Genomic DNA, 57,671 nt, shown 5'->3' with positions numbered 1-57,671 from the left:
ATCAACTCACGTCTAACAACGCATATTGACTTAATTCGCGGTGGAAACACACACCATGAAATAGAAAGTATATTTAAATCTTTTGCTCGTGCGCTTAAAGATGCATTAGTCTCAAATGACGCTAATATCACTCCTTCTTCTAAGGGTGTGATTGAATGATTGCAGTGATTGACTATGGTTTAGGAAATATTAAAAACATACAACGTGCGCTTAATCGTTTAGGTTTTAATGCAATTTTAACAGATCGTGTAGAGGATATTGAGGCAGCAGATACCCTTATATTACCTGGTGTAGGTCATTTTAAAGATGCTATGCAAGCGATTGAAAAACGGGGATTAAAGTCTATTTTACAAAATATATCACATAAACCAATCATCGGTATTTGTCTAGGTATGCAATTGCTTTATGAACACAGCGCAGAAGGTGATGTAGAAGGATTACAACTTTTCCCAGGAAATATCATACCTATTCAAACACCTTATCCGGTACCGCATTTAGGGTGGAATAATTTAATCAGCAATTATACAACATTAACGCAAGATGTATATTTTGTACATTCCTATCAAGCTGAAATGTCAGATCATGTTGTTGCTTATGCAGACTATGGCACGTTGATTCCTGCAATTGTTCAATATAAAAATTTTATAGGTATCCAATTCCATCCTGAAAAAAGTGGTGAAGATGGTTTAGCGATACTTAATCAAGCTCTGAAAGGTGGTTTCTTATAATGATCAATATTTGGCCAGCTATTGATTTAATTAATGCAACAAGTGTGAGACTGACTGAAGGAAAATATGATTCAGAAGAAAAAATGACGCGCAGTGCCGAAGATAGCGTCGTTTTTTATGACAAGTTCGACTGTGTAGATCGTATTCATATTGTAGATTTAATCGGTGCCAAGCAGCAAACATCTATTGAACAGGACTACATCAAACAATTAAGAAGCCTGACCAATAAACCTATGGAAGTTGGTGGCGGTATACGTAGTTATGAAACAATCAAAGCTTATTTTGCTGACGGTATAGACTATTGTATTATTGGGACAAAAGGCATTCAAGATACTGAATGGTTAGCCAAAATGTCTCATCAATATCCGTACAAACTCTATCTATCAGTAGATGCATATCAGCGCGAAATAAAAATAAACGGCTGGGAACAAGATGCACATCTAGACTTATTCGATTTGGTTCAGCAAATCGAATCGCTACCATTGGGAGGTATCATCTATACGGATATTTCTAAAGATGGTCGCATGGCTGGCCCAAACTTTGAAATAACAGCACAGCTTGTCAAAGCAACACAAAAACCTGTCATTGCTTCTGGTGGTATTCGTCATCAACAAGACTTAGAACAATTAGAAAAATTTGGTGTTCATGCAGCAATCGTTGGTAAAGCTGCACACAACCCTGCATTTTGGGAGGGATTATCATGATTAAAAAAAGAATTATCCCCTGCCTAGATGTGAAAGATGGCCGCGTTGTCAAAGGCATACAATTTAAAGGGCTACGTGACCTTGGAAATCCTGTGGATTATGCACTTTATTACAACGAGCAAGGTGCAGATGAATTAGTCTTTTTAGATATCTCTCGAACTGAAGCAGGCCATGGACTTATGTTAGATGTTATTGAAGAAACTGCTGAAAAACTATTCATTCCACTTACAGTAGGAGGCGGCATTTCCACAATTGATGACATTTCCCAGTTGCTAAATCATGGTGCTGACAAGGTATCTCTAAACTCTAGCGCATTAAAGCACCCTGCTTTTATCCAAGAAGCCAGTGAAAAATTTGGAAGCCAATGTATTTGTATCGCTATAGATAGTAACTTTGATACAGAGTTAAATGATTATTTTTGCTATACACATGGCGGAAAGAAACGTACAGATAAACGTGTCTATGACTGGGTTCAAGAAGTGGAGGCGCTTGGCGCTGGCGAATTATTAATAACGAGTATGACACACGATGGGATGAAACAAGGCTTTGATGTTAACCATTTACATGAGATTGAACAACTTGTGCACATCCCTATTATTGCTTCTGGTGGTGGCGGCAATCCAGAGCATTTTGTAGATTTATTCAAACAAACAAATGTCTCGGCAGGATTAGCTGCTAGCATACTGCATGACAAAGAAACCACAGTGAATGAAATTAAACAATCAATGGCTCAAGGAGGTATTCCAATAAGATGACACAACAACCTGATTTTAGTAAAGGTCTTATTCCTGCCATACTACAAGATGTTCAGACAAAACAAGTGCTTATGCTTGGTTATATGAATGAAGATGCATACAACAAAACGTTAGCTGAGGGGAAGGTTTGTTTTTATTCACGTTCTAAAGACCGCTTATGGACCAAAGGAGAAACTTCTGGTCACACCCAAGTCGTTCAAAATGTACACCTAGACTGTGATCAAGACACCTTATTGATAGATGTAATTCCCAATGGACCAACTTGTCATACTGGGAGCCAAAGTTGTTTCAATACAACGGTTCCTTTCTATGTACAACAGCTCGAAGACACTGTATCTTCAAGCGCTAACTCTAATAAAGAAAATTCATACACACAATATTTATTGAATGAAGGTTTAGAAAAAATCACGAAGAAGTTTGGTGAAGAAGCTTTTGAAGTCGTAATCGGTGCTATGAAATCTAATCAAGAAGAAGTAACAAATGAAACTGCTGATTTAATGTATCATCTTTTTGTACTTTTACATGCATTGAACATCAAATTTGAAGATATTGAGAAAACTTTGTCAAAACGTCATCAAGTTTCCAATAACTTTAAAGGAGAAAGATCAGATATAAAAAATTGGTAAATTCGATTTACTGATTGCTTCATGATTTTTCATAATCAGTTAATTTCACTAATATATACTCATATATCAAACTATAGGCTAAAACAGATCATAACTGTTTTAGCCTATAGTTTTGAATTTATTAATTTTTTATACAAATAACACCATCAAATCTTCATCATAATACCGTTTGCCATCATAAAGTGCCTTTGGTTCAGTGCCATATTTCTGAAATCCTAATTTTTCATATAATTTAATAGCACTTTGGTTTTCCGTAAGAACCGATAAACCTATAGTTTTAACCACACCTTGTTCAGTGACAATATCTATCATTTTTTGAATTAGTTGTTGAGTAAATCCTTGTTTTCTATATTGTGGATCACAATATACACCGACTAAATTACCTCTGTGCATCACTTTTTCTAATATTTCTCGATAAAAAGTTGCATAACCGATTAATTTTCCATCGTCAAATACACCCATTGTAAAATGTCTTTCATTCGACCCTATCCTCTCTTCAAAACGTTCAATTGGTAAATGAAGCTCACGTTGATAAGTTGAAGCAAAACCTGTAGGATCAGTTTGTAGAGACTGTAAGCGCAATGAGCGATATGCTTCTACATCGCTTTTCTTAAGACATCTAAACTCCATGCTCTACCTACTTTCACATTATATTATCACTTTACTATTAACTGACTCAACGTCGTAACATTAAAAATATATATTAGACTGGTCTGACAGTAATTTCATTTACATTTACATGTGAAGGTTGTTGTAATGCATAAACTACCGCTTCAGCAATATCTTTGGGTTCTAGCTTTTTACGTTCTCCCCAATCTGTCTGGCCACTTAAAGGCGTATCTACCATACCTGGCGATATGCTTGTCACTCGAACGCCAGTTTTAGCCAGCTCTTTTTCCAATCCTTGCGTAATCGTGTGCACTGCAGCTTTCGTTGCACTATATATTGTACTCATTTTCGTCACTTCAAAACCTGAGATAGAAGCAATGTTAATAATATGACCACTAGATTGAGCTAAAAATGTTGGTATAACTGCATTAATGCCATATAGTGTCCCTTTCACATTTGTATCAATCATTGATTCCCAAGCCTTTACATTACCGTCCGTTACAGCAGAAGACATCATTTGCCCCGCACTATTTACAAGTATATCCAAGCGACCGAATTGTTCTTTTGCATATGCTATTAAACGTTCAACTTCTTGTTGCTGTGTCACATCCACTATTAAATATTCAACCTGTGCATGATGTTCGTTTGAACGAATACGATTCACAACATCTTTCAGCTTTGTTTCATTACGACCAGTTAATAGTAATTGTATACCGTGATTTGATAGCACCTCTGCTATGCTAGCACCAATGCCACTACTAGCACCAGTGATGATTGCAACCTTGTTCTCTAATTTAACCATCGAATCTTCCTTTCATCAAACGTATTTTATATTTTATACCCTGTCCTCAATGATTGTACCATGTGCCCTCCCCCTTGAAACAATGAGTTAGCTCATAAGCATGTGTACTTGTCATATACACTAAATCATTATAAAGTGGGTATATCATACATAACTCACTTATCTTCAAATAAATTAGGAGGATGATCCATGAACTTCACTGAAAGAATAAAAGAACTAAGAAATAATATTGATAGTACAAGTTTCGACTTTCGTTTTGAACAATTGTTTAATGAAGAAGAGTGGCTTGGACTATCGCTTAACCAGCGCCAGCAATATGAACGTGAATTCAGAAAATATGTCACCCAAAGTAATGTATTGCGTATTTCATATGCTTCACAAGATCACATTCGCATGCGTATGTATAATTCTATTTATAACTATAATGAAATCAAACATAACTTTAAATCTTATGTTTAATCATGATGAGAAAAGCCTACGTTACTGGATGAACAGTAACATAGGCTTTTCCACTTTGTAAGGGCTCTAAATAAATCATGAAAGGTGATACTAGGGAGAATAATATTCATGAAGTTTTACACACAAGATACGATGAAGTATATGTGTATAAACTTCAATGCTACTAGATGAATACAGTGTATTAATTACTTACTAGTAGCTTTTTTTCTAATCCATAGTTGTATAATTTTTCTGCATCAATATAAGCTATATAATCAATACTTCTGTATCCATCTTTAATGTCATTAATAATGCCTTGATTCACACCAGTATGTGTGTATATATCATAACTGCTTTCATTTGAAAAAATGACTTCTTCAATTACTTTTCTCATTTAATAATCACTCCGTATTTTTTCTTTCGTTAGGCATTGTTATCTTCTACACCCTTATCATAATCGATAACGTTAAGAATTTAAAGTGTTTTGTGATTAATTTCACAAAATAATCACTTTTAGTCCTTTTTAATATATTTCACACATTTTTAAATTGACAAATTGTTTAATTTTAAAAATGATTGATTTTAAAAATACGCATCATAGGTTAACGATAAAATTCCATTTATAGTACCTATTTCGTTAATATTGCGCTTAATCACGAAGCGTTAGTTATACCATTAGATAAATTGCTGTCATATTTTAGCTAATCATTTAGATCAAACGCACTGAATTTAATTTTTCTACAAATGCATGTGTTTGATGAATAATCATATCTAAATGGTTTTTTTGTGTCCCTTTAGTTAATGCATTACCAATACCGATAGCATAGGCACCACTTTTGTACCACTGCTCCATATTTTCTAATGACATGCCGCCATAAGGTATCATATGTATATTGGGGAAGATTTCACGAATGTTTTTCAAAAAAGGTACACCTAATATATTTGCAGGATACAACTTAATCACTGGTACTTCATACTGTATCGCTTTAGTTACTTCATCTTTCGAACCACATCTTGGCATGTAAGGTATTTGGTATACATTACAAATATGCGCTATTTGAACGTCTAAATGCGACGTTGCTATATAGCGAGCACCATTTATAATCGCTACACGTGCGGTTACAACATTTTGAACTGAACCTGCACCAATGATAATTGATTTACCAAATTTTTGGGTTAACGCTTTTATGGCCAATTCTGCATAGGGCGTGTTAGATGTTATTTCAATATTTTTCATACCACCCTCAATCATTTTTTCACTTTTCAATATAGCATCATCACAAGTAGATCCCTTAACTACTCCTACCAAGTAGTTTCGGTGTAATTGTTCCAAAGTCAACAATTTATCCATTAGCGTCTGTCCTTTCCAATCCATTTTATTTCATTGTAATTTTTATCTAATTTTCGTCAATCGATGTCTACGTAACCCTTTCATAGTAAGATTCATTATATTTTGTTAACAATTTGAGCAATCATTAGTATCTATGTAGCATATTGGTGTTTTATTTACAAAATGGATGCCATAGATGAGATATATCAAAAATAAAATGTACGCACCTTTGATCACGTACTTCTCTCAAATAGCCAATATTTTTATTAATAAAATAACTATTTTAGTAATAAAATGACATAAAACATCTACTTTGTGATTATACTCACAAAGTTATACGAAATGCGCTAGTTTTTTTCTATTATGAATGCTAACTTTAATATTATAAAGAAAGCGCTTTATTATATCCTTGAGTTTTGCTTACAATAGTATTTTAAAAGTAAGGCAATGGTATATGATAAAGCACATATTTTAACTTGAGAGGAACAGATTAAATGATTGATTCTTTATCACATTACAAACCTAGGTTTAAAAAATTAATTTGCGTTGATTCTGACGGATGTGCCATCGATTCTATGACTATCAAGCATGAGCGGGCATTTGGTCCAGCTATTGTTGAAGAATGGGATTTAGAAAATATAGAGTCCAAACTATTAAAGCGCTGGAATGATATAAATTTATATGAAATCACTAGAGGTATTAATCGCTTTAAAGGATTAGAACGCATGTTAAGTGAACTTGTTGAACAAGGGATTCATATTGAGGGATACGAGCATATTAAGCAGTGGGTGCAAACAACAGATGCTTTCTCTAATCCAGCACTCGAAAAAGCTATATCAAACAATCCGCAACAAAATGGATTACAAAAAGCATTATCATGGTCCCACCGTGTTAATGCAATTATCAAAACCTTACCAAGTATTGGACCATTTAAAAACGTACAAACGTCTCTACAAAATGCTTCAACTTTTGCCGATATCGCAATTGTGTCATCAGCAAATTTAGCGGCAGTAGAATATGAGTGGGAAACATACAAATTAACAGACTATTTAAGTGGCATGTTTGCACAAGAAGCAGGTACAAAAGAGCACTGTTTAGCGCACTTAAAACAATATTACAACTTAGAAGACATCATCATGTTAGGAGATGCCAAAGGAGACTTAGAAGCAGCAGAATCTCATGGTATGTACTTTTATCCAATACTAGCAGGTCATGAAGATCAATCGTGGCTAGACTTTAACAATAAATATTTAAAATTGTTTAAAGATGGTCATTTCAACCAATACACACATGACACTTTAAAACAAATATTTTTTAATAATTTTGAAGGAGAGAACTAACACTATGGTTAAAGTAGATTTGACAGCATCACCCTATCATTTAAATGACAATCAAATAGCATGGGTAGAAGAAACACTTGGTACATTAACAAACGAAGAAAAAATTGGTCAATTATTTTTTAACTTATTTTCTTTAGAAGGTGGCAAAAAATTTTTTGACGCAGACTTAACTAATAAAGATATACTTGAACGTTATCACATTGGTGGCGCTCGATATGAAGGTGGAAACAAAGAAGAAGTTCAAAACTTACTCAATGATTTACAAAGGCATACGAAAGTTCCAGTGCTTGTAGCAGCAAACTGTGATTCAGGAGGAAATGGTGCATGTAAAGATGGTACATATATCGCAAGTGCTGCTCAATGTGAAGCTGCCCAAGATACAAAAGTTTCATATAATGCTGGTCTCGTTTCAGCACGTGAATCCTCAGCACTTGGTGTACACATTAATTTCGATCCCTGTGTAGACATACTTAAGAATTGGCGCAATACAATCGTTAATACACGTGCATATGGCACAGATGCTGAAACAGTTATTAAATATTCAAGTGCATTTATTGACGGCTTTAATGCTGAACGCGATATGATTACATGTATCAAACACTTCCCTGGAGACGGTACGGAAGAGCGTGACCAGCACTTGGTGCTTGGAGTAAATGAACTATCTACCGATGAATGGGACGACAGCTTCAGAAAAGTTTATCAACATCACATTGATCGCGGTGTACAGATGATAATGGCAGGACATATTGCACAACCTGCTTATTCAAAAAAATTAAATCCAAGTCTCGAAGATAAAGACATTTTACCTGCAACTCTTTCTTCTGAACTAATTACTGATTTACTAAAAGATGATATGAAATTTAATGGTTTAGTCGTTACTGATGCTAGCCATATGTTAGGTATGACTGCTTCTATGCGTCGCGAAGATTATGTTCCATTAGCCATTGCAGCTGGTTGTGATATGTTCTTGTTCTTCAATGATTTGGAAGAAGATTACCAATTTATGCTCAATGGTTATAAAAACGGGGTCATCACAGAAGAGAGATTAAATGATGCCGTAAGACGTATCTTAGGTTTAAAAGCACAACTCAATCTTCACATGAAACAAGAAGACGGTTCAATCATTCAACCTCAAGAAGCATTAGATATTATCGGTTGTACAGAACATTTAGAAATGCGCGCAGAAGCAGCTGATTTAGGCATAACACTTGTAAAAAACACTTTAAATCAATTACCTATCCGACCTGAAACACATAAAAATATTATGCTTTATGTGATCGAAGGCGAAAAAGATGGCATCTATAAATCAGCGAATAACGTCACAGATGATATTATAAAAGAACTCGAATCTCGTGGATTTAATGTGACATTAAATGATGGTTCAACACGTATTAAAGGTAAAACATTAGAATATCGTGAAAAAGTAGACGCTGCGTTAGTATTTGCAAATATTATCGGCTATGCTGCTGAAAATAACTATCGCATTAAATGGGGTACAGCCATGAGTAATGAAATACCGTGGTATGTACATGAAGTACCAACCGTGTTTATTTCTACCAATTTCACGACTCACTTGCATGATGCAACAATGGTTAAAGCTTATATAAACGCTTATCATTCCAACAGAGAAAATATTAAACAAACCATTGATAAGATCATAGGAGAAAGTGAATTTAAAGGTCAATATAATGACTTAGTATGGACAGAAAAATGGCAAGCAAAATTATAGAAAAGCGAGTTATAATATTATTCTTAGGATATAATACCTATGCTTAAATTAAGGACTAATCTCTCACATTAAAATGAGATTAGTCCTTTTTATATTGAAATGCTTTCGTATAGGTATGGATAGCTTTAGCTAGAGTATGTTTGTTCGAACTGTACACATTCACGTATTTTATTATCTACAGCGTCAACACAGTACTCTTTTGTCTCCTTTTATAACGATCATAAAGCTAAACAAACTAATTTATACTAAAACTTACTAAACATACAAAATACATTTTATTATATATAATGCCGCTAAATCATATTATTCAATTTGATACCCCCTTTTCTATAAAACCAAAATAACCCTAAAGCTTGTTATAGGCTTCAGGGTGAATATACTTATAATTGTATTTAGTTGTTTATGATTTATAGCCAAAGTTAGGTATGTTTTCCCAACGTTTCTTGAAATAATGTGCAACTGCTTTAGGGCGACGTTCACGCGTGAATATTCCTTTTTTGTTTCCTTGGACACGGATAATATCTGCAGATGTTTCAAAATCTGCAAAATTCCATGTATGTTCACCAATAAATTGTGGATATTGATCAATGACTTCATGATTTGCTTCATAATAACGAATTTGGTACTCTTCCGTAAATAATTCATCATTTAGTGAATGTAATCCTGCTACTGTGTCCGCACCATATTCTGTAAACATAATTGGCTTATGCGGTTGTTTTTCACTCCAACCATCTAACTCAGTTCTTAAAGCTTCTTTAGCAGCTTCCAAGTCGCCTGTTTGTGTATACCATCCGTAATATCTGTTCAGACACAATACATCTACTAAATCTTGAACTTGGCAATTATCCGGCTGTGACATTAAAATGGTTACGATTGTTACAGGTCTGTTTTGTGGATCGCAAGAACGTGCTAAGTTGACCAAGGGCTCAAAATATTCTTTTGCGCCTTCTTCAGTTGAAGCTGGTTCATTAGCTATTGACCACATTACTACACATGCATGGTTTTTATCTCTATCAATCAAATCTTTGATAACAGATTCGTGTGCTTTTTTCGTTCCAATTTCTTTAAATGTATCTCTTGTAGACACACCATATAATACAGTGCTAAAGTTTAAATGCACGCCGACAGCAGTTGTTTCATCTATGACAACAATACCTTGTTCATCTGCCAATCGCATCATTTCTTCAGAATAAGGATAGTGTGACGTTCTAAATGAGTTACCGCCAATCCATTTAATCAGATTGAAATCCATAACGTTTGTTACTTCATTTAATCCTCGGCCATTATAATAGGTATCTTCATGCTTACCAAATCCTTTAAAATAAAACGGTTGATCATTGATTAAAAATTGCCCCTGTTTTACTTCCACAGATCGTATACCAAAACGCTCAGCATAACTATCTACAGCTTGATTATTATCAACTAACGTTACTTCTAAATGATATAAGTAAGCATTCAAAGGTTGCCATAAATGCGGCTGTTCAACCTTGATAGAACCCTGTGCACCAGTCGTTTCTGCTACAACCTTTCCCGCTTCATCTATCAATTTAATTAAGATATCATCCACTGGTTCATTGATGGAAACATTATAATTTATTTCTGCCACATCATTTTTAACTTCTGGAACAATTTCAATATCTTTTATAAATGTTTGTGGTGTTGTATAAATTTTAACGGGTCTATGCAAACCAGCATAATTGAAAAAGTCAAAATTAGGTTTATTTCTTTTAATCAAATTACCATCTTTGTCTGTGGTTTCGCTATAATTACCAACAGGTAAAGTCGTTTCGTCTAATATATTATTTACACAAACCGTTAAACGATGTTTTCCTGTAGAGAATTTTTGATTTAATTCCACTTCAAATGGTAGAAATCCTCCTTGATGTGATGTGACTTCTTGACCATCGATATAAACAGTTGCTTTATGTGTAGCTGAACCAAATCTCAACACAATACGTTCATCTGATAGTACGTTAGGTATCGTAAACATTCTTTCATACCAAACGTTTCCTACATGATTACGTATGTTTGCAGTCACGCCTTGATCATTATATGAACCAGGTACTGCCATAACTAAATCAGTGTCCAAAGGTTTCGTTACATCTATTTGATCATAGTTCTCTTCTAATTTAAACTGCCAAACACCATTTAAGTCTATGATACTTCTCTGTTCATTTGTTACTGGATATAGCATATAAATGCTCCTCTCATAAAATTAAATACAAAATAGTTATAATTCCTCTCTAAGTGCTAGTTCTTTAACAATTTGTTTATGTTTCTGATCTGTTAATGGGTATGCAATGAAGAAAAGTATCACTGCAACTAAACAAATGACTGCGGGCACCACAAAGAATAATATTTTTAAACCGAATATTGTATCAGGCGTTTGTGCCGCATTTGGTACATAACCAATAATTGTTAATGCCATACCTGGTATAAAACCTGCTAAGCCTTGTGAAATTTTTCTAGTAAAACTATAACTTGCATAAATAATACCTTCAGATCTAAGTCCTGATTGCCATTGTCCGTATTCTACAACATCAGCTATAAACGCCCATGTCACCGTATTTGGAATAACTAAGAATAATTGTGCAATCGTGTTAAATATTAAGAAAAGTACAATTTGCTCTGAAAATAACGAAAAGTTCACAATTTGGAAAATAATAAAACCACTTACGCCTATGACTGCTGTCATTTTTTTACCTACTTTTTTACTTAAGAAAGTAGTTAGGAATAATGCTGGTATTAAAACAATAAAATTCAATGTACTTACAATTCCTATTAAATTATCAAAACCAAGTACATTTTTGTAATAATATAGTTGCGCACCTTGTTGTAAAAATAAAGCAGTAATCGTTAACAATGTATAAATTGCTAGAATTATAAATGGTCTATTTTTCAGTAAATTAAAAAACGCTTTACGCCCTAAACCTTTTACTTGCGGACGTTCAATTGTATGACGCTCTTTAACCCCCTTATAACACAACATATGTAGTGTCACACCTGCAATTGCAAGTATTCCTACTGCAATCGGATAACCAATCGCATGATTCGGAAATAAACTTACTAACGGAATAATAACAATGCCTGAAATAAACATGGCACCTTGTGACCCTAAATTACGAAACACTGATAATTGTGTTCGATCATCCGCATTAATCGTCATTGAGGCAGACAATGAACCATAAGGTATATTCACGACAGAATAAGCAGCATTGAATAGTAAATATGTTCCAAATGCCCATATAATTTTACCTGTTTCACTGATATCAGGAGAAATAAAAGTTAAAACAGTCAATATTGCTAAAGGAACGCTCCCATATAAAATAAATGGTCTAAATTTTCCCCGTTTTGAAAAATTCTTCTGATTATCGACAAGAGTTCCTACACCCGTGTCTACAAATGCATCGAAAAATTTAGCAACTAAAAATACGAGACCACCAACGGCAGACGGAATTCCCAAAATATCTGTATAAAAAAGCAGTAAATAAATTTGCCCCATATCAAACATTAATCCGTTTCCTAAATCCCCAAATCCATAAGCTAGTTTTTCTTTGAATTTTAATTTCGGTGATTCAATTTCGTTAAATTTTTTCAATTTCTTATTTGCCGGTTTTAATCTGGCTGTAACCATAAGGATTACCTCTTTCCACTATCGAAACAACATTTGTGCACCTCATCTTTGCAGTTTCATAGTCTGTTTTATTGAATGTGGCCATCAATCATAACTTCCCCCATAGAATTGAAAGCGTTTTCTTACGTACATAAAAAATTTTTAACCCTCTAGAATAGATACGCTTATTATTTTCACGTGCATACACCCTTAACACTTTTTGATAGAGCTCTTACTTTTATTATATTTTTATAATGACAACAGTCAATAAAAAATAACAACGTTGTTAAAATTGTGTCTTACTTATCCATCTATGCTATTTTTTTCAACTATTGCTAAAGTCTGTAATAACGCCAATCCAAATTGATACTATACTTTATTACATACAATTGCGCGGAAAATATTAAATTAGCTCTAAGTTTAATGTGAATTGGTGCTATTTTAATTATTTTCAGAGATAATTATGATTTTTTTGATATTTTCCTAATTTTTTTTACAATTTTTTTATTGAATATTTAATTTTCTGATTTTTCATTATATCTACTAATAAAATTCTTTATGTTCCGTCCGATATTTCAATGGTGTCTTGCCATATTGCTTTTTAAAACATTGTGCGAAATAACTTTGTTCCTTAAAACCAACATATTTTGCCACTTCGGCAACAGTCATTTTTGTCCGCGCTATTAAGTCACGCCCTTTTTTTATTCTTAGTGCTGTAATAAATTGTGATAAAGATTGATGACATTCCTGATTAAAAATTCTTGATAGATAACTAGGTGCCAAATTCACATAATTCGCTAATTCTTCTAAAGTTAAATTACTATCTAAGTTTCTTTCAATATATTGAATCACTTTACTTACTTTAGGGCTAAAGGCATTCGCTTTAATTTTCATAGCCCTTTCTGCATATTCCTTTACAATTGCATACGTTAATTCTTCCAATACTTCTACATCCAATGTCCGATCAATCATTGCAGCATATCGAGCGGATATTTCATCGATATGTATAAGACTTACACCCGCTTTTTCACCAGCTTTACGGCATAAAGTATTGATCAAATATGCTTTATATTGTTCATTTGATAGATCATCCTTCACTCGTCGTAAACCAGTCACAGACAAACTCATCTTTTTTAAAATCGTTAATGCTTCTTCGACATTTCCGTTTTCTACTGCAGTCAACAATTGATTTTCTAAATTATATCTATATTCTATTTCTTGTAATGTGTAATCACTTTGAAGCTTAGAATCAGCTAAAAATGTTTCATTTGCATGAAAACTGAAGTCAATTTCTACCGTTTCATAGACAATATTTCTTTTCTTCAAAAAACGAATTGCTAAACGACACATTTTTTGTGCTTTAACATGATGACATATTGGTATTTTAAGTAGATATTGTTTCAGTGTAGGCAGCTTAGAAATTTTAATATTTAAATTTAGTAACATTTCATTACATTGGCGCTCATTGGGTCGTTTATCCATATAAGGCCCAATAATATATATTTTTCTATATTTTTTAAATTTAAAAATCAAAAAGCTAACATTAAAACTATTTTTATAGTGATAAATTTTATTACTTTGCATATGCACAATAAAATGTTTCAACTCATTTCTATATTGTTTTTTGGTAGTATTCATAAAAGGTGTCTTAATATGGTTACTAATCTCCTTTATGTTGTCCATATCATAACCTTCTAACTGAATACCCAGCAATTGTATAGCATGCATTTGCAATATTTCTAGCGTTTCATTTTTCATAAAAAACACCCCATTCCTTATATTTTTATTATATCTAAATATTAAGGAATAGAGTATCAAATGAATAAAAAATATTTAATTTATTTTTAGTATTTTATATATTTAGTCATGTAAGGCTATTGATCACTCTGTGTCTATTGTTTCTTACCCAATTTTAATTTAAACGGCGCATAGAATAAGACAAAGATAAGCACCAAACCTAAATAACCGATTAATGGATAGAAGATTGCTACCAGATCTGTAAATCCGACAAAACTTAAGCAAAGTCCTACAAGGATTGTAATAGTATAAAATATCTTAAAACGTATAGAATCTACAACAGTGAAACGTGTTGCAAATGCATAAAACATACCTAGTCCTGTATTGAAAATCATACCAAATATCACGATTGCCATAATGATACCTAGAATTGGTGATATATGGTTCACAATACCTAACATAGGCATTTCCATATTACCGACAATATTGATTTGTGTAAAAATTGCTAAATGACTTAAGACAATCATAGCACCCAATATCAGGCCACCTACTAAGCCTCCAATTGCTGCTACTTTTGAATTTTTTTCTGCTCCACCCATTACAATAGCCATTGAAGCACCTACTGCTGTATTAAATGAAGCATAATTAATACCTGCAACAAACCAATTAGGTAATGTCGAAGGTTTCGCATCTGAAATTGTATTTAATTCAGAAAATGGTACATTTGTAGTTAAGAAACTATAAATCGAAATAATTAATATAAAAATAATTAAAAACGGCGTAATATTGCCAATAACTTTAACTACACCTTCTACCTTTAACATTCCTGCAAGGATGATTAATACAGTCATTAATAATGTACCAACGAGCGATGGTACCCCAAATTGTTGATTTAAGTTTGACCCAGCACCTGCAATCATCACTACACCGACACCAAACAAAGTAAAGATAATGACTAAATCAATAATCCATCCCAATAATTTTCCAAATAATGATTTTCCAGTAATATTATGTATAACGACTTTATGTGAATCTGTATCAAACTTACTCCCTAACCAAACAAGCATCATCCCAACATAAGCAAACAACGCTGTGGTAATGATAGCACCCAAAGTGCCCAAAATACCAAAACTAGTAAAATATTGCAGCACTTCTTGTCCAGAAGCAAATCCAGCACCAACGATGACACCGATAAAAGCACTAGCAATCAGTAATATTCTTTTCATCATGTTACCCCCTTATTGAGTCTACTATATACAACTTAAATAAAATTTCAATTATAATAACTATGATTATTGTATATTTGGCATCTAAACTACTTAAAATTTCTACGATTACTCAATTTTATCATTTTATCCATAATTTATGTTGAAATACTTAAAAGACTAAGCAATTCATGCAAAATAGCATTTGGAACATAAACCCTAGAAAAATAACATGAAGATGATTTAATTCAGTCCATCTGTGTGATTCATTGTTACTCATCAATACTACGACTTATTTATGTCTAAATTCACATTAAAATATTTTTAAAAATAAGGACCTATATTAACCCAAGTAGTAAATCAATGACCTAACTATAATTAAAACAATATTGAAAAAGGCAATTTCTATATGATTTCAATAGAAATTGCCTTTTTTCACTTGTTCAAGAACTTTATGTTCCAGACTCTATTTCGTAACACACACCCATTTATATGTGTTTTTATGTGATTTTATTATACAAAGATACTTAATATAAAAATAAAAACTAGTCCTGAAACAGAAATAACCGTTTCAAGTAATGACCAAGTTAGAAACGTTTCTTTAACAGTTAAACCAAAATATTCTTTAAACATCCAAAAGCCTGCGTCATTCACATGAGATAAGATAACACTACCTGCGCCAATTGCTAATACTACTAATGCAACATTCACGTCCGATGATTGTAGTAATGGCAATACAATGCCTGTTGATGAAATTGCGGCTACTGTAGATGAGCCTAAAGCAATTCTTAAAACGGCTGCAACTACCCATGCTAGTAATATAGGAGACATTTCAGTACCTTCAAACATTTTAGCTATTGTGTCACCAACACCACCATCTATCAGTACCTGTTTGAAAGTACCACCGCCGCCTATAATTAAAATCATCATTCCAATAGGATAGATTGCGTTTGATACAGAATCCATGATTTCAGCATTTTTTCTACCTTGTCTGACACCCATTGTTATAATTGCAAACAAAACGGCAATTAACATCGCTGTACCAGCAGTACCTATAAAGTAAATGAAGGATTCAAAGCCATTTGTCGCTTCTTCATTACCCGTCACTAACTGAACAATTGTAGAAAGTAACATAAGAATAACTGGTGAAATTGCAGTTAGTAAACTGATACCAAATCCAGGCATTTCAGACTCTGAAAATTCTTTTTGCGCACCTAAAGCTGAGATATCACCTTCGCGTTGATAAGCAGTTGGCGTAATTTTTTGTGCCACTTTATTAAATAATGGCCCTGCAATAATGGTAACAGGTATTGCTATAATTATACCGTAAAGTAACACATGACCTAAATTAGCTTGTAGTTCTTTAGCAATTACAACTGGTCCCGGATGTGGTGGTAAGAATCCATGTGTCACAGATAGTGCTACAACCATAGGAAGTCCAAGTTTTAATTGTGATACATTCGCGCGTTTTGCAATTGTAAATACTAATGGTATTAATAGTACTAATCCTACTTCAAAGAATAACGCTATACCTACAATAAAGGCTGCAATCAACATTGCCCATTGTACGTGTTTGTGTCCAAACTTTTTAATCAATGTATCGGCAATACGTGTAGCACCACCACCATCAGCCAATAGTTTACCTAAAATCGCACCTAAACCAAAAATTAGAGCAATATGTCCTAAAGTACTTCCCATACCATTTTCAATGGTTTCTATAATTTTATCTAACGGCATTCCGAGTAAAATAGCAGTGATAATAGATGTAATAATTAATGATATAAATGTATTTAACTTCAAGAAAATGATTAATGATAATAATACAACGATACCTATAACCACTGTAATTAATGGCCAAATTGTTTCAAACATAATTGTTCTCCCCTTTAACACTTAACATAATCGTTCATAATATCAAAAGGGCTTGCCCTCTCAATGATAACGCTTACTTAAATGTTTAAAATTTTAAATTTTTTAAACTGAATGAAATGATAGCCTTAAATGGAATTTACATATTTTTATTTATAGCTTATCATTCACTCAGTTTGTACCAATAAATCGTATCTACGCTTTATCTTCAACCACATGTTCACGCTGAAACGTAGCGATTTCAGCATAGCGTTCTTCTAATGAGCGACTTAAATTGATGAAAATTGAAATGAGTTTTTGATAAACATTCACATTATCTTGATTTGGACGATGCTGATTTGTTGTACCCACCATTTCTTCAATAATAGAAAAATCTTCAATTTCACCAAGTGCCTTCATGCCAAGTACACAAGCGCCTAAACATGAGCTTTCATAACTCTCTGGGACGATTAAATTCGTATCAAAGATATCTGCCATCATTTGACGCCACACTTCACTTTTAGCAAACCCTCCCGTTGCTTTTATCGTGGACGGTGTTTCATTCATTACTTCGACTAATGCTAAATAAACTGTATAAAGGTTATAAAGAACGCCTTCTAACGCTGCTCGAATCATATGTTCTTTCTTGTGAGCTAGCGTTAAGCCAAAGAATGAACCTCGTGCATCTGCATTCCACAATGGTGCACGTTCACCTGCTAAATATGGATGGAATATCAACCCATCTGCGCCCGGTTTCACACGATTAGCAATTTTAGTCAGTACATCATAAGGGTCGACGCCTAAACGTTTTGCTGTTTCCACTTCACTCGCCAATAATTCGTCACGTAGCCATCGTAATACCACGCCTCCATTATTCACTGGTCCTCCAATGACATAATGATCTTCCGTCAAAACATAACAGAAAATTCTACCTTTATAATCTGTTCGTGGTTTATCTATTACTGTTCTTATGGCGCCAGAAGTTCCAATGGTTACAGCAACTTCACCTTTTTTAAACGCATTTACGCCTAAATTTGACAATACGCCATCACTAGCACCTACAACAATTGGCGTATTTTCGTCAATACCCATTAATGTTGCGTAACGACGTTTCATTCCTTTTAATATATGTGTTGTCGGTACAATTTCAGGCAATTGAGATTTACGAATGCCTAACAACGCTAATGCTTCTTGATCCCAATCTAAATTCTCTAAGTTAAACATGCCAGTAGATGAAGCCATCGATTGATCAATCACATAGGTTTCAAATAACTGATAAAAAATATATGTCTTAATGTCTGCAAACATCGCTGTTTGATTATATATTTCTTGTTGTTCGTGTTTCATCCAAAATATTTTAGATAGAGGTGACATTGGATGGATAGGCGTACCTGTTCTACTGTATATCGCGTCACCGTCATATTTGTCTTTAATCATTTCTGCATATTTTGTCGCACGATTATCTGCCCAAGTCAAATTCTCAGTTAATCGTTGATGACTTGCATTCATTGCAATCAAACTATGCATTTGAGCACTAAATGAAATTAATTTCAAATCATTTTTATGAACATTGGCTTCCCTCATAACATATTTAATCGTCATCAATACTGCATCAAATAACTCATCAGGATTTTCTTCTGACACCTCCACATTTGGTGTATGCAAAGGATAGCCAATATTATGTTTCATAATAAACTGCCCTTTTTCATCATAAAGCACTGCTTTTGTACTTGTCGTACCTATATCAACACCTATCATGTATTTCATAGTTTTTCCTCCTATTGTACCTCTTGTTTCACAATTACTCTTTCATCCAAAAACTATCTATATCTTCGCCAACATCATCAAAATTCAAATGAAATGCTTCTCTTAGTTTTGTTGCACTTTGCTTTGCAACCGCATCGATAAACACTTCATGATTATGATGAATTCGTTCAAAATCAACCGGATTTTCAGTCATACGTTTGCGCATGGATAACAAGATAAGCGCTTCCATCACTGGCTTCAAATTGTTCCAAAATGTTTTTAGATACTGATGTTTAGAAGCTAATATCGTCACTTCATGAAATTTCATATCGTGTTCTGTAAATGCCTCTGCGTCTTCAAATTTCACAGCAACTCTCATCATTTCTAGTTGTTTCCGCATTTCTTTAACAATTTGCTCATGATTATCTTTTTTTATCTTATTAAAAGCAAATGATTCTAGCATAATTCTTAAATCATACAGTTCTTTTTTTTCATTATCATTAAAAGGTAAAACGTAGGCACCCATTCGTTCTAAATGAATTAACTGATCTTGCTTTAATAATTTAAATGCATCTCTTACTGGAGAACGACTCACATTAAATTCATTGGCAATTTGGTTTTCAGTTAACAATGTGTCTGGTGTAATCATGCCATCAACAATTCTTAAACGTATTTCCGAAGCAATCATTTCACCTTTAGAAACACCTTCAAGCCATTGTTCTGGATAAATATATTCCAAACGACTTCACCTCTCCACTCAATCGATATACTTGTATACAAGTATAGTAATATACATTCCGTATAATTGCAAGCGCTTGCAATTATACGGAGCGTCTCCAAATTCCATAAAAAATCGGCATATCAAGTTTTCACTCGACATACCGATTTTTTTCATTTTAATGACTTCCTGTTTTTAACGTTGTTACACAATGATGTGTTTGGTAACAATGCGGGCATTGTAATTTTCTAGTTTTAGGTGTATGTGCAGCAAACATCCACGTCGACAATTTAGGTTTAAATATTTGTTGACAATTCGGACATAAATAACTCACACGTTGATATATCGCTTTTGTCATAATGCCAGCATAAATTACTAGAATAGGTAATATTGATAAAAAAGGCATCCATTTTTTTAATAATACGCTAGCGATGATAGATGTATATTGTATTATGATCGCAGGACTCAGCTTATATAGCAGTGGCATGTATAACGTCATGCCACGCTGATTTTGAATGACATATTTATGTGTGTTAATCAATTTTTCAATAGGTGCTTGCGCATCTTCACTGATACTGCTTTCCAGTTGTTTCATTTGATAAGCAGTAAGTTTCAATTTTTCAATTTCTTCATTAATTTCAGTTTTCTTTTGATGTAACATAACTTTTACTGCTTGTAACTTTTTGTCGTCTGTTAGTAATATTTTTATGTCTTTCAATGAAAAACCTATCGATTTCAATATTAAGATAATTTCTAAATTTACTTTGCTTTGTTCGTCAAATAATCGTCTACCATTACTTGATGATGGCATCGATTGTAAGAGTCCTTTTTTATCATAATACTGAATCGTTCTTACTGTTACATTGCAATGCTTTGCTAGTTCTCCTGTTTGATATAGTGTCATAAAATAACCTCCTTGACGTTAATCATACATGGTGACCTAACGTAACGAGCAAGTGTAACATTCGTTTTTAGTGCATAATATTTGTTTAAGACTCTAATTCTCAAAAATTTCGGAATGAATATTTTGCATTTTACTTTCAACAGTTGTAATTTCATTGGCACATTGTTTTAAAATTTCTCTATAATCCTCTGTATTTTTATTATTTTTGTAACGTATTTTATGTTCTAAACTCGCCCACATATCCATACCTATTGTTCTAATTTGAATTTCTACTGGTACTTTTTCTACAGAATTCGCTAAAAACACCGGTATTGACACTACAATATGCAAACTTCTATAACCGTTATCTTTTGGATTCATAATATAATCTTTTCGTTTTAATAACTGAACATCCGCCTGTTTTAACAATAATTCTTCAATAACATAAATATCATCTATATAATTACAAACAACTCTTATACCTGCAATATCATAAATATATGCTTTCGCTGACGCTGTGTTGATTTGATATCCTTTTCGATCTAACTTTTTAATCAGACTTCTCATTTCCTTAACACGACGTTCCATGTGATGGATCGGATTATGTTTATACAATTGTTGAAAATGATCGTCTAAAATATCAAGTTTAGTGCTAATTTCTTTTAGTGCGGATGAATATAATTGCTCTAAAGCAACAAAATCAATGACCATTTCAAATGCTTCTTCATAATTATTTATATATGATAAACTCTCTTTAAATTCTTCTTTCAAATCATCCATATTCAACGTTGGTTTACGTTCAATGTACATAAATCGTACCTCCAATAATTCATCTCTTTCCAAACATTATAGCTAAATTTAAAGACTACTTGAAACAATACAGTGAATATTTATCAATGAATGGTTCGAGTCAGAGATTACTTGATATGTGAAAGGGCATTTTTCAGTTTCGGCTGTTTGAGCTCATAAAAATCCATAGCAGCCTATTGTTTGTTCTAAAGCCAACCACTTCAATTGACATGTTTTGTTTTTTTTTACTTATACATACAAAAGTCTCTATTCTACTAAATAAAATACATTTTCAGCTTCGCCTTCACGTTTTTTCACACTATTCGTTCATTTTATGTTCAATAATTTGAGTCCTTCTATTATCTGCAATGTTACGTGCTCGCTTCATAGCATCTGCCTTTTTATCGAAGCTATCCGTAGCTTGTTTCGCACCATCAGACTTTATTTTCCACTCACTATTCTCATAATAGACATGAACATCTTTATGATTTAATTGTGGATTTACAGATTGATTACGTTCATGCACAGTGATTTTTTTATTTTTCAACGCTTTCAATTCATCTTCAGTCGCATTTTTGTACCAATCTTCAGCTTGTTTCGTAGCGATTGGAATCGCATTGTCCTCTTGATATCCATCTTTTAGCATTGCATTTCCAATGTCTATCGCTTTTTTTCTTTCCAAGTTTTCCATATTTTTCCAACTTTGTGGATAATCTTCCATCGTCCAAGGCATGTGATAAAACCTCCATATTCAAACTTATATTAATTCTCTTTTACCTCTTTTTTCCTTTAACAAACTAAATAAATGCATTAAAAATGATATAAATATTTAAGACAACTATGATTTGTTCATTAATTGAAAGGGAATGATGAGTAAGAATCAGTGTTAAATAAAAGGAGGTTTAACTAACATGAATCTATCCATTGGCTTAATCCCTTCTCCTGACATGCCTCATAAATTAATCAACAAAATTTATTCAGAGCTCCCAAAAGATTTCACAAAACATGTAGATAATGGCGTGGAATGGCAATTTGAAATACACGTTGCATCTATGATTGGGACTGCGGAACATATGGATAAAGTTTTGGATATTGCATCCAATATGAAACAACAAAAAAATTGGGATTATACAATTTGTATTACGGATTTACCTAATTTTTCTAAAAATAAAAGTGCATTATGTGATATTGATTTCGATACTAAAACAGCACTTTTATCATTACCAGCGTTGGGAAACTTTAAGTTAAAAGAGAAATTAAGACAGTGCTTAATATTTATTATTGAATATTTACATTCTTCTGGTAGAAACAAAAACACTTTAAACTTTAAGCATTTTAAATTGACTCAATTTAAAGAAGTCATACCTAAGGATAATAATGAAAATTATAGATCCCGTATCATTGCCAAATCTACATTTTTAGGTTGGCTTCATTTGATTTGTGGCATGACTTTTGCCAATGAACCTTGGTCTGCCATTTTTGATTTTAAAAAAATCATATCTGTTTCATTTGCCACAGGAACTTATATAGCAATATTTTCTACACCTTGGGATATCAGTCTTGATTATAGTTATTGGCGGTATATTTTACTGATGTTACTATCTGTATTAGGCATGGTTGGTTGGCTAATTTATTCTTATAAATTATGGGAAAGACCTAGCGCTAATACACAAAAACTTTATCGCTTTATTTATAACATCACGACCTTCACAACCTTATTGACCATCACCTTTTTAAATTTTATAGTACTATATATCTTGTTATCTCTAAGTACAATATTATTTGTACCTCCCGAGTTGTTTTCAAATTGGACATCATTAAACAGTGAGCATCCAACTATTTTAAATTATATTAACTTAATTTGGTTTATTACGTCATTAGGTATACTCGCTGGCGCTATGGGATCGACTGTTGAAAATGCTGAAAAAATTAAACGTGTGACGTATTCTTTTAGACAATACTATAGATCTAAATCACTGGAACAAGAAGATGAAGATAGCTCTAGCGCATATGCAAAAGCTGATTACTACAAGGGCGAAAAACAATCACATCATGAGGAGGGATTAAATGAACACAACAACGGCTAAAATAGGTATTATTGCTGCACCGGGCGTCACTGAAAAAGTAGCGCGTAATCTTGAAATTGATTTGCCCCACATCCTTAGTGAGCAATATGAGCATTCAGTTAAATGGGAAATCGATACAATTATTGATCCTTTGACTGGTTCAGCAGAAAGCGTCCAACAAATTTTCAGTAAAATTGCTGATTATCAAGAGCATAATCAATGGCATTTTACAATTGGACTCACTGACCTACCGATGATTGAACAACAAAAAGTAGTTGCCATTGATATCAATAGACAAAATGGTGCTAGTTTAATTTCTATCCCTGCTTATGGATGGCGTCCAATCAAAAAAAGAATTCAAAACTCTATATTGGCTATTCTAAAGGCAATAGATGAATTTAAGCATTCTGAAAAAATTAACAATAATCATGACGCTATGTCATTGATGAATGCGCAGTTTCCTTTATCAAATTTACAATCACGAACTGTTTACTTTGAAAATACTACCTCTCAACATACGCAATATTACGTATCGTCCAAGTCTAAAGGTATTTTTCGTCTTGTTAGTGGTATGACATTTGCAAACAACCCATTTAACATGTTAAAAAGCTTAAGTAATGTTGTGGCAATCGCCTTCACTACAGGTGCCTTTGGAATCATTTTTACGACAATGTGGAATTTAAGCTTTGTATATTCTGAATGGCGCTTGTTATTAATGATGCTTGTAGCAATTTTCGGTATGATGATTTGGATGATCATTGCACATAATTTATGGGAATCAAAAAAAGAGAGCACGAATAAGCAAATCACTACCTTATACAACTTAACTACAACGATGACTTTAACTGTTTCAGTTATTATTTATTACTTTATTTTGTTCTCACTCTTTTTGATTGCAAGTTTAATTGTGCTCCCCTCAGATTATTTAGGTCAAGCATTACAATTAAAAACATCTGCAGGTTTAACAACTTACATAAACTTAGCTTGGTTTGCTGCATCAATTTCGACTGTAGCTGGTGCAATAGGTGTTGGTCTAAATAATGAAGCACTCATACTTGAAAGTACTTACGGATATAGACAAAAACAGCGATACAAGCAATTGCATAAAGAACAACAACAACAAGAACAACAACAAAGAAAAGCACAAGAAGATATAAAGGAAAAAAGACAAGAAGAAGAAGAAAAAGCTAGAAAACAACAAGATTCCAACTAGATATCGGAAAGTAGCAATGCTTATTAGAGCATTGTTATTTTTCCATATTTGTAAAGACTTCACAAAACACTTCATTAAATTTTAAATATAAAACAAGCCAATGTCAGCGGATATTAACTACCGTAACATTGGCTTGTTTTGCATTATTCATGAGGTAATTTATTTGCTTGTCTTGCATTTTGACAATTATGTTGAATACTCATTAAAGAAGTTCTAATGTGCATGTATTGTGGTAAAGTTGCCATTTCTTGAACATTGATATTAGAACCGATTTCAAAATGTTTAGCAATGTTTTCAAATACTAACAAATACTCTCCCATGGTTTCATCATTAATATGGTAACGTTTTTCATTACTTAATGCCCTCGTCAGCATAAAGCTGATTTCTTCTAGTGCATATATACTAGGATAATAGTATTGTATAACCCTTTTATTACTAAATACTTCACCATTCGCACTATTATATATTTGTTTCATATTATTTAGTTGAACACTTAAATGCAACATTTCTTTTTTATCTCGCTCTCTCGATGAGTATTTGTTGCTTGAAAATAAATAATGGAATAACACTGCTTCATTACGAGCTACTGTAGCAAGCGTGCCTGGTAACATTGAAGAAGCAGTCTTTCTACCTATGATCAGTAGCGAAACAACAGCAATAATAATACCAACAATCACATCAATAATTCGTGGAAGTGCTATTAAAATCGAGAGATGGTTCGATGCTAAACCATTTAATAATATAACTTGAATTGTGATAAATATAACTGCAAATGAATAATTTGCTCCAACGAATATTTCTGTTATACCTGCTGCAACCGCAAGGAGTAATATAGCGATAGGTACAGGTGGTGTAGACAATAGTATTAATGACAGTACAAGTACACCTATAATCGTACCGATACCTCTTGATCCAGCACGTTCAAAACTGTGTAATGTAGTTGAACCTAATAATACTGTATGCGTACTAAGTGGAATCCAATATGCTTTGTCAAAATCAAACATCAATGCGATAAAAATCGCAATTGCCATAATAACGATATAGCGTATAGTATTTCTAAAGACAAATGAATCTATTGTCAAATTCGTAACTAATCGATGACCATAAATAGGTACACGTATATCCACTTCGTGTTCCAGTTGTGCATCATTTGCATTCATTATGGCATCAACTTTGAATATATTATCTACAAGTTTTTGATAAGCTTCATCAATATCAACTTGGCGAGTCCATGTTTTATTTGTCTTACCTTGCGTATATACTAAATTGATTACGTAGTCTACCATCAATTTAATATCTTGAGGTAAAGGCCGTACATTTTTTTCATTTAATTCCAGTAATTCTGAATGTATACCTTGTGCAATATTATGTAGCAATATTAAACGTTGGAATTGTGGTGACTTTTGAGATTTGGCAGAACTTGCAGTGATGAGTTGGTTATCAGTATTTCTAAAAGCAGTCACAGCAAATCGGGATGCTTTTGAAAATGCTTTTGAATCATCAAAATTATAAACTAATTGTTTTATAATATTATAATCATTTTTAATTGATTTAACTTCAGCTGATTCTTTTGAAAGTAAAATCACCACGATTACTACAAATGTTGCTAATAAACCTCCGATAAATACTGAAACACCTCTTATTAATGCTTCATCTGGAGCAACTGGTAAATTAATTGGCAAACTAAATGCCACAATAAAAAAAGTTGATGATGGTCCAGGAATGTTTAATGAACTAAATACATAATATGGTATTACTGCTACAATCAATAATAAAATACCAAATATGATGGGTTGATTGACGGTCAACGTGCCTAACATCATCGATAATGCAAATACTATTGAAGTAAAAAATACTGTACGAAGTTTAGACTTTGCCGTACCGCCAAACACATAAATATGTGCTAACGTACCTGTTGAAATTAATAGACCGATTGAAAAATAATCGACTAAATAACCAATCATTAATGGCAAAAACATTAGTATCGCTTGTCTAATACCTTTAGCAACATCGATTTTCATAGCATTAAATTTTGTGAGTGACTTTAAATATTTAATCAATGGCGATTCACCTCTCCTTTTTATTTTATTTTATTTTAACAATGATATTTCATCTGATTTGATGGAAAACATAAAAAAGACGGGTTAGAAATCTAAAATTTATATTTCGATCTCATAGTCCCGTCCCCGTTAAGGTCATTTTGTTTTGTGAAAAACTTGTTATACATAGCTTTAAATATAAATACTTTGCTTTTATACAATATTAAAGATATTTAATTTATCCTTCAGCTCACTTTATCAAATACATAAATCTACAACTGGGGAAGTACATTGTAAAATAGTTCATTTCACAAATTTTGGTTGAGAAATCAGATACATTTTAATTAACGATTACTAAACTATTTTAACACTTTTATTGGTTTCTGCTAGGGCATTTCCTACAAATCGTTATAATGAATATGTTTAATCATTACTATATTCTACTTTAACGAGTAATTTTATTCTGATTGTTTGATGTCTTCGTGCACTGTTGAATAATCAATATCAGATTCTAAAAATGTCGCGTTATTTACTGGGAAATGTTGTTCAAGTGTTTCAATATTACTTATTTCTACATCGCCATGATTCATTTCAAAATCCAATACATGTCCACCTATTGTTTTATCTCTATCTACAAAATGTAAATGGAAACCTCCGGCAGCTATGCCATGAAAAAGTGTTGGTGCATAAAAACCAACGATCGTACCTTCAATTTGATCATAATGAAACTCTGGTTGTTGTTTAGCCGATTCAATTAGTTTAGTATACGGTTTTTCTTGTTTTGGCATCATTCTAACATGTACGTTTTCAAATTTCCCAGATATTTTAACCGCAAAAAATAAGTTTTCACTGGCAGCGTGGCTTTTGGTTTGATTTAATACATATTCAGAATCAGTAATATGTCTCACTTCAAAACTAACATCCGGTTGAAATGGTGTGACCGTAGAAAAAGGGGTCATTTCACTACCTTCTAGTTGTTTGAAATTACCATGTGCATCAGCATGATAAGCGACGCCATCTAATATAATAACTTCACCGTCTGATCCTGTTAACGTACCGATACCTAAATCACCATGTTTTAAAATTTCATTCATTTCCATAGTGCCATCTAATAATCCAGCCATCAATGTACCGAGCGTGCCATGTTGATATAGCATGATATTTTCTCTCCTTATATCAGTATCTTTTTTAAAGAATTTCACTATTCACAATAATTCACAACATATTATTATACAATATAATTGTGTTTTTCAATAACTTTGTGCTCACAAAGCATTAATGAAACCTAAATATTTCTCGATATCAACCTTATATGCTTTATTTTAAAACTATGATAAAACACACTTTGATTTCATTTATATATATCGATTCAAACTATAAATAAACGTCAACTTCGTTTTACCAAGATGACATCCATCATAGGAAAATATTCAGTTAATGCGCTTCAATATTTCAAAAAATGAAAGCGCCCGTTTCTATTCAATTGAATTTGAAACGGGCGCTTATGCGTTAATCACAGATGTTTATCTTCTATACGCTTATGTTATTAATTATTTAATTGTAGCAACTTCTATTTTAGGCGCTTCAAGTAAATAAGTTTCTATTTCTTTAAAAAATGTTTGAAAATGTTCTGATTGATTATGTGCTTCTAAAGCAGCTTGATCTTTATATTTTTCTATAAAAGCAAAAGTTTGAGGTTCATTTGTATTTTCAAAGTGCGCATAATATAATGCACCTGCTTCTTGATTTGCTGCAATGACTAAGCGTTCAACCTCTGCTAAATAATTTTCTCTATGTTCTGATTTAATCTTCATTACTGCAGTTACTAAAATCATATATAACCTCCTGTGATATCGCTCTTGCAAAGTTTGTTTATAAGAGTATTAAAGTTCTTCTTTTTCAATGATTAACGGTTGATCCGGTTTAACAAAAAACCACATAATTATTGCAAACACCACTGGGATAATAACTAATTCTAATGTCACTGTCCAACCAACAATATCAACCATCATACCTGCTAATAAAGGACTCAGCAATGCTCCGATATTGCCCCATAAATTCATCCAGCCAGATACTGAACCAGAAAAATTACGTCCTAAATCTGTAGCTGCCGCCCAACTCATTCCTGTAGCAATTCCTATTCCGCCTAAACATAATGACAACCACAGCACATTTGCTACTAAATTGTTTGTTTGAATTGACATGAATAATGAGATACAAAATACCACAAAACCGATGATTGCAATGGACGCTCTCGCAACAAATCTTGATTTTCCATTTTGTAATAGCTTATCAGAGATTGCACCGCCACATAATATTAATAAGAACATAGCAATCCATGGTGCACCTGCTGCCCAAGCCATATCAGGGTCGGTTAATTTGACATTATATTGTTCCGTTAGATATGTAGGTAACCATATTAAGAATAGTGACACAACAAATTGTACAACAAAATATTGTGCAGCCAATGCATAAAAGCTAAATCTTCTTAAGAAGATATTCCACGGCGCGTTACTTTTTTCAGTTTTTATGATATCACGGTTTTCCATAATATATTTTTTTTCTGCTTCATTTACCATTTTATGTTGTTCCGGTAAATCTTTTGAAATAATAATCCATAATAATGCAATGACAATACCAATAGCACCAAAAATATAAAATACAGCTTGCCATCCAAACATATTAACGATAGCAATCGTAACTACAGGTGCAATCACTGGTCCAAAATATGAACCCGCTAACAATGCACTCGAAGCACGTCCTTTTTCACCTTTAGCAAACCAAAATGAGTTAAACACTGCATTCGAAGGATACATAGGTGCCTCACCTATACCAAATAAAAAACGTACAGCATATAATAAACCATGATTTTTAACAACACCAGTTAAAATCGTGAAAGCACTCCACCATACGAGCGCAATTGTTAACATTTTTTTAGAGCCAAATTTTTCTGCCAAAAAACCTGAAGGTACTTGCATCAACGCATACCCTAACGAGAAAAATGATGCTAATAAACCAAACTGTGTTTTCGTCAAATGTAAATCTTCCATCATAGGTCCTGCAATAATGGAAATATTTGATCTATCCATATAAGCAATTACACCTATAATGAAAAACGCAATAGCAAAATACCATCTTATATTTGTTCTTTTTTGTTCCATTTTTTTACCCACACTCTCTCCCTATTTCACTAGTCATCATATGACCTATTGTGTGCCTAGATATTACCACAATATGAAATCGCTTACAACTACTTTTTTCATTTTATGATAATACCTTATTCATTCTTATGAACAGCGTACACAGTTTATGTGACAGGTATTAACACCAGTTCTTTAAAAACCTAAATCTTCACTATAATATTAGTTGAAATAAGTTTTTCTTAAATCCCTCAGTGCATTGAAATTTCAAGGCAACAAATTTATTAATTATCTTTATATTACCTTAAATATGCATTACACATTAATTTAGATTATAATACAGAAGTAATTAAAAAATACCATCATGTTTGATTAAGAAAAGGAGCGACACTTATCGCCATGGAACAAATACTGACAAACTTTATAAATTCATGGGGTTATACTGCTATTGCAATATTAATCCTATTAGAAAATATATTACCTTTTATTCCATCTGAAATTATTTTGACATTTGCAGGACTGATGACAGTTAAATCTGATTTATCCATACCTTTACTTTTTATCATATCTACCATTTCATCGTTAATCGGTTTAATCATACTTTATTACATCAGTAGTATCGTCTCTGAAGCACGTTTATATCGTTTTGTTGATAAATATGGAAAATGGATCAAACTCAAAGGAAAAGATATTGCTCGCGCTAATGAATGGTTTAAAAAATACGGTGCTATTGCAGTCTTTCTTTGTCGCTTTATTCCTGTTTTACGCGTATTAATCACCATACCAGCAGGCATTAATAGAATGAATATTGTATTATTTACTATTCTTTCGTTAATAGGTACTACAATTTGGAACATTGCACTCATCTTCTTAGGTAGCATGTTGAGCAACAGTTTTGATACGTTAATGAATGGCTTACACACTTATTCATATATTATGTATGTCATCATCGCTATAGCTGTCGTATATCTCTTTATTCGTATCTACAAAAAGAATCGCACACATCAATAAGTGCACGCTTTGCTTTAGTTTAAAACTTTTTACGTCATTTGCTCGTATAACTGATATCTATCTTAGCAATCAGACAAAATCCGTAGGGTTTTTGTCTGATTTTTTTATAAAAAAAGACTAACTTCCCCCTTTGAAGTTAGTCTTTCACGATCTTTAATTTCTCCCTAAAATTTTGAGCAGAAAATTTTCTATTACTTATGTGCGCTTTTAATATTTATATAATCAAAATACTACCCCTTTATCAAACTACTATGATAATGATTACTTATTACCTTTTACTATTTGACGAACTTCTTCTAAATCGCCTTCTACATCAATTTGAGGTTTCTTCGTCATTTTACTAACTAAAATGGTAACAATTAAACTTGTTAAAAATCCTGGAACAATCTCATACAAATTAAAGAAATCATTAATTTCACCTAATGGTTTAACAAACGCAATCCAAACAATTACAACAATTGCACCTGAAATCATTCCGCTGACTGCACCAGTACGACTTAAACCTTTCCAATATAAACTCATTAATACAAGTGGTCCAAATGCAGCACCAAAACCTGCCCAAGCGTTACCTACAAGATTTAAAATTGTATCATTAGGTGACCATGCAATGATAATTGAAACAATTGCAACTAAAACAACTGACATACGTCCCACAAAAACAAATTCCTTTTCATGTTTTTTTGCTGCTTCCTCACCACGGAACAATTTATAAAAATCTTCAGTTAATGAACTTGATGTCACCAATAATTGTGACGAAATCGTACTCATAATCGCTGCTAAAATAGCTGCAAGTAAGAAACCGCCCACAAGTGGATGGAACAATATTTGACCCATTAATATAAACAATGTTTCTGGATCCTCAAGTGTTACACCACCACGATTGACAAATGTAATACCTACAAGACCTACACCAACTGCACCCAGTAAGCTAATTGCCATCCAACCTATGCCAAAACGTCTTGCTGTCGGTAATTGTTTCACTGATTTAATAGACATAAAACGCACAATAATATGTGGTTGTCCAAAATAACCTAATCCCCAAGCAAAGAATGATATGATACCAATAACCGTTGTACCTTTAAATAAATCAAGGTTTGTCGGTTTCAAATCTGCCGCTTGCGATAAAGTATCCAATCCACTTAATTGCATCATCGCTACTATTGGTACCATGACCATAGCAATTAACATGATTACCCCTTGGAAAAAGTCCGTTAACGACACGGCTAAATATCCGCCGAAGAAAGTATACGCAATTACAATAATAGCAACTAATAATAATCCAAAATGGTAGTTTAAACCAAAAGCACTATCAAATAATTTACCACCTGCAACCATTCCAGAATGAGTATACAATGTAAAGAACACGACAATAATACCACCTGATATAATTTTAATCACATTTGATTGATCATCTAAACGATTTCTAAAGAAATCAGGTAATGTTATTGCATCTCCAGCTTTTTCTGTATACACACGTAACCGTGGGGCTACAACGAGATAATTTATGTATGCACCAATAGTCAGACCGATTGCCAACCATGCAGCTGATAATCCTGTCGTATAAACTTCACCAGGCAATCCCATAATCATCCAACCACTCATATCTGATGCTCCCGCAGATAATGCTGTAACATATGGCCCTATGTTTCTACCACCTAACATATACTCACTGATATTACCTGTCGCTTGCTTATAGCCGTAATATCCAATGACTAATAGCACAACAAAATACGCACCAAGCATAATATATGTCTGCCAGTTTGGATTTACTTGACTCGATAACGATGCTCCCAAAGTAAACATAAAATAAACTCCCTTTGTATAATTTTGTTACATGCACTTATTATACAAAAGTTTAAAAATTTTTAAACCGCTATTTAAAAAATATTTTTTGAAAATACATTCCAAACCACCTTCAATACGCTCAAAACAATTGTTATCAAGCTATTTTTATCGCTTTAAATAATATGTGTATTTTTACAATTATAGGGTTAAATACTTACTTTTCTAATTCAAAAAAATGTATGTTTCCTACAATATTTACATTTATATGAGAATTTGCTTATTTGAGTAACATCGTTATTTTTAACAATTTTACCGCTTTTTTGACAAAAAAATGAAGCCATTCCCATTAATTAAAAGATAGTATAAATAATGTAATCAATACTAGACACTCACCCCAAAAATAATGCTACAATATTACACATACAATGGAAACGTTTTATTAAATAGAATGAGTAACAAAACTACCTAATTGGAGTGACATAAATAATGCATGATGCAACAGAAAAAAGTGTAAAAGAAAAATATTTAGATTTATTATCTCAACAATTTAATAACAGAGAGGAATTAGCAACTGAAATTATAAATCTTGAGTCTATTTTAGAACTTCCAAAAGGTACGGAACATTTCGTCAGTGACCTACATGGAGAATTCCATGCATTTCAACATGTATTAAGAAATGGTTCAGGAAATGTTCGTTCTAAAATCAGTGATATATTTCAAGATACTTTGACACGCCAAGAAATAAATGAATTTTCGGCACTTGTATATTATCCAGAAGAAAAATTAAAATTAATTAAAAATAGTTTCACCTCAAAAGAGCGCTTAGATGAATGGTATATCACAACGATTAATCGTCTTATCAAATTAGTCACTTATGCTTCTTCTAAATATACACGAACAAAATTACGCAAAACTTTACCTAAAAATTATATTTTTATAATAGAAGAGCTGTTATATAAAAGTAATAAATATAATAATAAACATTCATATTATCAGACACTAATGAATCAAATTATTGAACTCGAACAATCAGATGATCTGATTATCGGCCTGTCCTTTACAATTCAACATCTCGTGGTGAACCATTTACACGTTGTAGGTGATATTTATGATCGTGGTCCAGAACCTGATAAAATCATGGACACCTTAATTGACTATCCTTCTGTTGATGTACAATGGGGAAATCATGATGTCTTGTGGATTGGTGCCTATGCTGGTTCTAAAGTGTGCTTAGCAAATTTACTCAGAATTTGTGCGCGTTATGATAACTTAGACATTATTGAAGATGCTTATGGTATTAATTTACGTCCATTATTAACACTTGCTGAAAAATACTATTCAGGTGACAATCCTGCTTTCAAACCTAAAAATGCTGAAGGACTGTCTCAATCCGAAATAGAACAAATCACTAAAATTCACCAAGCAATCGCAATCATCCAATTTAAACTAGAAGCACCTATCATTAAGCGTAGACCTAACTTTGAAATGGAAGAACGATTAGTGTTGGAAAGCATCGACTATGAAAATCATACAGCCACACTTTATGGTAAAACTTATGCTTTAGAACATACTTGTTTCCAAACAATTGATCCAAGCAACCCTAACGCATTAACTGAAGATGAACACGAAGTAATAGAAAAATTATTATTATCAGTGCAACAATCTGAAAAATTAAAACGTCACATGACATTTTTAATGCAAAAAGGGAAACTTTACCTTCCTTATAATGGCAATCTGCTAATTCATGGTTGTATACCTGTGGATGAAAATGGAGAAATGGAATCTATGGTTATTGATGGTGAAAAATGCTATGGCAGAGATTTGCTTGACCATTTCGAATACTTTGTAAGAGAGGCATTTGACCATAAAGACATACATGATGATTTAGCAACTGATCTCGTTTGGTATCTATGGACAGGTAAGTATTCGTCCTTATTTGGAAAAAGAGCAATGACAACATTTGAACGTTATTTTATTAATGATAAATCAGCACATAAAGAAACTAAAAACCCTTATTATTATTTACGTGAAGACGTAAATATGTGCAAAAAAATGTTAAAAGATTTCGGTTTAGATCCAGAAGAAGGACATATAATCAATGGCCATACACCAGTTAAAGAAATTGACGGCGAAAACCCAATCAAAGCAAATGGTAAGATGATTGTCATCGACGGTGGATTTTCAAAAGCCTACCAATCTACAACTGGTATTGCCGGCTATACTTTACTCTATAATTCTTTTGGAATGCAGCTTGTAGCACACCAACACTTTAATTCTAAAAAACATGTCTTGCTCAATGGGGCTGACGAGCTTTCTATAAGACGCGTGGTAGACAAAGAGTTAAAACGTAAAAAAATACGTGATACTAATACTGGTAAAGATATACAAGAAAAAATTGATGTGTTAAAAGTATTAATGCATGACCGATTTGTCAACTAATTTTATCCATGACTTCTTCATAAAATGATAATGAAATGATGCCGTATTCAGTGACTAAAAGTTCAAAAAAACAACGCGGCGAATGCTACGTTGTTTCATAAAAATATAGAAAACGACAATATTTATAAACACCGTTCTCTTAAATTGTAAACTTAATCAAAGCACCATTTTCTAGGCTGTTAATCCCTAAATTCCATGGGTATGCAGCCTAGTTTTTTTAGGTTCTGCCTTTATGAATATTTTCAATTTGTTTACTCAACCTTAGAGCTGTTCCGTTCTCTCAAAAAATACAAATGTATATATGATATGAACTTTATGATTTATTTCTCGTTTCGTTTAAGATAAAATAAATCATTGTGATGTTTATTAAATAAGTATGATTACCATATGTATGGCAAGAAAGGATTCCAATTATATGTCTAGTTTAAAAGAAAGTATCATCGTTGCTTTTGCGTTTGTAGGTGTTGTTGTGGGTGCCGGCTTTGCGACGGGCCAAGAAATTTTCCAATTTTTTACTAGCAATGGTAAATTTAGTGTTTTAGGCGTTATTATCACCGGATTTATCATTACCATAGCTGGTGTATTTGTATTAAATACAGGCTACCGATTGCGTTCACACAGCCATACTGAGCCCATAAAGTTTTACCTACCTCGAACAATTGCGACAATTTTTGATATGATTTTAACACTGTTTTTACTTGCATTAGCTATGATAATGACAGCTGGTGGCGTTTCAACGATTCATGAAAATTTTGATATACCTTATGCTATTAGCGCTTTGATTTTAGTCATTATTATCTTGGCTACTTTATGCTTAAAATTTGATCGTTTAATCACTGTTTTAGGCATGGTTACACCATTTTTAATTATTATTGTATCAATAATTGCTATTTATTATTTCACTACTGGAAGTTTTGACTTTGATTCAGCGTCGCAATATGCCAATAGTGGCACACGTACAGATAAATGGTGGTGGTTTGATGCAATTAATTATGGCAGTTTGCAAATTGCAGCTGCGTTTAGTTTTCTTTCTGTAATGGGGGGACGTATAAAATCTGAAAAGGCAACATATTTAGGTGGTATTTTAGGTGGCATGGTCATAACGTTTTTATTATTAATGTTAAACCTTGGTATGGTCACAGAATTTACAAAAATAACAAATGTAGCGTTACCGTCACTATTATTGGCAAAACAAATTTCACCTGTGATTGGTCATTTTATGGCCATTATCATGGTATTCGTGATTTATAATACAGTTGTGGGATTAATGTATGCATTTGCCTCTCGTTTCACAGAACCATATAAACAAAATTATTATATTTTAATTATAATTATTGCAATTATTACATTTGCTACTACGTTTGTCGGTTTTATTGAGTTAATTGGAAAAGTATTTCCATTGATGGGACTCTTTGGTTTTATTTTGTTAATTCCTATATTAATCAAAGGTATCTTTTATAAATCACATTCATCATAACAAAAACCTCTAGACGAGAGTTTCAATATTATCATCATTCAATCATAATATTGAGTTGGTCTAGAGGTTTTTTATTTTGCTATCGCAGCACTTACATATCATTATTCTAATTAAATTGTTATTTATTCATCTTCTAATAATGATTGGCCCGCAATAATGCCTTCACGTGTCAACTCGTGACTATTCACCCATATTTGTTTAACTGTTGCGCCAGCTTGATTAAAGATATCAATCACATGTTGACTATCCTGAACAGAAACGATAGGGTCATTTTCACCCATTGATAATAATACCTTGGTATTGGATAAATCTTTGTCATTTACTGACTCTAAAGGATATAAAGGTGCGTAAAGTAGTGCTTTGTTAAATGAAATATCTGGGTGTAACATCATGCTTATCGCAATATTAGAACCATTAGAGAAGCCTACTGGTATAGCTTGGGTCAAATCAAAATGATACGTTTCAGCCGCTTCTTTTAAAAATTGTATTAAATTGTTTGTTCTATATTTCAAATCTTCAACATCATATTGTCCTTCACCATATCTCTTGAAGAAACGATTCATACCATTTTCCGAAACTTCTCCTCTTACACTTAGTACATTATAACTTGCATTTAATGCTTGTGCTAAAGGTAAAAGATCATGTTCATCTCCACCTGTGCCATGTAATAAAATAAAAGTTGGACCGTTTAAATCACCTTGTTTAAAAATGTGTTCCATTATTTATCATCTCCTTTTTAATATACTTATATTCGAATAGGTGGTAATAATTTCAATAATGCTTCTCTTTGTTCCTCATATTGTGGCGGTAACATAAGATGTGTACCCAAGTCTTCAAATCGTTCATCTATCGTAAATCCTGGTCCTTCAGTAGCAAACTCAAAAATAATGCCACCACGTTCTTTCATGTAAATAGCATTAAAATAATTGCGATCTTTCACTTCCGTTACATGATAGCCCTTGTCTTTCATTTTCATTTGCCAAGCTTTGTGTTCCTCATCATTAGGTACTGACCATGCAATATGATGCACGACACCAACACCCCATCGTACACGCACATCGGCAACTTCTTTTTGAACTATCACATGGTGTCGCCATTCTCCTTTAGTTTCAAGGTGAATATGACTCTTATTTTCATCTATTAGCTCTAACCCCATATCCTCATTTAATGTTCGTACCGTTTGATATGGCTCAATTGATAGCATGCTAACACCATGAAAACCTATAATATTTTCTCCACTATCGTACGTATGCGCTTCATCAGCTTCCACAAGTGCTAATGGTAACGCATGTGTATCTGAAAATTCGACCGTAGCTTTATTAAATAATTGTGTTCTCGCAGTTTCTATCCCATGTGATTGCAAATGTTTTTCCCAATCTTCCAATGATCCTTTAGGCACTCGAAATGCTATACGTTGAACCTGACCAGAACCGATACGTCCTTTATAATTGTTGGGCCAATTAAAAAATGTCAATATTGTTCCATTATCCACATTGCCATTCGCAAAATATAGATGGTACGTGGAAGGATCATCAAAATTCACTGTTTTCTTAATTAATTTTAAATTGAGTATATCTCTATAAAATTGAATATTCTCTTCTGGATTACCTACAATCGCCGAAATATGATGAATATGACTAATATCTTCCATAAAATAACTACCCTCTCACTTTTTAATATTAAGATTTAAGCAATCTCACAATTTAATGCGAACGTCTTGTATCAAATGGACGCACTTCTGATTCTATATAATCACGTTTTTCTTCTAAAAATGGTGGTAATGCAAGGCTTTCGCCCAATGTTTCATATGGTTCATCTCCCATAAATCCAGGTCCATCTGTAGAAACTTCAATCAAAATATGACCAATACGTGCATATAATGCTTCAAAATAAAATCTATCTACTAAGCCTGAGTTACCAATACCATACTGTTCATATTTTTCTAACCATTTAGATATTGCCTCATGATCTTTTAATCTGAATGAAACATGATGCACTTCACCATAACCTTGTCTTGCTTCTGGTCCAGTTGCATCTTTTCTTAAAAAGACTTGGCCACCATTACCACCTTCACCTACTTCTAATACTGCAACGTTTTTTTCTTCTATAATTGTTGTCATACCAAATATATCTTCTAAAATCTTTTTAAAGTCTTCAAAATAACTAACAGTTATTTCAATCGGGCCTAGACCATAAATCGCTTTATCTGTTGGTACTGGGCCTTCTTTCCATGGTTGACCAGCTGCCACACCTTTATTGTTTTCATCTGAGATTAATTGATAACTTTGTCCATCTGCTTCTTCAAAAGGCAATACCTTTTTACCAAATAATGTTTGAATGCCTTCATGTTTAATATTATATTCATTAAATCTTTGTTCATAATATGCTAACGCTGCATCATCAGGCACACGAAATGACGGACGTGTAATTGAATTTGTACCAGAATGCCCTTGAGGAACATTAGGAAAATCAAAAAATGTCATATCTGTACCTGGAGAACCAACATCATCTGCAAAGAATGTATGATAAGTATATATATCATCTTGGTTTACAGTCTTTTTCACAAGTCTCATTCCTAATACCTCAGTAAAAAATTTATAGTTTCGTTCAGCATCATCTGTGATTGCTGTTACATGGTGTATTCCTAATAATTGAGTGTTTGTCATAATAAAACTCCTTTTTCCATTATATTTATCTCGATTTCGAAGTAATTTTGAATAAAATTTTTAAGTGCTACGACTTATTGATAGGTTGAGCACTTAATTTTTTTAAAGCTTGTTGCAATGTTGCTAATTCTTCGTTTGACAATACTGAGAAAGTTGATTCTAACGTAGCTGCATGTTCTGGAAATATATCATTCATCAATGCATGTCCTTCTTCTGTAATTGAAGCATTCGTTACGCGCTTATCTTGTATATTTCGAATTCTTACTACATATCCTTTTGCTTCTAACTTATCAACGACATAAGTGATACTGCTACTCGCAATTAAAACTCTGTCACCAATACGTTGTATCGGCTGATCACCTTTATTATATAATAACTCTAAAACTGCAAACTCCGTTATATTCAAACCATAACGTTGAATATCATTTCTGACGATTTGTTCTAAATGATCTACGGTTCGATTTAAACCAATAAAGGTATTCAATGACTCTTTAGTACGATTCATTGCATCACCAACTTTCAATTTATTTCGATTTCGAGATAAATTATAATACCCTTTTGAACATAAGTCAACACATTAAGTATAAAAAATATACTAACATCCGATTACTTAACAAAACCAAAGTTTTATGATTATTTCTCAAACCGTTTCTTCTGCTCAAATAAGTGGTATATATCATAGTGTGGAGGTGTCGTAATGAATAAATTATTTATAAACAACCAATTTGTAGAAAGTGAGTCTAATGACACAATGAATGTCATTAATCCTGCGACAGAAGAAATCATAGACACAATTACATTTGCGACTAAAGACGAAGTAAATTCAGCTGTGGAAAAATCTAAACATGCACAATTAGAATGGGAAAAGGTCCCTCAACCAACACGTGCTGACCATGTAAAAATGCTAATTCCGTTATTAGAAGAACATAAAGAAAAAATTGCAAAATTATATGTTCAAGAACAAGGTAAAACACTCAATTCAGCAATCGGTGAAATAAACAAGGCAATACACTTTATAGATTATATGACAAGTCAAAGTATGAATAGCAAAGGTGAAGTGATTCAAAATAGTCGTGAAAATGAGACGATACAATTAACTAAAAAACCTATTGGTGTGACAGCAGGTATCGTACCATGGAATGCACCCATCATGGTATTAATGAGAAAGGTCATTCCTGCTATAATCTCAGGTTGTTCTGTAATAATAAAACCTAGTGAAGAAACATCATTAGTAACTTTAAAAATTGCAGAATTGTTCCGACAATCAACGATTCCTGCGGGTCTTATTCAAATTGTTCCTGGTAAAGGAGAAACGGTAGGTACGCAATTAGCAGAACATCCAGATATACAATTAATATCAATCACAGGTAGTATGCGCGCGGGTAAGTCCGTTTATGCCAAAAGTGCCCAAACGGTTAAAAAAGTTAATCTTGAACTTGGCGGTAATGCGCCTGTAATAGTGACACCAAATGCCAATTTAAATAAGGCAGTTGATTACATTGTGGCTGCTAGAATTAATAACGCAGGACAAGTATGTACTTGTCCTGAACGCATCTTTGTTCATCATGATATTCACGAAACTTTCATTAACAAACTAAAAGATAAAATGGAGACTTTAAATGTAGGCGATCCATTCGATGATCAAACTGATTTCGGTGCAATTATCAATCAAAAACAATTAGCAAGCATAGATGAAAAAGTTCAAAAGGCAATTCAAAATGGGGCTCAATTAATTACAGGTGGCAGCATCATAAATCGTTCTGGTTATTTTTATGAACCAACGATTTTAGACCAAGTTAATCCAGACGACGAAGCTTTTAAAGAAGAAATTTTCGGCCCTGTACTACCTATAATTAAGTATTCTGATTTTGCAGCAGCTATTGAACACGCCAATCACACAAATGCCGGTTTATCATCTTATATATTTTCAGAAGATTTAAAAGAAGTAATGACAGCAACTGAACGTCTTAAATTTGGTGAGGTTTATGCAAATTGTGAAGCAGAAGAAGTTGTGAATGGATATCATGCTGGTTGGAGAGAGTCAGGTATTGGAGGCGCTGATGGTATTCGTGGGCTTGAAGAATATTATAATACAACAGTGTCTTACATCAGATATGATTAAAAATGTTAATTATTGAAAAATACAAAACATGTTGAAATGACTAAATGTATATTAAAAAACGATGATGGTACTTTCTATCACAAAATCAAAAGAGGTTGGGACAAATTTTTTGTCTCAACCTCTTATCTTTATATTAAAATTACTCATTAAGTGCTTTATTTAATGACTTCATATTTTCTTTCATTAAAGATTGATAAGATATTTGCTTATCCTCTATATCTTCTTTTGATAAGGTTGCCATATTATGAAATTTTAGCGGGGTTGTATTAGATTCTTTTTGAATAACATTTGTAACTTTAGATGTTATATTTTGTTCATATAATACATAAGGTTGTTTAGTTTTATTTATATTTTGAACGATATTCATGAGTTCACGTTGACTAGGTTCTTCATTATTCATGCCACTAACACCTTGCTGTTTAAAATGATAGCGATTTGCAAGATAACCTATAGAGTCATGAGAAATTATGGCTGTATCACGTTTAGGATGTTGTGTGATTCGCTTCATCTCATGATCAATTTCATTCATATCCTTTATCAAATGATTATAATTACGCGTGTAATACGTTTTGTGCTTAGGATCCTTCTCGATCAAATCATTTTTAATCACCTTAGCAAATTTTTTATTTAACACCGGATCTAGCCATACATGTGGATCTTCCCCCCCATGATTATGACTTTCATGTGTTTCATGATGTTCATGTTCGTCATGATCGTCATGTGCTTCATGATTTGAAATTAAATCATGGTGATCAAGGTGTGCAGCAACAGGTAACTTCAAATTATTATTTTTAATTGAACTTGCAATTTTCTTGGCAACGGGATCCATTTCTTCATTCGAATAGATAAACAAGTCACTTTTAGCGATATTAATCATTTCTTTTTGTGTCGGTTCAAAAGAGTGCATATCTGCACCAGGTGGATAAATCGAATCAACTTCTACATATTTGCCTCCAATCTGATTAGTGAAACTTTGGAATGCAAAGGCTGTCGTATATATTTTTAATCTATTGTTCGAACTGACGTCTTTTTTCTCAGAATTTATATTTCCGCATGCACTTAACAATACGATGAATATACAGGTCAGAATAAGTAACATAATTTTTTTCAAAAAACGCCCCTCCAAATCGAAATTATTCCGTTAAAACTATAAACTTATTTTCACATTTTTTCAATGGTTTTTTATTATTCTTCAATTTTTACTAACATCATTTATGCTTGAAATATATGCTTAATTTTAAAATTTGTTTAACTTAAGGCAAAATGTGATATTAAATATATATGATGTTAATAACATGGAGGTGTTAGTATGGCGGAAATCAAACAAGGTACAAATAAATTTTATGTAGGCGATAACGAAGATAATCCACAAGCGGAGATTACATTTCAATCTCAAGGTGACAACCATATAATCATTGACCATACAGGTGTACCAGATGAACTTGGTGGTCAAGGTTTAGGTTCACAACTTGTAAAATCAGTAGTTGACTATGCACGTGATAACAATTTAAAAGTCTCCGCGACATGCCCTTTTGCTAAGTCAGTTATTGAGAAAAAACCAGAATTTCAAGATGTATATGCAGATTAATTAGGTGTCAACAACCTTTTCAAAGTCCAAAATAAATTTGGATATAAAACATCTTAAACTAAATCATCATTTTGAATGAGCCTGGGATGAATCAGTAGTCCCCCAGGCTCATTTGCTTTGTTTATTCTTTAAACCTACATTCGATTCTACTACATAACGAACGCACTTCCATAATTATAAAATATAGAGCTACCTCAATAGTTCTTTGACTGCACCCCTTTTATTTTGGCTTTTGATTGTTTAGTTTCATTTAAATTTTGTAATAACGTTAATTTCCATACTTCATTGATTTTGTTTAAAAATGGGTAATTTAACCATTTTGTAATGCATACATATTATAATAAATACCATTTTTTTTAATCAGCGTTTCATGTGTACCTTGCTCTACAATTTCTCCGTGATTTAATACAAGTATTTTATCTGCATCCTGAATCGTAGAAAGTCTGTGCGCAATGGCTAAAGTGGTTCTTCCCTTTCTCATTGTATTCAAAGATTGTTGTATTTGTTCCTCTGTTTCAGAATCAATGTTTGCTGTCGCTTCATCTAAAATAAGTATTTTAGGATTTGTAGCAATTGTTCTTGCAAATGCTATCAATTGTCGTTCGCCACTTGAAAATGAGCTTCCTTTTTCAATCACTCTATGTTGATACTGACCTGACAATTTTTCAATAAAATGATGCGCATGTACAAATTCTGCTGCAGCTTTTACTTGTTCAAATGTCATCGTTGGATGATACAGTTTAATATTTGATGCAACCGTACCATAAAATATAAATGCGTCTTGAAGCACTAGCCCTATTTTCTGTTTTAATTCTTGTTTAGGGATTGTTTTTATTGAATATCCATCCACATTAATGCTCCCTCGTTCAAATTCATAAAAACGCATAAACAAATTTATAATTGAACTCTTCCCAGAACCCGTATGACCAACAAGAGCTACCATTTCACCAGGATTAACGGTAAAATTAATATTTTTTAATACATCTGTCTTTCCGTCATAGCTAAAACTGACTTCTCTAAATTCAATCTTTCCTTCTTCAATTGTGTACGATGGTACAGGTTGTTGTTCAGGTTCGTATGTGTCATCATCAATTAAAGTAAATACCCTACTCGCTGAAACTAAAGCTTGTTGCAAAATATTTAAATTTTGACTCACTTGATTAATTGGTTCAAAAAACCGTTCCATATATTGAACAAATGCAAATACAACGCCAGCCGTAATACCTGTCGTAAAGCTAATGATACCAAAATATCCCAAAATCATAACTACCGCAAAAATAGCTAGAGAACTTATTGCAGGTCTCAATAATAAACTATCAAGTTTCACAGTTTTTAACATATATTGATAATGTTCATCATTAATACGATTGAATTCACTGTTTAATCTTTTTTCTTGGTTAAACGCCTGTATTATCTTCATGCCTTCTATAGACTCTGCTAATTTTGTATTTAAATCGGACAATTTTTGTCTAGATTTTGCAAATAAAACAGCTGAGTATTTACGATAACTCGCAAGAATAAATATAATAACTGGTAAAAATATTAAAGATATTAAAGCCAATCTCATCTCTAAAATAAACATCATTATATAACTAGAAATCATCATAAAAAAGGCTATAAGAAATGTTGAAAATACGCCTATAATCATATCAACAATTGTCTCAGTGTCATTCGTTAACCTAGAGACTATACTACCACCTGATACCTTATCAAAATATTTCATTCCCAATTTACCTAATTTATTAAAAGCGTCAATTCTTAATTGTTGGATCACTTTAAAAGCAAGATATTGAAAAAGATATTGGCTTAAATACATTGTTACTGCACCTATTATTTGAATACTAATAAAGATAATCATCAGCCATATCATTGCTTGTTGGGGAAAAACGCGTGGCGTAAGATAATCATCAATAAATACTTTCACTAAGTAAGGCGTCAACATACTTGCAATCGTTGATATTGTTAACGTTAAAAATGCTAAAGCAATAGTTCCTTTATAAGGGGTCGTATACTTAAATAACCTAATCAAAGCCTGAGCTTGATCTTTTGCAGTTAAATTAACTTTCTCAGCCATTGGTATCGTCCCCTTTCGTTAAGTCATCTAAATTACGCGTGAGCTTTTGTTGTAAAGCTTGAGCTCGATATGTTTCGTAATACCATCCTTTTTGATTCATCAAAGTAGAATGTGTGCCCTTTTCCACAATCGTTCCTTTATCCATAACAATAATTTCATCCGCTTGTTTCACAGCACTCATCCGATGCGCAGTAATAATATTAGTTTTTCCTTTTCTTAGTTTTTTTAAATTGCTTAGTATCACTTCTTCGGTTTTGGCATCTACTGCAGAAAGGGAATCATCAAGTATTAATACCTCTGGGTCTATTAATAGCGCTCTCGCAATGGAAATTCTTTGTTTTTGTCCTCCTGACAATGATACGCCTCTTTCACCTACCACTGTTTGATATTGATCAGGAAAAGATAATATATCTTCATGAATATCACTTGCTTGACTTGCTGCAAATATTTGGTTATCACCTATTTTTTCATTACTAAATGCAATATTATTACGAATTGAAGTTGAAAATAAAAAGTGTTCCTGTGGTACATATCCAAACTGATTTCTCAAAAGCTGTACATTATAATCTCGAATAGGATGCTCACCATATGTGATTTCATGCATTTCTTTTGTATCATACTCTCTAAGTAGCAATCTAATCAGCGTACTTTTCCCTGAACCAGTTCTTCCAACGATGCCCACAGTAGTACCCTCCCTAACTTCAAAATGTACATTATAGATACCTTCTTTCGAATCACCCGGGAAATTAAATTCCTTAATATTAAACTCAATATTTCCAACGGGTCTAGTGTTAAGTTTATAATCTGTATCTATATCATTAGGGGTATTTTCTATTTCTTCAATTCGTTCATATGATGCCTTTGCCCTTTGAACGATATTAAAAAATAGTCCTAGTGCTAGTAATGGCCAAACGAGCATCCCTAAATATGTCGTGAACGTAATCAGTTGACCAAGTGTGATTGTATTATTAAAAACCAATTTTGCACCAAATACGATTGATAAAAAGTAACTCATTCCTATCACTAATGTGATTGTAGGATCAAATAATGCATCAATTTTCGAAACTTTTAAATTTTTATCAACTACATCATCACTTAAATCTTTAAAATCTTGTTGGTCACTCGCTTCATAACCGAATGTCTTAGTTACTTTGATACCTGCAACACTTTCTTGAGTCTTATCGTTCAATCTACTAAACGCTGCTTGTGCTTTTTTAAATCCTTTACTAAGTAACGATCCATAAAAATTTGTTAACAATACCATAAAAGGTAGTGGTATCATTGCAATCAATGTTAATTTCCAGCTTACTGTTACAGCCATTGTAATCACCACTGTTCCACCAGTTATCAAAGAATCTGCAATCATCAATATTCCAGCACCCGCGGCATTTTGCACTGCTCTTATATCATTAGTTGCATGTGCCATTAAATCACCAGTTCTTCGATTTTGATAAAAGATAGCACTCATAACTGTATACTTTTTATATAAATATGTTCTTAATATTTGCCCCAACTTTTGACTAGTTCCAAATATTGATAATCTCCATATATACCTTAATACATAAGTTAAAATTGCTACCAATACTAATACCAAAAGATAAATCATTAATAGTTTAGGCGTTAATTTGTTTCCCACCATATCGTCAATAGTCTTACCTATAATCTGTGGAGGTAAAATTTCAATTAAAGCAATTAAAAATAATGTACTCAATCCAACAAGATAACTGCCTTTATGTTGTTTGAAAAACCATCCCAATTTCCAAAAAACTTGCATACGCTCACCCCACTCCATCCTCCAAATTGTCCATGTTCACATATTACCATATGTTGTTAAATGTAAATATAGAAGTGATATTAAACTTTATGTAATTCTACGTCATGAGACAATTAAATTGACTTGGTATACTTTTTATATTAATTTGTATCTATAACTCATAACCGAATTTAAAGGAGCAAGGCGATGACTTTTCACGATAAATCAGCAATTCAAGTAACAAATATCACCTTAAACATTAAAAATTTACAAACGATGTTGAATTTTTATTCACATATTTTAGGACTTAAAGTGGTATCAACAAATGATACTTCTGCAGTTTTGCAAGTAGGTTTGAGCGGCCATACAATTACGTTATGTGAAATACCAGAGGGACGTCAGCCTACTTTAAGTGAAGCAGGACTATTTCACGTAGCATTTCTACTGCCCGACCGCAAAGACTTAGCTAATTTCTTATTTCATATTTCGCAATCAAACATTCCGGTTGGTGGTGGAGATCATCTAGTAAGTGAAGCTTTATACCTTAATGATCCAGAAGGTAATGGCATTGAAGTTTATTATGACAGACCTAAGTCTGTATGGTTGTGGGAAAATGATAAAGTGAAAATGGATACGTTACAAGTAGATACGAATGATTTACTTAATCAAAGAACAAAGATGGGCTGGGATGAAATGCCAAATAATGCGAAGATTGGACATTTGCATTTGAAAACATCCGACTTAACCATCGCTCAACATTTTTACATTGAGCAACTAGGTCTCCAGCATATTTCTAACTTCCCGCAAGCTCTATTTATGTCATCTAAATATTATCATCACCATATTGCAGTAAATACTTGGCAATCACGCTTACCTAGAGTTGAAAATGATACAAGCTATGGATTAGCCCATATCGATATTTATAAACCAAGTATCGATACTGAAGAAACTTTTTTTATAGATGGTTTAAGTATTAGATTACACAATAATATGTCATTAATTGCTGATAAAACTTAAAAACATTGACATCACACGCCATCAGTATAATAATCCAACTCACTTTTAAAGTTCATAAAACAAAGAAAACGTCAATTTCTGTAATGACAACAGAAATTGACGTTTATAATTCAATACATTGTATGAATGAATTGGCTTTCTTTTTTATGAATTTTAAATATTTGAGTCCTCGTAACGCTTATTATTCAACCCACTCTACTACATGTGATTGAGGTTGACGTACTTTTTCTTTTGCTGCGTTTTCTCTATAACCAAATGCAACCATTACAGATGGTGCAAAATGCGTTTCATCCATCAAACCTTCATCGCTTAAAAATTGCGTAACAGCATCTAAATCAAATCCTTCCATAGGGCAAGAATCAATATTTAATAATGCTGCACTCGTCATCATATTACCTAGTGCAATATATGTTTGTTTTTTAGCCCACTCCAACAATGTCTGCGCACTATCATTAATATGGAAACTTGTTTGGAAATTATCAAATTTTTCTTCTGTAGCAGGTATACTGTCTTCGCTATATTGTTTAATGTCTCGAATCATATGTTGTACAAATGGTGATTTAGAAGTTACGTTTTTTCGCGCTAATAAAATTACAAAGTGGCTTGCTGTCTCTAACTGCCCTTTTGCACCCCAACTTATTTCTTTTAACTTATTTCTAATTTCAGAATTTTGTACTACGATAAATTTCCACGGTTCTAATCCTAGAGAACTTGGAGACAATCTACCCGCTTCTAAGATTGTGTTAAATTCACTTTCACTTATCTTTTTATCTGAATCAAACCTTTTTGTTGCATGTCTAAAATTAAACGCATTTATAATTGTCTGTTGCATATCATTCATTTCTTGTTTGCCTTCCTTTCCATTTGTAGCTTATATTTTTTAGTATAAGATAGGTTGTTAGACGGATGAAAGTTATATGTTTAAGCGTAATACTGCCAAAATTTTAAATATTAATTTTTCATTTTAGTACTTTATCTTCAATAATTGATAAAACACCTTGTTTATCATTTGACGGTGCTACATACTTTGCAATTTCGAATAAGGTTTCATCTTCACAATTTTCCATTACATAACTATGTGTTGCTAATTGCAGCATATCTAAATCATTATTTGCATCTCCAAAAGCCATGAGTTCATCTTCCGTTAGTCCCCATTTTTTTAATAATCTTGCTAACGCATTGCCTTTGGTCATACCAGGTAGAATGATATCGATACTATCTCGACCACTCGATACAAGTGATAAATCTTGTGAAAAGCGATTTGACAAATCTTCATCAAGTGTTGGATGTGTTGTTCTATCTATATTTAAGGCTATTTTTACATATGCATCTTCTGGTAAATTTTGCAAAGATGCTATTTCTTTTAATTGTCTGTAATAAAAATGTGCATCTTTTTTAAATGATTGTGCATTATTCTTTAATATGTAAGCACTTTTTACGCCACAAACAATTATTTCATTGATACCACGCGTGATGTTTAAGTAATTAACAATATTATGGAAAACATCTTTTTCAAATGCTTGATAATCATACAACGTATTGTCTTCATAAATAACCGCACCGTTTTCCGCAACAAAAAACATAGCTTTATCTCCAAAAATAGATTTTAATTTTGCGTATTGATTACCACTTGCTGCTATAAATTTAATATTTTCATTTTTTAATTGTTGAAAGATACGATTAAACCTTTCTTGATCATATTGTTTTTTTGAATCCAAAAATGTACCATCCATATCTACTGCGATTGCTTTTATCATACTTTTCATCCCCTCGAATACTCTGCTTATATCTGTAATTCATTATATCCATAATTTTCGAGGAATTAAAATGAATCACATATTTTATGCTGTAAATAACATGGTTTTCAAAGATTAAAAAAAGAGGCAGAATAGAACGCATATACACAATATGCTTCATTCTACCTGCCTTTAATAGCTTATTCATTTTCTCAAAAATATTTTGAGATAAACAGAAGTAAATCGTTTTATAACTATTCAACGCATCATTTATTATACCTAACTACATAAAGCTTTAGACTTTTTGATCGTCTTCTTTCATACGGACTATAGAGACATAATTAGATTTTTCTTTAATATCATAGATGGTTAAACCAGTAATGTCTTTTTGTTTGCCTGGCACAATAATACTTATGACATAAGAGAAAACAAAGGCTACTATAAACGAAATAATTGATACATAAAATGGAGAATTGCCGCCACCCATACCATTAAAGATATAAGCAAAAATAATTCCAAAAATTAATCCCATCAGCACACCGAATGTATTCGTACGCCGTGTGAATATACCAACCGCAAACACACCAGCCAATGGCACACCCACTAATCCAGTAATTAACAAGAAAAGATCCCAAAGATCATTAGAATCTGCTGCAATTAGATATATAGACATGCCGAATCCAAATAAACCTGAAAGAATAATCATCCATCTCGCAAATCCTACTTCGCTTTTTTCATTTTTCTTGCCGAAGAATCTGTGCTTAATATCAACAGAAATACAAGCTGAAATTGAATTTAAACTTGAAGAAATGGTTGATTGTGCCGCTGCAAATATTGCTGCTATCAATAATCCAGCAACAAATGGTGGCATTTCAGTAAGTATAAAGTATGGTACTACAGATGAAGTATTAAAATCTTTAGGCAATGCACTTTCATGACTATAAAATGAGTACATCATTGTTCCCATACCATAGAATAAGGGCGCTGATATTAAAGCTAATAACCCGTTCGTCCATAAAGACTTTTTAGTTTCTGATATAGAATCTGACGCTTGATAACGTTGTACCACATCTTGACTTGCTGTGTATTGATGCAAGTTATTAAAAATGTTTCCTAAAAAGATGATAGGAATTGCTGCCGCGGCAGTATTAAATTTCCAGTTATCAGCACTAATGATTTTATTATGTTCCAGTGCATCACTGATAACGGTGCCCATTCCCCCTTGAATGTGGACGACACCTAAAATAATAATTGCTGCTGCCCCACCTAATAGAATGACACCTTGAATGAAATCACTCCATACTACACCTTCGAAACCTCCAAGAAATGTATAAAGAATACATAAGATACCAACCAAACTTGCCACAACATAAGGGTTCATATCTGACACAGATGTAATCGCTAATGTAGGTAAATAAATGACAATGGCTACTCTCCCAATATGGAATAATACAAATAGTAATGAACCAATAACACGAATACTAGGTCCAAAACGTGCCTCTAAATATTCATACGCAGATGTCACTTTTAATTTTTTAAAAAATGGTACATAAAAGTAAATAAGTAAAGGAATAATTGCTACAATCGCAATATTACCTGCAATATATGACCAGTCTGTTAAAAATGCTTTTTCTGGCGTAGACATAAAAGTAATCGCACTCAAAGTCGTTGCATAGATAGAGAACCCTACTGCCCATGAAGGCAAACGACCACTAGCCGTAAAGAAACTATCTGTACTTTGGCTTGCGCGTTTGGTAAAATATGCTCCGACTAAAAGCATAACTAAAAGGTAAATAACTACTGCTATCCAGTTCCATGTACCAAAACCTACTTGTTCCATTTAATTCATCCCCTTATACGGTAACCTACAAATCGTATTTGTTAATTAATGTTTCTAATTTAGCTCTGTTATTTTCATTGAATGGTTTAAATGGGCGTTTCGGTAAACCTCCGTCAATGCCACGTGTCGCTAAAATTTCTTTTAATGTAGAATAAATGCCCATAGACAACACATTTTCAATTATGTCGTTAGTATCATGCTGAATTTGATATGCTTCATCAATTTGACCGCTTTTAGCTTTTTCAAAAATTTGTCTTGCGCGTCTACCATTCACGTTATAAGTAGATCCAATTGCGCCATCCACACCAGAAATAGCTGCTTGCACTAACATTTCATCAAAACCTGAAAGTATTAATTTATCTGGATACGCTTTTCGAATACGTTCTAATAGGAAAAAATTAGGAGCTGTATATTTTACGCCAACCACTTTTTCATGATTAAATAATTCACCAAATTGTTCTATAGAAATGTTAACGCCAGTTAAGTCTGGAATTGCATAAATAATTAAATTATTTTGTGTCGCTTCAATTAATTCAAAATAGTAATCTTTGATTTCTTCAAATGAAAATGGATAATAGAACGGTGTAACTGCTGAAATCGCATTATATCCTAATTCAGTTGCATATTTACCTAACTCTATTGCTTCGTTTAAATCTAACGACCCAACTTGAGCAATCAATTTTACATTTTCATTAACCGCCTCTTTCGCAACTTTAAAAACTTGTTTCTTTTGTTCTTTATTTAATAAGAAGTTTTCACCTGAACTGCCGTTAACATAAAGTCCATCTAAGCCTTCAGTTTCAATGGCATTTTGAGCAATTTGCGCCAATCCTTTCTCTTTAACCTGACCATCTTCATCAAATGGTACTAATAATGCTGCATATAAACCTTTTAAATTCTCTTCCATCGTATAACCCTCCATCTATATATTTAAGTTATTATTCAAAATCATTTATATAACTGTATAATGCTTTAAAAAATATCTTTTATTTATTCTATTTACAGTTCAAATTGTAAACGCTATCATAGAGTGTGGCAATAGAATTTTGAAAAAATACATCATTTCGAAACAATATAAGTGAAAACTTTTTTCAACATCGATTTTCTTTTAAAAATTAAGGAGGATTTGTTTATGCATCCATATAAGATTGCTATTGATATTGGAGGGACAGAAATTAAAGCAGCTGTAGTTGATCAATCATTAAATTTTATAGAATATATCAAAACACCTACCCCTAACAACATAGATACATTTATTAAGGATAAAATTTATAACATTGTAATGACGTTTCAAAAATCTTATCAAATATCCCCACTTTATGTCGGCATTTCTAGCGCAGGCGTTATAGACGAACGCCGTGGCATAGTTGAATACGCTGGTCCAACCATAACCAATTACGTAGATACTGACTTCAAGTGTTTGCTTAAACCATTAAATGCTCAGGTGAACGTATTTAACGATGTCAATGCAGCTTTGTTAGGGGAATTGGTTTTCCATGATTACAGCGCACAAAATATTTTTTGCTTAACACTGGGTACAGGAATTGGGGGCGCTTTTTATAATAAATATTCCCAACTATACAACGGGGAACGAAATCGTGCTAATGAAATTGGTTATTTACTTTTTGATAGACAAACAAACAAAACATTTGAACAACGTGCCTCAACAACTGCCTTAAAAACACTCATGCTAGAAAAAGGATTTATTTATCAAGACAATGTACCAAAATTATTTGAACTCGCAGATCAACAAGATAATCTTGCATTATCTATACTCAATCAATGGAGTGATTCAATTGCAGAAGGTATCGCTCAAATACAGATTATTTATGATCCCGGTTTAATTCTGATCGGTGGCGGTGTTTCTTCACAAGGACAAAATTTATTAAAATACATCGTACCTAAAGTCGAACATTACTTACCTGAGCAATACGGTCATGCTCATATACAAACAACGCGTACAAAGAATCATGCTGCACTTTATGGCGCAGTCTCTAAATTTTAAAACAGCTATTGACGACGTTATGCTGTTATAGCCATGAAAATTACGTCCTTTATGTACCAAAACCATCAAAAATCCTACTATCAAAGAAATATTGATATTAAGCCAATTTTTCGTTTATGCAGGTATTTACTGTTGCACACGAAGAAAGCGGTCATAAATAAACACAATTAAGCGAGCACAGCACTTACTTGTTTCTTCATACTTTGAAATATATCCACCATATTAATGTCCATGGACTACAAAAGCGCCAAATTCTATATAATCTCAATAGAATTTGGCGCTTTTGTTTTAATCAAGGATACTTATATGCCTAACGAACCTCGTAACATTTATTTACGTGTTTACGTTCACAATGACTCTATTCATTTAACACTACTTTTTTCGTATGTTGATATACATTATGCATATATGTATCATCTAATAATAAGTAACTGACAATATCTATTAAAAACAATGTTGCGATTTGAGTATTAATAAATTGTGTGTCTTTATTTCTAGATTGATCAGTTGTTATGAGCACTAAATCTGCACACTCAGTAATTGGACTTCCTTCATAATTCGTTATAACTACGACATAAGCCCCACGTTCATGTGCTACTTTGGCTGCAGCTATAAGCTCTGTAGTTTCACCACTATTTGAAATCGCAACAAATGTATCTGATGCTGATAACAAAGAAGCAAATATTTTCATTTGATGAGCATCTGTAGACACATTCCCTTTCAAACCCATTCTCATCATACGATAGTAAAATTCTGTAGCTGATAATCCAGAACTACCAAGACCTGCATAAATGATTTGTCTACTTCGAATAATTTGGTTAACAAAACTTTGAATTTTTTCATCAGAAATAAATTCTCCTGTTTGCTGAATAATATTTTGATGATATTTATGAATACGTTGAATTAAAGGACTATTTTCTATTACTCTTTCCGACATTTCTTGCTGTAAATTAAACTTCAAATCTTGAAAGTTCTCATAATCTAATTTATTACTAAATCTTGTAATCGTTGCAGGCGAAGTACCAATCGCATATGCTAATGAATTAATTGTTGAAAATGTGTCGTCAAAGTCATTGTTTTGAATATACGCTACGATTTGTTTATCTGTTTTAGTAAATAAATGATGGTAACGTTGCACGCGATTTTCAAATTTCATATTATCTATCCTCCCATCCCAATCATAGCTATAGTATAAATGAAAATGTTTTTCATAACAATGAAATATATTGATTATTATTTTCTTGGTGTTATATTAAAAATATGAATCTATTAGATAGTAAAGTATTTTATTAAATCTACTAAAGTTACGGAGTGTATTATTATGTTACCACAAGGATTAATTGTCTCATGTCAAGCCTTGGAAAATGAGCCGTTACATTCATCTTTTATCATGTCAAAAATGGCTTTAGCTGCATATGAAGGTGGTGCTGTTGGCATTAGAGCAAACTCTAAAGAAGACATTATGGCGATAAAACAAGAGGTGAATTTACCTATCATCGGTATTGTCAAAAGAGACTATGCAAATTCTGATGTTTTTATCACCGCAACACGTAAAGAAGTCGATGAATTACTAGAAAGCAAATGTGAAGTTATTGCCTTGGATGCTACAAAGCAGGAGCGTCCTGAAGAATCATTACAAGAACTTGTTTCTTATATACGTCAGCAAGCACCAAATATAGAAATTATGGCTGATATCTCTACACTTGAAGAAGCACAATATGCTGATAAATTAGGTTTTGATTACATAGGAACGACCCTTCGAGGCTATACTGCTTATACTAAAGGACATATTTTGTATGAAGATAACTTCAAATTTTTAAAAGATGTGATTTCACATGTTCATGCAAAAGTTATAGCTGAAGGAAATGTCATCACACCTGAAATGTTTAAACAAGTTACAGCCTTAAATGTTCATTGTACAGTCGTCGGAGGTGCGATTACACGCCCTAAAGAAATCACCAAAAGATTTATTCAAGCAATTGAAAATTAACATTTAAAAAAGCCCGTATTCAAACCCATGTTTTTACTTGGTAATGAATACGGACTTTTTATATAATTTTTTATTTAACGGTGCATGTTATAGTGCTTCGGCAATAAATATTTTTCTATCTTCCCACTCACCTGTTTGTTCATTGTAATTATCACATGTAATTAATGTTAGTTGCTTCTTATTCGATGCTTGTTCGTCCAACACTTCAACTTCATCTGGTTTCACATCATAAATTTTAGTAATCTGATACGTTCTTCGCTCATCTCCAACTTTAAAATAAACTTTGCTTCCCTTTTTCGTTTCAGGTAACCTAGAAAATTGATAATCCGAATGACCCGTTAATGTATGACCTGCAATTGTGATATTTTGATCCTCTAATGATTCGTTTGATTCCACAAAACTTACGCCTCTATCTAATTGTTTCGGCGTGGCCGGTCCAGGATAAACAGGTGTTTTAATATCTGCATCAGGAATTGATAAATAACCTGCCATCTTTGTCTTATCTTTAGGTATTTCTACTTTCTTTTTTTCAGAAGTTTTAGATTGTTGGTCATAATGTTCTATTTTATTTTCATTGTCTTTTTGAGTAAAATAATTATCAATCTTTGGTTTCATAAATAAATAAATTGCTATTATAATGAGTGCCACACCAATTAATGTGACAAGTCTACTTCCCCATTTTTTCATGTCACGCATGCTCCTTTGTCTAAATCAAACGATTCATTATAAGTATAGCACAACTCATTATCTAACAAAGCATATTTTTTTTGCATCAATCCTTTTATAGTTTTAAAAATTAATAATGTGGTAGATACTAAAGTATTCAATATATATAAAGGATGTGTTTGTATGTCAGTATTTTCTAATGATGAGCGTGTAAAGATATTGTCTGACATTGTTGAAATTCAATCTGTGAACGAAAAAGAACTTGATGTCGCACATTATTTACAAGATTTATTTAATAAATACGGAATTCAAACCAAAATCGAAAAACTGGAAGGCGAAAACACAAGAGCTAACTTAGTTGCAGAAATTGGTAACGGAAAACCTGTGGTTGGTATTTCAGGGCATATGGACGTTGTCACTACAGGTGATGAAAATTTATGGAATTATGACCCATTTAAGCTTACAGAGGATAATCAAGGAAGATTACACGGACGTGGCTCTGCAGATATGAAATCAGGACTAGCCGCTTTAGCAATTAGTTTAATAGAAATTAAAGAAGCAGGTACATTAAATCAAGGTACTATCAGATTTATGGCGACTGCAGGAGAAGAAGTAACGAGTGACGGCGCTGCATTATTACATGAAAAAGGCTATATGGATGACGTCGAAGCCCTATTAATCGCAGAGCCTTCACAAGATGGCATTGTTTATACACATAAAGGTACCATGGATATTCAAGTGATATCCAAAGGTAAATCTTCACACAGCTCAATGCCTGAATTAGGTTATAATGCGATTAATCCATTGGTCGATTTTATTCATTATTTAAATAAAGCGTATAACAAAGTTGATATTAAAAGTGAGTTGCTCGGTACGCCAACAATGAATTCAACAATCATATCCGGTGGCGACCAAGTCAATTCTATACCAGCCTATGCTGAGTCACTGTTTAACATGCGTACCATACCAGATTATGATAATAATAAATTTGAGGCGTTATTTAACAGTATAAAAGATCAAGTTAACCAAGAAAGTAACGCCGATATAACTGTTAACCCTTATGTAAACCGCGATCCCGTATATACTAAGGGGGATAATACGTTCTTAAAATTAGCTAAATCTTTAGGTGATTCCTATTTTGATAGAAATCTGGATGTGACTTCTTCTACTGCAACTACAGATGCATCATATTTAATGAAAGATAAAGATGAAAGTTTCTCATTTGTAATGTATGGCCCAGGTGAGACTGGACAAGCACATCAAGTTGATGAATATGTTTATAAAGATGCTTATCTAACTTTTATAGATTTATATAGCCAGTTATTACCACAGTATTTAAATACGGCTAAATAAAATCACTAAGCACGTGATATAACACGCTTACAATCACTAAACAAAGCTTAATACAGAAACTGCGTACTCTATAAATGGCTAATCCATACGA

General features: G+C 32.7%; 51 protein-coding genes (1 of these 51 running past the window's edge). 19 read left to right on the top strand and 32 right to left on the bottom strand.

Annotated elements, in window-relative coordinates:
- The 5 genes in view from hisB to hisIE are tightly spaced (each overlapping or abutting the next) and all read left to right on the top strand, a layout consistent with a single transcriptional unit that may run on beyond the window.
- Nucleotides 1–159, top strand: the 3' portion of a protein-coding gene (gene hisB, locus AB1J10_RS05730) for an imidazoleglycerol-phosphate dehydratase HisB (RefSeq protein WP_019470091.1). Its footprint begins 420 nt before the window's first position; only the last 159 of its 579 coding nucleotides appear in the window; its start codon lies beyond the left edge, outside the window; the stop codon is at nt 157–159.
- A complete protein-coding gene (gene hisH / locus AB1J10_RS05725; protein WP_019470090.1) occupies nt 156–728 on the top strand; it encodes an imidazole glycerol phosphate synthase subunit HisH in 573 nt (190 codons plus the stop codon). The genes hisB and hisH overlap by 4 nt, the downstream gene beginning before the upstream one ends.
- A complete protein-coding gene (gene hisA / locus AB1J10_RS05720) occupies nt 728–1,432 on the top strand; it encodes a 1-(5-phosphoribosyl)-5-((5-phosphoribosylamino)methylideneamino)imidazole-4-carboxamide isomerase (protein ID WP_019470089.1) in 705 nt (234 codons plus the stop codon). The genes hisH and hisA overlap by 1 nt, the downstream gene beginning before the upstream one ends.
- Entirely contained in the window at nt 1,429–2,187 is a 759-nt protein-coding gene (hisF, locus tag AB1J10_RS05715) for an imidazole glycerol phosphate synthase subunit HisF (protein WP_046206799.1), read from the top strand. Before hisA ends, hisF begins: the two co-directional genes overlap by 4 nt.
- Nucleotides 2,184–2,813: a bifunctional phosphoribosyl-AMP cyclohydrolase/phosphoribosyl-ATP diphosphatase HisIE gene (gene hisIE / locus AB1J10_RS05710; protein WP_019470087.1), complete on the top strand. Its 630-nt coding sequence runs from the start codon at nt 2,184–2,186 to the stop codon at nt 2,811–2,813. Before hisF ends, hisIE begins: the two co-directional genes overlap by 4 nt.
- Nucleotides 2,814–2,942: 129 nt before the next feature.
- Here hisIE and AB1J10_RS05705 read toward each other — a convergent pair whose 3' ends face one another.
- On the bottom strand, nt 2,943–3,443 hold the full coding sequence (locus tag AB1J10_RS05705) for a GNAT family N-acetyltransferase (RefSeq protein ID WP_019470086.1): 501 nt from the start codon (nt 3,441–3,443) through the stop codon (nt 2,943–2,945).
- Between the two features lie 73 nt (nt 3,444–3,516).
- Nucleotides 3,517–4,224 (bottom strand): SDR family oxidoreductase, encoded by a 708-nt coding sequence (locus AB1J10_RS05700; protein ID WP_107520599.1) that lies wholly within the window; start codon nt 4,222–4,224, stop codon nt 3,517–3,519.
- A gap of 189 nt (nt 4,225–4,413) precedes the next feature.
- On the opposite strand from AB1J10_RS05700, the gene AB1J10_RS05695 reads away from it, so the two are divergent.
- Nucleotides 4,414–4,683 (top strand): DUF1413 domain-containing protein, encoded by a 270-nt coding sequence (locus tag AB1J10_RS05695; RefSeq protein ID WP_019470084.1) that lies wholly within the window; start codon nt 4,414–4,416, stop codon nt 4,681–4,683.
- 181 nt (nt 4,684–4,864) lie between these two features.
- Here the strand turns inward: AB1J10_RS05695 and AB1J10_RS05690 are convergent, their stop codons facing one another.
- Together AB1J10_RS05690 and AB1J10_RS05685 are read right to left on the bottom strand one after the other, a co-directional pair.
- Nucleotides 4,865–5,056 (bottom strand): hypothetical protein, encoded by a 192-nt coding sequence (locus tag AB1J10_RS05690; RefSeq protein ID WP_019470083.1) that lies wholly within the window; start codon nt 5,054–5,056, stop codon nt 4,865–4,867.
- 315 nt (nt 5,057–5,371) lie between these two features.
- Complete coding sequence (locus tag AB1J10_RS05685; protein WP_070657968.1) at nt 5,372–6,013, bottom strand: hypothetical protein; 642 nt, start codon at nt 6,011–6,013, stop codon at nt 5,372–5,374.
- 473 nt (nt 6,014–6,486) lie between these two features.
- Here AB1J10_RS05685 and AB1J10_RS05680 point away from each other — a divergent pair, with 473 nt between their 5' ends.
- Nucleotides 6,487–7,332, top strand: coding sequence for an HAD hydrolase-like protein (locus tag AB1J10_RS05680; RefSeq protein ID WP_064209288.1), 846 nt, complete (start codon nt 6,487–6,489; stop codon nt 7,330–7,332).
- Nucleotides 7,333–7,336: 4 nt separating this feature from the next.
- On the top strand, nt 7,337–9,061 hold the full coding sequence (locus tag AB1J10_RS05675) for a glycoside hydrolase family 3 protein (RefSeq protein ID WP_369003045.1): 1,725 nt from the start codon (nt 7,337–7,339) through the stop codon (nt 9,059–9,061).
- Nucleotides 9,062–9,461: 400 nt separating this feature from the next.
- Here the strand turns inward: AB1J10_RS05675 and uidA are convergent, their stop codons facing one another.
- The 10 genes from uidA to AB1J10_RS05625 form a co-directional block, all read right to left on the bottom strand.
- Nucleotides 9,462–11,255, bottom strand: coding sequence for a beta-glucuronidase (uidA, locus tag AB1J10_RS05670; protein WP_073344144.1), 1,794 nt, complete (start codon nt 11,253–11,255; stop codon nt 9,462–9,464).
- A gap of 36 nt (nt 11,256–11,291) precedes the next feature.
- Nucleotides 11,292–12,695, bottom strand: a complete 1,404-nt coding sequence (locus AB1J10_RS05665; protein WP_046206794.1) for an MFS transporter — start codon at nt 12,693–12,695, stop codon at nt 11,292–11,294.
- 522 nt (nt 12,696–13,217) lie between these two features.
- Entirely contained in the window at nt 13,218–14,432 is a 1,215-nt protein-coding gene (locus AB1J10_RS05660; RefSeq protein ID WP_046206793.1) for a helix-turn-helix domain-containing protein, read from the bottom strand.
- Between the two features lie 134 nt (nt 14,433–14,566).
- Nucleotides 14,567–15,637 (bottom strand): YkvI family membrane protein, encoded by a 1,071-nt coding sequence (locus tag AB1J10_RS05655; RefSeq protein ID WP_019470076.1) that lies wholly within the window; start codon nt 15,635–15,637, stop codon nt 14,567–14,569.
- A gap of 492 nt (nt 15,638–16,129) precedes the next feature.
- Nucleotides 16,130–17,488, bottom strand: a complete 1,359-nt coding sequence (locus AB1J10_RS05650; protein WP_019470075.1) for a gluconate:H+ symporter — start codon at nt 17,486–17,488, stop codon at nt 16,130–16,132.
- Between the two features lie 192 nt (nt 17,489–17,680).
- Nucleotides 17,681–19,231, bottom strand: a complete 1,551-nt coding sequence (gene gntK / locus AB1J10_RS05645; RefSeq protein ID WP_107365214.1) for a gluconokinase — start codon at nt 19,229–19,231, stop codon at nt 17,681–17,683.
- Nucleotides 19,232–19,265: 34 nt separating this feature from the next.
- On the bottom strand, nt 19,266–19,949 hold the full coding sequence (locus AB1J10_RS05640; RefSeq protein WP_019470073.1) for a GntR family transcriptional regulator: 684 nt from the start codon (nt 19,947–19,949) through the stop codon (nt 19,266–19,268).
- A 157-nt stretch (nt 19,950–20,106) separates the two neighbouring features.
- Nucleotides 20,107–20,832, bottom strand: coding sequence for a MerR family transcriptional regulator (locus AB1J10_RS05635; protein WP_107365215.1), 726 nt, complete (start codon nt 20,830–20,832; stop codon nt 20,107–20,109).
- Nucleotides 20,833–20,925: 93 nt separating this feature from the next.
- A complete protein-coding gene (locus AB1J10_RS05630; protein ID WP_064209284.1) occupies nt 20,926–21,621 on the bottom strand; it encodes a GTP pyrophosphokinase in 696 nt (231 codons plus the stop codon).
- A gap of 298 nt (nt 21,622–21,919) precedes the next feature.
- Nucleotides 21,920–22,333 carry a DUF2188 domain-containing protein gene (locus AB1J10_RS05625; protein WP_107365216.1) on the bottom strand — a complete coding sequence of 138 codons (414 nt, stop codon included), beginning with the start codon at nt 22,331–22,333 and terminating at the stop codon, nt 21,920–21,922.
- Nucleotides 22,334–22,511: 178 nt separating this feature from the next.
- Here AB1J10_RS05625 and AB1J10_RS05620 point away from each other — a divergent pair, with 178 nt between their 5' ends.
- The gene (locus AB1J10_RS05620; RefSeq protein WP_019470069.1) at nt 22,512–23,687 is read left to right on the top strand and encodes a hypothetical protein; all 1,176 of its coding nucleotides are present in this window, start codon (nt 22,512–22,514) and stop codon (nt 23,685–23,687) included.
- Nucleotides 23,668–24,879 carry a hypothetical protein gene (locus AB1J10_RS05615; RefSeq protein WP_046206788.1) on the top strand — a complete coding sequence of 404 codons (1,212 nt, stop codon included), beginning with the start codon at nt 23,668–23,670 and terminating at the stop codon, nt 24,877–24,879. Before AB1J10_RS05620 ends, AB1J10_RS05615 begins: the two co-directional genes overlap by 20 nt.
- Nucleotides 24,880–25,022: 143 nt before the next feature.
- Here AB1J10_RS05615 and AB1J10_RS05610 read toward each other — a convergent pair whose 3' ends face one another.
- From AB1J10_RS05610 to AB1J10_RS05595, 4 genes are all read right to left on the bottom strand, one after another.
- Nucleotides 25,023–26,939: an FUSC family protein gene (locus tag AB1J10_RS05610; protein WP_107365217.1), complete on the bottom strand. Its 1,917-nt coding sequence runs from the start codon at nt 26,937–26,939 to the stop codon at nt 25,023–25,025.
- Between the two features lie 437 nt (nt 26,940–27,376).
- Nucleotides 27,377–28,075: an acetolactate decarboxylase gene (gene budA / locus AB1J10_RS05605; RefSeq protein WP_019470066.1), complete on the bottom strand. Its 699-nt coding sequence runs from the start codon at nt 28,073–28,075 to the stop codon at nt 27,377–27,379.
- Nucleotides 28,076–28,468: 393 nt separating this feature from the next.
- The gene (locus AB1J10_RS05600; protein ID WP_046206786.1) at nt 28,469–28,753 is read right to left on the bottom strand and encodes a putative quinol monooxygenase; all 285 of its coding nucleotides are present in this window, start codon (nt 28,751–28,753) and stop codon (nt 28,469–28,471) included.
- A gap of 48 nt (nt 28,754–28,801) precedes the next feature.
- Nucleotides 28,802–30,079: an MFS transporter gene (locus AB1J10_RS05595; RefSeq protein WP_046206974.1), complete on the bottom strand. Its 1,278-nt coding sequence runs from the start codon at nt 30,077–30,079 to the stop codon at nt 28,802–28,804.
- A 378-nt stretch (nt 30,080–30,457) separates the two neighbouring features.
- Between AB1J10_RS05595 and AB1J10_RS05590 the strand changes: the two genes are divergently transcribed.
- Nucleotides 30,458–31,069, top strand: a complete 612-nt coding sequence (locus AB1J10_RS05590) for a DedA family protein (RefSeq protein ID WP_046206785.1) — start codon at nt 30,458–30,460, stop codon at nt 31,067–31,069.
- Nucleotides 31,070–31,330: 261 nt separating this feature from the next.
- Here the strand turns inward: AB1J10_RS05590 and putP are convergent, their stop codons facing one another.
- The gene (putP, locus tag AB1J10_RS05585; RefSeq protein WP_046206784.1) at nt 31,331–32,872 is read right to left on the bottom strand and encodes a sodium/proline symporter PutP; all 1,542 of its coding nucleotides are present in this window, start codon (nt 32,870–32,872) and stop codon (nt 31,331–31,333) included.
- A gap of 468 nt (nt 32,873–33,340) precedes the next feature.
- On the opposite strand from putP, the gene AB1J10_RS05580 reads away from it, so the two are divergent.
- Nucleotides 33,341–35,293: a fructose-bisphosphatase class III gene (locus AB1J10_RS05580; protein WP_040029774.1), complete on the top strand. Its 1,953-nt coding sequence runs from the start codon at nt 33,341–33,343 to the stop codon at nt 35,291–35,293.
- 415 nt (nt 35,294–35,708) lie between these two features.
- On the top strand, nt 35,709–36,770 hold the full coding sequence (locus AB1J10_RS05575) for a YkvI family membrane protein (protein WP_107365218.1): 1,062 nt from the start codon (nt 35,709–35,711) through the stop codon (nt 36,768–36,770).
- Between the two features lie 122 nt (nt 36,771–36,892).
- On the opposite strand, the gene mhqD is transcribed toward AB1J10_RS05575, so the two are convergent.
- The 4 genes from mhqD to AB1J10_RS05555 form a co-directional block, all read right to left on the bottom strand.
- On the bottom strand, nt 36,893–37,489 hold the full coding sequence (gene mhqD / locus AB1J10_RS05570; protein WP_064209277.1) for a methylhydroquinone degradation carboxylesterase MhqD: 597 nt from the start codon (nt 37,487–37,489) through the stop codon (nt 36,893–36,895).
- A 26-nt stretch (nt 37,490–37,515) separates the two neighbouring features.
- Nucleotides 37,516–38,421, bottom strand: a complete 906-nt coding sequence (locus tag AB1J10_RS05565; RefSeq protein ID WP_107365219.1) for a VOC family protein — start codon at nt 38,419–38,421, stop codon at nt 37,516–37,518.
- Between the two features lie 52 nt (nt 38,422–38,473).
- Complete coding sequence (gene mhqE / locus AB1J10_RS05560) at nt 38,474–39,436, bottom strand: ring-cleaving dioxygenase MhqE (protein ID WP_107391272.1); 963 nt, start codon at nt 39,434–39,436, stop codon at nt 38,474–38,476.
- Nucleotides 39,437–39,503: 67 nt separating this feature from the next.
- Nucleotides 39,504–39,941 carry a MarR family winged helix-turn-helix transcriptional regulator gene (locus tag AB1J10_RS05555; protein WP_046206973.1) on the bottom strand — a complete coding sequence of 146 codons (438 nt, stop codon included), beginning with the start codon at nt 39,939–39,941 and terminating at the stop codon, nt 39,504–39,506.
- 192 nt (nt 39,942–40,133) lie between these two features.
- Here AB1J10_RS05555 and aldA point away from each other — a divergent pair, with 192 nt between their 5' ends.
- A complete protein-coding gene (gene aldA / locus AB1J10_RS05550) occupies nt 40,134–41,558 on the top strand; it encodes an aldehyde dehydrogenase (RefSeq protein WP_046206780.1) in 1,425 nt (474 codons plus the stop codon).
- A 139-nt stretch (nt 41,559–41,697) separates the two neighbouring features.
- On the opposite strand, the gene AB1J10_RS05545 is transcribed toward aldA, so the two are convergent.
- Nucleotides 41,698–42,669, bottom strand: coding sequence for a metal ABC transporter solute-binding protein, Zn/Mn family (locus tag AB1J10_RS05545; RefSeq protein WP_070037377.1), 972 nt, complete (start codon nt 42,667–42,669; stop codon nt 41,698–41,700).
- A 198-nt stretch (nt 42,670–42,867) separates the two neighbouring features.
- On the opposite strand from AB1J10_RS05545, the gene AB1J10_RS05540 reads away from it, so the two are divergent.
- Nucleotides 42,868–43,146 carry a GNAT family N-acetyltransferase gene (locus AB1J10_RS05540; protein WP_019470056.1) on the top strand — a complete coding sequence of 93 codons (279 nt, stop codon included), beginning with the start codon at nt 42,868–42,870 and terminating at the stop codon, nt 43,144–43,146.
- A 310-nt stretch (nt 43,147–43,456) separates the two neighbouring features.
- Here AB1J10_RS05540 and AB1J10_RS05535 read toward each other — a convergent pair whose 3' ends face one another.
- A complete protein-coding gene (locus AB1J10_RS05535; protein ID WP_064209273.1) occupies nt 43,457–45,220 on the bottom strand; it encodes an ABC transporter ATP-binding protein in 1,764 nt (587 codons plus the stop codon).
- Nucleotides 45,213–46,994: an ABC transporter ATP-binding protein gene (locus AB1J10_RS05530; protein WP_107391277.1), complete on the bottom strand. Its 1,782-nt coding sequence runs from the start codon at nt 46,992–46,994 to the stop codon at nt 45,213–45,215. The genes AB1J10_RS05535 and AB1J10_RS05530 overlap by 8 nt, the downstream gene beginning before the upstream one ends.
- A 186-nt stretch (nt 46,995–47,180) precedes the next feature.
- On the opposite strand from AB1J10_RS05530, the gene AB1J10_RS05525 reads away from it, so the two are divergent.
- Nucleotides 47,181–47,990: a VOC family protein gene (locus AB1J10_RS05525; protein WP_064209272.1), complete on the top strand. Its 810-nt coding sequence runs from the start codon at nt 47,181–47,183 to the stop codon at nt 47,988–47,990.
- Between the two features lie 181 nt (nt 47,991–48,171).
- Here AB1J10_RS05525 and AB1J10_RS05520 read toward each other — a convergent pair whose 3' ends face one another.
- The 4 genes from AB1J10_RS05520 to AB1J10_RS05505 form a co-directional block, all read right to left on the bottom strand.
- Nucleotides 48,172–48,831: an NAD(P)H-dependent oxidoreductase gene (locus tag AB1J10_RS05520; protein WP_046206776.1), complete on the bottom strand. Its 660-nt coding sequence runs from the start codon at nt 48,829–48,831 to the stop codon at nt 48,172–48,174.
- A gap of 118 nt (nt 48,832–48,949) precedes the next feature.
- Nucleotides 48,950–49,747 carry a Cof-type HAD-IIB family hydrolase gene (locus AB1J10_RS05515; RefSeq protein ID WP_040029771.1) on the bottom strand — a complete coding sequence of 266 codons (798 nt, stop codon included), beginning with the start codon at nt 49,745–49,747 and terminating at the stop codon, nt 48,950–48,952.
- Between the two features lie 274 nt (nt 49,748–50,021).
- The gene (locus AB1J10_RS05510; protein ID WP_107365221.1) at nt 50,022–51,566 is read right to left on the bottom strand and encodes a sodium:solute symporter; all 1,545 of its coding nucleotides are present in this window, start codon (nt 51,564–51,566) and stop codon (nt 50,022–50,024) included.
- A 25-nt stretch (nt 51,567–51,591) separates the two neighbouring features.
- On the bottom strand, nt 51,592–52,473 hold the full coding sequence (locus AB1J10_RS05505) for an N-acetylneuraminate lyase (RefSeq protein ID WP_369003044.1): 882 nt from the start codon (nt 52,471–52,473) through the stop codon (nt 51,592–51,594).
- 225 nt (nt 52,474–52,698) lie between these two features.
- Here AB1J10_RS05505 and AB1J10_RS05500 point away from each other — a divergent pair, with 225 nt between their 5' ends.
- Nucleotides 52,699–53,571, top strand: a complete 873-nt coding sequence (locus AB1J10_RS05500; RefSeq protein WP_107365222.1) for an ROK family protein — start codon at nt 52,699–52,701, stop codon at nt 53,569–53,571.
- Between the two features lie 358 nt (nt 53,572–53,929).
- On the opposite strand, the gene AB1J10_RS05495 is transcribed toward AB1J10_RS05500, so the two are convergent.
- Nucleotides 53,930–54,727 carry a MurR/RpiR family transcriptional regulator gene (locus tag AB1J10_RS05495; RefSeq protein WP_019470049.1) on the bottom strand — a complete coding sequence of 266 codons (798 nt, stop codon included), beginning with the start codon at nt 54,725–54,727 and terminating at the stop codon, nt 53,930–53,932.
- A gap of 165 nt (nt 54,728–54,892) precedes the next feature.
- On the opposite strand from AB1J10_RS05495, the gene AB1J10_RS05490 reads away from it, so the two are divergent.
- Nucleotides 54,893–55,561, top strand: coding sequence for an N-acetylmannosamine-6-phosphate 2-epimerase (locus AB1J10_RS05490; protein WP_070037368.1), 669 nt, complete (start codon nt 54,893–54,895; stop codon nt 55,559–55,561).
- A gap of 87 nt (nt 55,562–55,648) precedes the next feature.
- Here AB1J10_RS05490 and srtA read toward each other — a convergent pair whose 3' ends face one another.
- On the bottom strand, nt 55,649–56,248 hold the full coding sequence (gene srtA, locus AB1J10_RS05485) for a class A sortase SrtA (RefSeq protein WP_369003043.1): 600 nt from the start codon (nt 56,246–56,248) through the stop codon (nt 55,649–55,651).
- Between the two features lie 162 nt (nt 56,249–56,410).
- On the opposite strand from srtA, the gene AB1J10_RS05480 reads away from it, so the two are divergent.
- Entirely contained in the window at nt 56,411–57,580 is a 1,170-nt protein-coding gene (locus AB1J10_RS05480; RefSeq protein ID WP_040029770.1) for an ArgE/DapE family deacylase, read from the top strand.
- Nucleotides 57,581–57,671: the final 91 nt, after the last annotated feature.

Source organism: Staphylococcus cohnii species complex 1663, from assembly GCF_041008415.1.
Classification (GTDB): Bacteria; Bacillota; Bacilli; order Staphylococcales; family Staphylococcaceae; genus Staphylococcus; species Staphylococcus ureilyticus.
Note: the sequence above shows the minus strand (reverse complement) of the source record. Positions and strands in the feature narration are given on the sequence as shown.

What these genes read in the sequence shown, in the direction of transcription:
- hisH (WP_019470090.1), top strand. Translation starts at nt 156, where the DNA reads ATGATTGCAGTGATTGACTATGGTTTAGGAAATATTAAAAACATACAA.
- hisA (WP_019470089.1), top strand. Translation starts at nt 728, where the DNA reads ATGATCAATATTTGGCCAGCTATTGATTTAATTAATGCAACAAGTGTG.
- hisF (WP_046206799.1), top strand. Translation starts at nt 1,429, where the DNA reads ATGATTAAAAAAAGAATTATCCCCTGCCTAGATGTGAAAGATGGCCGC.
- hisIE (WP_019470087.1), top strand. Translation starts at nt 2,184, where the DNA reads ATGACACAACAACCTGATTTTAGTAAAGGTCTTATTCCTGCCATACTA.
- AB1J10_RS05705 (WP_019470086.1), bottom strand. Translation starts at nt 3,443, where the DNA reads ATGGAGTTTAGATGTCTTAAGAAAAGCGATGTAGAAGCATATCGCTCA.
- AB1J10_RS05700 (WP_107520599.1), bottom strand. Translation starts at nt 4,224, where the DNA reads ATGGTTAAATTAGAGAACAAGGTTGCAATCATCACTGGTGCTAGTAGT.
- AB1J10_RS05695 (WP_019470084.1), top strand. Translation starts at nt 4,414, where the DNA reads ATGAACTTCACTGAAAGAATAAAAGAACTAAGAAATAATATTGATAGT.
- AB1J10_RS05690 (WP_019470083.1), bottom strand. Translation starts at nt 5,056, where the DNA reads ATGAGAAAAGTAATTGAAGAAGTCATTTTTTCAAATGAAAGCAGTTAT.
- AB1J10_RS05685 (WP_070657968.1), bottom strand. Translation starts at nt 6,013, where the DNA reads ATGGATAAATTGTTGACTTTGGAACAATTACACCGAAACTACTTGGTA.
- AB1J10_RS05680 (WP_064209288.1), top strand. Translation starts at nt 6,487, where the DNA reads ATGATTGATTCTTTATCACATTACAAACCTAGGTTTAAAAAATTAATT.
- AB1J10_RS05675 (WP_369003045.1), top strand. Translation starts at nt 7,337, where the DNA reads ATGGTTAAAGTAGATTTGACAGCATCACCCTATCATTTAAATGACAAT.
- uidA (WP_073344144.1), bottom strand. Translation starts at nt 11,255, where the DNA reads ATGCTATATCCAGTAACAAATGAACAGAGAAGTATCATAGACTTAAAT.
- AB1J10_RS05665 (WP_046206794.1), bottom strand. Translation starts at nt 12,695, where the DNA reads ATGGTTACAGCCAGATTAAAACCGGCAAATAAGAAATTGAAAAAATTT.
- AB1J10_RS05660 (WP_046206793.1), bottom strand. Translation starts at nt 14,432, where the DNA reads ATGAAAAATGAAACGCTAGAAATATTGCAAATGCATGCTATACAATTG.
- AB1J10_RS05655 (WP_019470076.1), bottom strand. Translation starts at nt 15,637, where the DNA reads ATGAAAAGAATATTACTGATTGCTAGTGCTTTTATCGGTGTCATCGTT.
- AB1J10_RS05650 (WP_019470075.1), bottom strand. Translation starts at nt 17,488, where the DNA reads ATGTTTGAAACAATTTGGCCATTAATTACAGTGGTTATAGGTATCGTT.
- gntK (WP_107365214.1), bottom strand. Translation starts at nt 19,231, where the DNA reads ATGAAATACATGATAGGTGTTGATATAGGTACGACAAGTACAAAAGCA.
- AB1J10_RS05635 (WP_107365215.1), bottom strand. Translation starts at nt 20,832, where the DNA reads ATGACACTATATCAAACAGGAGAACTAGCAAAGCATTGCAATGTAACA.
- AB1J10_RS05630 (WP_064209284.1), bottom strand. Translation starts at nt 21,621, where the DNA reads ATGTACATTGAACGTAAACCAACGTTGAATATGGATGATTTGAAAGAA.
- AB1J10_RS05625 (WP_107365216.1), bottom strand. Translation starts at nt 22,333, where the DNA reads ATGCCTTGGACGATGGAAGATTATCCACAAAGTTGGAAAAATATGGAA.
- AB1J10_RS05620 (WP_019470069.1), top strand. Translation starts at nt 22,512, where the DNA reads ATGAATCTATCCATTGGCTTAATCCCTTCTCCTGACATGCCTCATAAA.
- AB1J10_RS05615 (WP_046206788.1), top strand. Translation starts at nt 23,668, where the DNA reads ATGAACACAACAACGGCTAAAATAGGTATTATTGCTGCACCGGGCGTC.
- budA (WP_019470066.1), bottom strand. Translation starts at nt 28,075, where the DNA reads ATGCTATATCAACATGGCACGCTCGGTACATTGATGGCTGGATTATTA.
- AB1J10_RS05600 (WP_046206786.1), bottom strand. Translation starts at nt 28,753, where the DNA reads ATGATTTTAGTAACTGCAGTAATGAAGATTAAATCAGAACATAGAGAA.
- AB1J10_RS05595 (WP_046206974.1), bottom strand. Translation starts at nt 30,079, where the DNA reads ATGGAACAAAAAAGAACAAATATAAGATGGTATTTTGCTATTGCGTTT.
- AB1J10_RS05590 (WP_046206785.1), top strand. Translation starts at nt 30,458, where the DNA reads ATGGAACAAATACTGACAAACTTTATAAATTCATGGGGTTATACTGCT.
- putP (WP_046206784.1), bottom strand. Translation starts at nt 32,872, where the DNA reads ATGTTTACTTTGGGAGCATCGTTATCGAGTCAAGTAAATCCAAACTGG.
- AB1J10_RS05580 (WP_040029774.1), top strand. Translation starts at nt 33,341, where the DNA reads ATGCATGATGCAACAGAAAAAAGTGTAAAAGAAAAATATTTAGATTTA.
- AB1J10_RS05575 (WP_107365218.1), top strand. Translation starts at nt 35,709, where the DNA reads ATGTCTAGTTTAAAAGAAAGTATCATCGTTGCTTTTGCGTTTGTAGGT.
- mhqD (WP_064209277.1), bottom strand. Translation starts at nt 37,489, where the DNA reads ATGGAACACATTTTTAAACAAGGTGATTTAAACGGTCCAACTTTTATT.
- AB1J10_RS05565 (WP_107365219.1), bottom strand. Translation starts at nt 38,421, where the DNA reads ATGGAAGATATTAGTCATATTCATCATATTTCGGCGATTGTAGGTAAT.
- mhqE (WP_107391272.1), bottom strand. Translation starts at nt 39,436, where the DNA reads ATGACAAACACTCAATTATTAGGAATACACCATGTAACAGCAATCACA.
- AB1J10_RS05555 (WP_046206973.1), bottom strand. Translation starts at nt 39,941, where the DNA reads ATGAATCGTACTAAAGAGTCATTGAATACCTTTATTGGTTTAAATCGA.
- aldA (WP_046206780.1), top strand. Translation starts at nt 40,134, where the DNA reads ATGAATAAATTATTTATAAACAACCAATTTGTAGAAAGTGAGTCTAAT.
- AB1J10_RS05540 (WP_019470056.1), top strand. Translation starts at nt 42,868, where the DNA reads ATGGCGGAAATCAAACAAGGTACAAATAAATTTTATGTAGGCGATAAC.
- AB1J10_RS05535 (WP_064209273.1), bottom strand. Translation starts at nt 45,220, where the DNA reads ATGGCTGAGAAAGTTAATTTAACTGCAAAAGATCAAGCTCAGGCTTTG.
- AB1J10_RS05530 (WP_107391277.1), bottom strand. Translation starts at nt 46,994, where the DNA reads ATGCAAGTTTTTTGGAAATTGGGATGGTTTTTCAAACAACATAAAGGC.
- AB1J10_RS05525 (WP_064209272.1), top strand. Translation starts at nt 47,181, where the DNA reads ATGACTTTTCACGATAAATCAGCAATTCAAGTAACAAATATCACCTTA.
- AB1J10_RS05520 (WP_046206776.1), bottom strand. Translation starts at nt 48,831, where the DNA reads ATGAATGATATGCAACAGACAATTATAAATGCGTTTAATTTTAGACAT.
- AB1J10_RS05515 (WP_040029771.1), bottom strand. Translation starts at nt 49,747, where the DNA reads ATGATAAAAGCAATCGCAGTAGATATGGATGGTACATTTTTGGATTCA.
- AB1J10_RS05510 (WP_107365221.1), bottom strand. Translation starts at nt 51,566, where the DNA reads ATGGAACAAGTAGGTTTTGGTACATGGAACTGGATAGCAGTAGTTATT.
- AB1J10_RS05505 (WP_369003044.1), bottom strand. Translation starts at nt 52,473, where the DNA reads ATGGAAGAGAATTTAAAAGGTTTATATGCAGCATTATTAGTACCATTT.
- AB1J10_RS05500 (WP_107365222.1), top strand. Translation starts at nt 52,699, where the DNA reads ATGCATCCATATAAGATTGCTATTGATATTGGAGGGACAGAAATTAAA.
- AB1J10_RS05495 (WP_019470049.1), bottom strand. Translation starts at nt 54,727, where the DNA reads ATGAAATTTGAAAATCGCGTGCAACGTTACCATCATTTATTTACTAAA.
- AB1J10_RS05490 (WP_070037368.1), top strand. Translation starts at nt 54,893, where the DNA reads ATGTTACCACAAGGATTAATTGTCTCATGTCAAGCCTTGGAAAATGAG.
- srtA (WP_369003043.1), bottom strand. Translation starts at nt 56,248, where the DNA reads ATGAAAAAATGGGGAAGTAGACTTGTCACATTAATTGGTGTGGCACTC.
- AB1J10_RS05480 (WP_040029770.1), top strand. Translation starts at nt 56,411, where the DNA reads ATGTCAGTATTTTCTAATGATGAGCGTGTAAAGATATTGTCTGACATT.